The 56742-nt window shown below is 64.1% G+C and carries 54 protein-coding genes (1 of these 54 only partly in view); 19 read left to right on the forward strand and 35 right to left on the reverse strand.

Going from position 1 to position 56742, the window contains the following annotated elements:
- The coding region (locus AB4037_RS23550) for an ATP-grasp domain-containing protein (protein WP_441773170.1) at positions 1–182 on the reverse strand (182 nt) is incomplete at its 3' end.
- A 98-nt stretch (positions 183–280) separates the two neighbouring features.
- Positions 281–1243, reverse strand: coding sequence for a malate dehydrogenase (gene mdh / locus AB4037_RS23555; protein WP_434958121.1), 963 nt, complete (start codon positions 1241–1243; stop codon positions 281–283).
- 435 nt (positions 1244–1678) lie between these two features.
- On the opposite strand from mdh, the gene rph reads away from it, so the two are divergent.
- Together rph and rdgB are read left to right on the forward strand one after the other, a co-directional pair.
- Positions 1679–2392, forward strand: a complete 714-nt coding sequence (rph, locus tag AB4037_RS23560) for a ribonuclease PH (RefSeq protein WP_434958122.1) — start codon at positions 1679–1681, stop codon at positions 2390–2392.
- Positions 2392–3003 (forward strand): RdgB/HAM1 family non-canonical purine NTP pyrophosphatase, encoded by a 612-nt coding sequence (rdgB, locus tag AB4037_RS23565; protein ID WP_434958123.1) that lies wholly within the window; start codon positions 2392–2394, stop codon positions 3001–3003. The genes rph and rdgB overlap by 1 nt, the downstream gene beginning before the upstream one ends.
- A 66-nt stretch (positions 3004–3069) precedes the next feature.
- On the opposite strand, the gene AB4037_RS23570 is transcribed toward rdgB, so the two are convergent.
- Both AB4037_RS23570 and AB4037_RS23575 read right to left on the reverse strand, forming a co-directional pair.
- Positions 3070–4494: an MFS transporter gene (locus AB4037_RS23570; protein ID WP_434958124.1), complete on the reverse strand. Its 1425-nt coding sequence runs from the start codon at positions 4492–4494 to the stop codon at positions 3070–3072.
- 161 nt (positions 4495–4655) lie between these two features.
- On the reverse strand, positions 4656–5519 hold the full coding sequence (locus tag AB4037_RS23575) for a LysR substrate-binding domain-containing protein (protein ID WP_441773171.1): 864 nt from the start codon (positions 5517–5519) through the stop codon (positions 4656–4658).
- A gap of 114 nt (positions 5520–5633) precedes the next feature.
- Between AB4037_RS23575 and AB4037_RS23580 the strand changes: the two genes are divergently transcribed.
- Together AB4037_RS23580 and AB4037_RS23585 are read left to right on the forward strand one after the other, a co-directional pair.
- The gene (locus AB4037_RS23580; protein ID WP_441773172.1) at positions 5634–6710 is read left to right on the forward strand and encodes an NAD(P)H-dependent flavin oxidoreductase; all 1077 of its coding nucleotides are present in this window, start codon (positions 5634–5636) and stop codon (positions 6708–6710) included.
- 3 nt (positions 6711–6713) lie between these two features.
- Positions 6714–6854 carry a hypothetical protein gene (locus tag AB4037_RS23585; protein ID WP_441773173.1) on the forward strand — a complete coding sequence of 47 codons (141 nt, stop codon included), beginning with the start codon at positions 6714–6716 and terminating at the stop codon, positions 6852–6854.
- Between the two features lie 15 nt (positions 6855–6869).
- Here AB4037_RS23585 and AB4037_RS23590 read toward each other — a convergent pair whose 3' ends face one another.
- From AB4037_RS23590 to AB4037_RS23600, 3 genes are all read right to left on the reverse strand, one after another.
- On the reverse strand, positions 6870–7577 hold the full coding sequence (locus AB4037_RS23590; protein ID WP_434958127.1) for a glutamine amidotransferase: 708 nt from the start codon (positions 7575–7577) through the stop codon (positions 6870–6872).
- 57 nt (positions 7578–7634) lie between these two features.
- Positions 7635–8795 carry an endonuclease/exonuclease/phosphatase family protein gene (locus AB4037_RS23595; protein WP_441773174.1) on the reverse strand — a complete coding sequence of 387 codons (1161 nt, stop codon included), beginning with the start codon at positions 8793–8795 and terminating at the stop codon, positions 7635–7637.
- A gap of 106 nt (positions 8796–8901) precedes the next feature.
- On the reverse strand, positions 8902–11304 hold the full coding sequence (locus AB4037_RS23600) for a transketolase (RefSeq protein WP_441773175.1): 2403 nt from the start codon (positions 11302–11304) through the stop codon (positions 8902–8904).
- 141 nt (positions 11305–11445) lie between these two features.
- Between AB4037_RS23600 and AB4037_RS23605 the strand changes: the two genes are divergently transcribed.
- The gene (locus AB4037_RS23605) at positions 11446–11910 is read left to right on the forward strand and encodes an Lrp/AsnC family transcriptional regulator (protein WP_149253666.1); all 465 of its coding nucleotides are present in this window, start codon (positions 11446–11448) and stop codon (positions 11908–11910) included.
- A gap of 104 nt (positions 11911–12014) precedes the next feature.
- On the opposite strand, the gene AB4037_RS23610 is transcribed toward AB4037_RS23605, so the two are convergent.
- Genes AB4037_RS23610 through rpmH form a run of 5 tightly spaced genes read right to left on the reverse strand, consistent with a single transcriptional unit; the run spans position 12015 to position 15725 of the window.
- Positions 12015–12377 (reverse strand): DUF423 domain-containing protein, encoded by a 363-nt coding sequence (locus tag AB4037_RS23610; protein ID WP_441773176.1) that lies wholly within the window; start codon positions 12375–12377, stop codon positions 12015–12017.
- Positions 12374–13024 carry a ribosome biogenesis GTP-binding protein YihA/YsxC gene (gene yihA, locus AB4037_RS23615; RefSeq protein ID WP_434958131.1) on the reverse strand — a complete coding sequence of 217 codons (651 nt, stop codon included), beginning with the start codon at positions 13022–13024 and terminating at the stop codon, positions 12374–12376. The genes AB4037_RS23610 and yihA overlap by 4 nt, the downstream gene beginning before the upstream one ends.
- Positions 13024–15003: a membrane protein insertase YidC gene (gene yidC / locus AB4037_RS23620; RefSeq protein ID WP_434958132.1), complete on the reverse strand. Its 1980-nt coding sequence runs from the start codon at positions 15001–15003 to the stop codon at positions 13024–13026. Before yidC ends, yihA begins: the two co-directional genes overlap by 1 nt.
- On the reverse strand, positions 15000–15572 hold the full coding sequence (gene rnpA, locus AB4037_RS23625) for a ribonuclease P protein component (RefSeq protein WP_441773177.1): 573 nt from the start codon (positions 15570–15572) through the stop codon (positions 15000–15002). Before rnpA ends, yidC begins: the two co-directional genes overlap by 4 nt.
- 18 nt (positions 15573–15590) lie before the next feature.
- Positions 15591–15725: a 50S ribosomal protein L34 gene (gene rpmH, locus AB4037_RS23630; RefSeq protein WP_082980037.1), complete on the reverse strand. Its 135-nt coding sequence runs from the start codon at positions 15723–15725 to the stop codon at positions 15591–15593.
- Between the two features lie 464 nt (positions 15726–16189).
- Between rpmH and AB4037_RS23635 the strand changes: the two genes are divergently transcribed.
- Positions 16190–16495, forward strand: coding sequence for a zinc ribbon domain-containing protein YjdM (locus AB4037_RS23635; protein WP_434958134.1), 306 nt, complete (start codon positions 16190–16192; stop codon positions 16493–16495).
- Between the two features lie 408 nt (positions 16496–16903).
- The gene (locus AB4037_RS23640; RefSeq protein ID WP_434958135.1) at positions 16904–17086 is read left to right on the forward strand and encodes a hypothetical protein; all 183 of its coding nucleotides are present in this window, start codon (positions 16904–16906) and stop codon (positions 17084–17086) included.
- 89 nt (positions 17087–17175) lie between these two features.
- On the opposite strand, the gene hrpB is transcribed toward AB4037_RS23640, so the two are convergent.
- Complete coding sequence (gene hrpB, locus AB4037_RS23645) at positions 17176–19692, reverse strand: ATP-dependent helicase HrpB (RefSeq protein ID WP_441773280.1); 2517 nt, start codon at positions 19690–19692, stop codon at positions 17176–17178.
- A 214-nt stretch (positions 19693–19906) separates the two neighbouring features.
- Here hrpB and AB4037_RS23650 point away from each other — a divergent pair, with 214 nt between their 5' ends.
- Positions 19907–21106 (forward strand): hypothetical protein, encoded by a 1200-nt coding sequence (locus AB4037_RS23650; protein ID WP_434958136.1) that lies wholly within the window; start codon positions 19907–19909, stop codon positions 21104–21106.
- 19 nt (positions 21107–21125) lie between these two features.
- Here AB4037_RS23650 and AB4037_RS23655 read toward each other — a convergent pair whose 3' ends face one another.
- Positions 21126–22280, reverse strand: coding sequence for an aminotransferase (locus AB4037_RS23655; protein WP_441773178.1), 1155 nt, complete (start codon positions 22278–22280; stop codon positions 21126–21128).
- A 110-nt stretch (positions 22281–22390) separates the two neighbouring features.
- On the opposite strand from AB4037_RS23655, the gene hslV reads away from it, so the two are divergent.
- The 3 genes from hslV to AB4037_RS23670 are packed head-to-tail and all read left to right on the forward strand — an operon-like array spanning position 22391 to position 23700.
- Positions 22391–22966 carry an ATP-dependent protease subunit HslV gene (gene hslV, locus AB4037_RS23660; protein WP_441773179.1) on the forward strand — a complete coding sequence of 192 codons (576 nt, stop codon included), beginning with the start codon at positions 22391–22393 and terminating at the stop codon, positions 22964–22966.
- 41 nt (positions 22967–23007) lie between these two features.
- The gene (locus AB4037_RS23665) at positions 23008–23403 is read left to right on the forward strand and encodes a hypothetical protein (protein WP_434958139.1); all 396 of its coding nucleotides are present in this window, start codon (positions 23008–23010) and stop codon (positions 23401–23403) included.
- Positions 23404–23436: 33 nt separating this feature from the next.
- Positions 23437–23700, forward strand: a complete 264-nt coding sequence (locus AB4037_RS23670) for a hypothetical protein (RefSeq protein WP_434958140.1) — start codon at positions 23437–23439, stop codon at positions 23698–23700.
- Between the two features lie 146 nt (positions 23701–23846).
- On the opposite strand, the gene AB4037_RS23675 is transcribed toward AB4037_RS23670, so the two are convergent.
- From AB4037_RS23675 to AB4037_RS23690, 4 genes are all read right to left on the reverse strand, one after another.
- A complete protein-coding gene (locus tag AB4037_RS23675; protein ID WP_434958141.1) occupies positions 23847–24740 on the reverse strand; it encodes a carbohydrate ABC transporter permease in 894 nt (297 codons plus the stop codon).
- A 14-nt stretch (positions 24741–24754) separates the two neighbouring features.
- Positions 24755–25693, reverse strand: coding sequence for a carbohydrate ABC transporter permease (locus AB4037_RS23680; RefSeq protein WP_441773180.1), 939 nt, complete (start codon positions 25691–25693; stop codon positions 24755–24757).
- Positions 25694–25849: 156 nt separating this feature from the next.
- Positions 25850–27166 carry an ABC transporter substrate-binding protein gene (locus AB4037_RS23685; RefSeq protein ID WP_441773181.1) on the reverse strand — a complete coding sequence of 439 codons (1317 nt, stop codon included), beginning with the start codon at positions 27164–27166 and terminating at the stop codon, positions 25850–25852.
- Between the two features lie 176 nt (positions 27167–27342).
- Positions 27343–28413 (reverse strand): ABC transporter ATP-binding protein, encoded by a 1071-nt coding sequence (locus AB4037_RS23690; RefSeq protein WP_434958144.1) that lies wholly within the window; start codon positions 28411–28413, stop codon positions 27343–27345.
- 363 nt (positions 28414–28776) lie between these two features.
- Here AB4037_RS23690 and hslU point away from each other — a divergent pair, with 363 nt between their 5' ends.
- Together hslU and AB4037_RS23700 are read left to right on the forward strand one after the other, a co-directional pair.
- The gene (gene hslU / locus AB4037_RS23695; protein ID WP_434958145.1) at positions 28777–30078 is read left to right on the forward strand and encodes an ATP-dependent protease ATPase subunit HslU; all 1302 of its coding nucleotides are present in this window, start codon (positions 28777–28779) and stop codon (positions 30076–30078) included.
- A 194-nt stretch (positions 30079–30272) separates the two neighbouring features.
- Positions 30273–31076, forward strand: a complete 804-nt coding sequence (locus AB4037_RS23700) for a MetQ/NlpA family ABC transporter substrate-binding protein (protein ID WP_434958146.1) — start codon at positions 30273–30275, stop codon at positions 31074–31076.
- 68 nt (positions 31077–31144) lie between these two features.
- Here the strand turns inward: AB4037_RS23700 and AB4037_RS23705 are convergent, their stop codons facing one another.
- The 3 genes from AB4037_RS23705 to AB4037_RS23715 all read right to left on the reverse strand — a co-directional run bounded on the left by AB4037_RS23705 (position 31145) and on the right by AB4037_RS23715 (position 33979).
- A complete protein-coding gene (locus AB4037_RS23705; protein ID WP_434958147.1) occupies positions 31145–31807 on the reverse strand; it encodes a class II aldolase/adducin family protein in 663 nt (220 codons plus the stop codon).
- A gap of 345 nt (positions 31808–32152) precedes the next feature.
- On the reverse strand, positions 32153–32434 hold the full coding sequence (gene infA / locus AB4037_RS23710) for a translation initiation factor IF-1 (protein ID WP_149253648.1): 282 nt from the start codon (positions 32432–32434) through the stop codon (positions 32153–32155).
- Positions 32435–32671: 237 nt separating this feature from the next.
- Positions 32672–33979, reverse strand: a complete 1308-nt coding sequence (locus AB4037_RS23715; protein ID WP_434958148.1) for a DEAD/DEAH box helicase — start codon at positions 33977–33979, stop codon at positions 32672–32674.
- Between the two features lie 638 nt (positions 33980–34617).
- Between AB4037_RS23715 and AB4037_RS23720 the strand changes: the two genes are divergently transcribed.
- From AB4037_RS23720 to AB4037_RS23730, 3 genes are all read left to right on the forward strand, one after another.
- A complete protein-coding gene (locus tag AB4037_RS23720; protein WP_441773182.1) occupies positions 34618–35646 on the forward strand; it encodes a tetratricopeptide repeat protein in 1029 nt (342 codons plus the stop codon).
- Between the two features lie 204 nt (positions 35647–35850).
- Positions 35851–36198 carry a tetratricopeptide repeat protein gene (locus AB4037_RS23725; protein WP_434958150.1) on the forward strand — a complete coding sequence of 116 codons (348 nt, stop codon included), beginning with the start codon at positions 35851–35853 and terminating at the stop codon, positions 36196–36198.
- A 108-nt stretch (positions 36199–36306) separates the two neighbouring features.
- Positions 36307–37905: an inorganic phosphate transporter gene (locus AB4037_RS23730; protein WP_441773183.1), complete on the forward strand. Its 1599-nt coding sequence runs from the start codon at positions 36307–36309 to the stop codon at positions 37903–37905.
- Between the two features lie 57 nt (positions 37906–37962).
- Here the strand turns inward: AB4037_RS23730 and AB4037_RS23735 are convergent, their stop codons facing one another.
- Positions 37963–38679 (reverse strand): copper homeostasis protein CutC, encoded by a 717-nt coding sequence (locus AB4037_RS23735; protein WP_441773184.1) that lies wholly within the window; start codon positions 38677–38679, stop codon positions 37963–37965.
- On the reverse strand, positions 38676–39590 hold the full coding sequence (locus tag AB4037_RS23740) for an ROK family protein (RefSeq protein ID WP_441773185.1): 915 nt from the start codon (positions 39588–39590) through the stop codon (positions 38676–38678). The genes AB4037_RS23735 and AB4037_RS23740 overlap by 4 nt, the downstream gene beginning before the upstream one ends.
- A gap of 192 nt (positions 39591–39782) precedes the next feature.
- Here AB4037_RS23740 and AB4037_RS23745 point away from each other — a divergent pair, with 192 nt between their 5' ends.
- Positions 39783–40772 carry a LacI family DNA-binding transcriptional regulator gene (locus AB4037_RS23745; RefSeq protein ID WP_434958154.1) on the forward strand — a complete coding sequence of 330 codons (990 nt, stop codon included), beginning with the start codon at positions 39783–39785 and terminating at the stop codon, positions 40770–40772.
- A gap of 54 nt (positions 40773–40826) precedes the next feature.
- On the opposite strand, the gene AB4037_RS23750 is transcribed toward AB4037_RS23745, so the two are convergent.
- From AB4037_RS23750 to AB4037_RS23805, 12 genes are all read right to left on the reverse strand, one after another.
- Positions 40827–41618: a transporter substrate-binding domain-containing protein gene (locus AB4037_RS23750; protein WP_434958155.1), complete on the reverse strand. Its 792-nt coding sequence runs from the start codon at positions 41616–41618 to the stop codon at positions 40827–40829.
- A gap of 19 nt (positions 41619–41637) precedes the next feature.
- The gene (locus tag AB4037_RS23755; RefSeq protein WP_441773186.1) at positions 41638–42555 is read right to left on the reverse strand and encodes an isoaspartyl peptidase/L-asparaginase; all 918 of its coding nucleotides are present in this window, start codon (positions 42553–42555) and stop codon (positions 41638–41640) included.
- A complete protein-coding gene (locus AB4037_RS23760) occupies positions 42555–43289 on the reverse strand; it encodes an amino acid ABC transporter ATP-binding protein (protein ID WP_441773187.1) in 735 nt (244 codons plus the stop codon). Before AB4037_RS23760 ends, AB4037_RS23755 begins: the two co-directional genes overlap by 1 nt.
- Position 43290: 1 nt before the next feature.
- Entirely contained in the window at positions 43291–43962 is a 672-nt protein-coding gene (locus AB4037_RS23765; protein WP_441773188.1) for an amino acid ABC transporter permease, read from the reverse strand.
- Positions 43962–44633: an amino acid ABC transporter permease gene (locus AB4037_RS23770; RefSeq protein WP_441773189.1), complete on the reverse strand. Its 672-nt coding sequence runs from the start codon at positions 44631–44633 to the stop codon at positions 43962–43964. Before AB4037_RS23770 ends, AB4037_RS23765 begins: the two co-directional genes overlap by 1 nt.
- Positions 44634–44794: 161 nt before the next feature.
- On the reverse strand, positions 44795–45751 hold the full coding sequence (locus AB4037_RS23775; RefSeq protein ID WP_434958160.1) for an ABC transporter substrate-binding protein: 957 nt from the start codon (positions 45749–45751) through the stop codon (positions 44795–44797).
- Positions 45752–46050: 299 nt separating this feature from the next.
- Positions 46051–46953: an OmpA family protein gene (locus AB4037_RS23780; protein ID WP_441773190.1), complete on the reverse strand. Its 903-nt coding sequence runs from the start codon at positions 46951–46953 to the stop codon at positions 46051–46053.
- 11 nt (positions 46954–46964) lie between these two features.
- Entirely contained in the window at positions 46965–49643 is a 2679-nt protein-coding gene (locus tag AB4037_RS23785) for a DUF4384 domain-containing protein (RefSeq protein WP_441773191.1), read from the reverse strand.
- Positions 49644–49653: 10 nt separating this feature from the next.
- Positions 49654–51132 (reverse strand): caspase family protein, encoded by a 1479-nt coding sequence (locus AB4037_RS23790; protein WP_441773192.1) that lies wholly within the window; start codon positions 51130–51132, stop codon positions 49654–49656.
- Positions 51133–51155: 23 nt separating this feature from the next.
- On the reverse strand, positions 51156–52745 hold the full coding sequence (locus AB4037_RS23795) for a caspase family protein (protein ID WP_441773193.1): 1590 nt from the start codon (positions 52743–52745) through the stop codon (positions 51156–51158).
- 308 nt (positions 52746–53053) lie between these two features.
- Positions 53054–53980 (reverse strand): c-type cytochrome, encoded by a 927-nt coding sequence (locus tag AB4037_RS23800; RefSeq protein WP_441773194.1) that lies wholly within the window; start codon positions 53978–53980, stop codon positions 53054–53056.
- Between the two features lie 383 nt (positions 53981–54363).
- Positions 54364–54798, reverse strand: coding sequence for a c-type cytochrome (locus tag AB4037_RS23805; protein WP_434958166.1), 435 nt, complete (start codon positions 54796–54798; stop codon positions 54364–54366).
- Positions 54799–55143: 345 nt separating this feature from the next.
- Between AB4037_RS23805 and AB4037_RS23810 the strand changes: the two genes are divergently transcribed.
- Positions 55144–56025 carry an AraC family transcriptional regulator gene (locus AB4037_RS23810; protein WP_441773195.1) on the forward strand — a complete coding sequence of 294 codons (882 nt, stop codon included), beginning with the start codon at positions 55144–55146 and terminating at the stop codon, positions 56023–56025.
- Between the two features lie 54 nt (positions 56026–56079).
- A protein-coding gene (locus tag AB4037_RS23815) for an alcohol dehydrogenase catalytic domain-containing protein (RefSeq protein ID WP_441773196.1) crosses the window boundary here: on the forward strand, positions 56080–56742 show its 5' portion. Its footprint extends 426 nt past the window's final position; 663 of the gene's 1089 nt are visible here — the first part of the coding sequence; the start codon lies at positions 56080–56082; its stop codon lies off the right edge, out of view.

Here is a 56742-nt window from a genome sequence, read left to right on the forward strand (position 1 = left end):
TCCTTGAACTTGCCCTTGCCGCGCCCGCCCGCATGGATCTGCGACTTCACCACATAAAGCGGACCCGGAAGCTCCTTGGCCCCTTTCACCGCTTCCTCAACCGTCAGCGCAGGCACGCCCTTCGATATGGGCAGGCCGAATTCCTTCAGGACCGCCTTCGCCTGGTATTCATGGATGTTCATGGCCAGTAGCTCCAGATTGGCTAAAGCGTCTTTGGGGTTTGGTGAAATCGCCTCAAACCCCAAAGACGCGTCTTCGTTCGAACGCTTTGTGCTTGGGATCAGGCGAGCGAGGGAGCGATGGCCTTGCAGGCGTCGACCAGCGACTTCACCGCGTTGACCGACTTCTCGAAGCCGGCGCGCTCTTCCTTGTCGAGCTGGATCTCGACGATGCGCTCGACACCGCCGGCGCCGAGAACCACGGGCACGCCGACATAGAGGTCCTTGACGCCATACTGGCCGGTGAGTTGCGCGGCGCAGGGCAGCACGCGCTTCTTGTCCTTGAGATAGCTCTCGGCCATCACGATCGCGGAGGCGGCGGGTGCATAGAAGGCAGAGCCGGTCTTCAGGAGGTTGACGATCTCGGCGCCGCCGTCACGGGTGCGCTGCACGATCTCGGCAAGGCGCGCCTCGGTGATCCAGCCCATCTTGATCAGGTCCGGCAGCGGAATGCCGGCCACCGTGGAGTAGCGCACCGAAGGAACCATGGTGTCGCCATGGCCGCCGAGCACGAAGGCGGTGACGTCTTCCACCGAGACGTTGAATTCGTCGGCCAGGAAGTGGCGGAAACGCGAGGAGTCGAGCACGCCGGCCATGCCGACGACCTTGTTGGCCGGCAGGCCACAGGACTTCTGCAGAGCCCAGACCATGGCGTCGAGCGGGTTGGTGATGCAGATGACGAAAGCGTCCGGGGCATATTTGGCGATGCCGGCGCCCACCTGTTCCATCACCTTGAGGTTGATGGTGAGGAGATCGTCGCGGCTCATGCCGGGCTTACGCGGCACGCCGGCGGTGACGATCACCACATCGGCGCCCTTGATGCCTTCGTAGCTCTGGGTGCCGGCAAGCTTGACGTCGAAGCCGTCGACCGGAGATGCCTCGGCGATGTCGAGAGCCTTGCCCTGCGGCACGCCTTCCATCACGTCGAAGAGCACGATATCGCCCAGTTCCTTCAGACCGGCCAGAAGAGCCAGCGTACCACCGATCTGTCCCGCCCCGATGAGAGCGATCTTGCTACGTGCCATAACGTAATGTCCCTGAGATTGTAGCCAAAGGTGAGTTTCGTTCTCCCCTCCGATAGCCCCTTTGGAAGCGGGGTTCAAGCGATAGGCGACCCCAGGTTGAAATGCCCCCTCCATCGCGTCTCGAGGATGCAGATGGAGATAGAATAACTCTTTTTAATCAACAATATGATAGATAGGAACACATTCCTCTCCCGACAAGATTCAGGCCGAAAATCAATGTTACAAATTTCATTTTTTGTAACATGTAACACGGTTCTTGTGATTTTCTTCTGAATCCGCCGCCCTACCCGTCCAGGTAGGATCGCTCTGCTCCCAGGGACCACCCGGCGGTGGCCTGACGCGAACTTACCTCCTTTCAGTGCCACGCAATATGCACGGTACCGTGACAGGCGGCGCCGGCCGGGCTACAAGGCGGCCACAAATTTGGAGAATCCGATGCGTCCCTCCCGCCGCGCCCCCGACGAGCTGCGCCCCGTTTCGATCGAGCGTAACGTCGCCCGCTATGCCGAAGGCTCTTGCCTRATCAAATTTGGCGAAACCCATGTGCTGTGCACCGCCAGCCTCGAAGAAAAGCCGCCTTCCTGGCTGCGCGGCACCGGCAAGGGCTGGGTCACGGCCGAGTATGCCATGCTGCCGCGCGCCACGCATGAGCGTACGCGCCGCGAATCCACCTCGGGCAAGCCTTCCGGCCGCACCCAGGAGATCCAGCGCCTGGTCGGCCGCTCGCTACGCGCCGTGGTCGATCTGGTGCGCCTGGGCGAGAAGCAGATCACCATCGATTGCGACGTGCTGCAGGCCGATGGCGGCACCCGTACCGCCTCGATCACCGGCGGCTTCGTCGCCCTGCAGGAATGCGTGAAGTGGATGATGGAGCGCAAGATGCTCACCGTCAGTCCGATCAAGGACCATGTCGCGGCGATCTCCTGCGGCATCTCGAAGGGAAATGCCGTGCTCGACCTCGACTATGCCGAGGATTCGGAAGCGATGACCGATGCCAATTTCGTGATGACGGGCTCCGGCGGCCTCGTTGAGATCCAGGGTACGGCCGAAGGCGCGCCCTTCAGCCAGGACCAGTTCCTTGAAATGCTGGCGCTGGCCCGCAAGGGTATCGGCGAACTGGTCGAATTGCAGAAGCAGGCGGTGGCGTAATGGGCCGCCGTCTCGCCGGAAAGCTGGTGCTGGCCACGCACAACAACGGCAAGCTCTCCGAGTTCAAGGCCCTGATGGCGCCTTACGGCGTGGATGTCGTCTCCGTCGGCCAGCTCGGCCTGCCCGTGCCGGAGGAGACCGGCACGACTTTCGTCGAGAATGCCCGCATCAAGGCGCTCGCCGCCCTCGAAGCCACCGGGCTGCCGGCCATCGCCGACGATTCAGGCCTGTGCATCGAAGCCCTGGACGGGGCGCCGGGCGTCTATACCGCCGACTGGTCCGGTCCGACCCGCGACTGGGACGTCGCCATGCAGAAAGCCCAGGACGAACTCCTCGCCGTCGGGGCCACCGAGCCGGCCCGGCGGCGCGGCAGCTTCGTCTCCGTCCTCACCGTGGTCTGGCCCGACGGCCATTCTGAAACCTTCGAGGGGCGAGCCGAAGGCACGCTGGTCTGGCCAACCCGCGGCGGCCATGGCCATGGCTATGATCCGATGTTCCAGCCTGACGGTTCGGACAAGACCTTCGCCGAGATGACGGAAGCGCAGAAGAACACCATCTCCCACCGCGCCCGCTCCTTCCAGAAACTGGCGGATGCCTGTTTGAAGGATTGAAGATTCCAGGAGCACCGGCTTTCAGCCGGCCCTTCCTCTCCTGCAAGCCGGCCTTCCCAGGAAGGATCAGCGCCGGCGTGGCACGGCGACTGTTGCCAGCAGACTGACCAGGATGCCGGCAGCGGCAAGCCAGAAGGCGAGTTGCGCCCCCTCGGCCATCGCACCTCTCAAGGCCTCGCCCGAAAGGCCACCGACATGGCGGTTGGCAATGGCGATCAGGATGGCGAGGCCGACGGCATTGCCGATATTGAGCGTCGTCGAAGCCATGCCGGAGGCGATGCCCTGCTCGTCATGATGTACGCCGGAGGCCGCCGCGATCCACATGGCGGTCCAGACGATGCCCTGTCCCACCCCCGAGACGATCACGCCGGGAACGATCGCCAGATAGCCCGCCCCGACGCTGGCGCCAGGCACCATCAGCGCCGTGCCGACGGCACCCACCAGCATGCCCCAGACCAGGGTGGGACGCGTGGAGATCCGCGTCGCGAGGCGCTCGCCGAGCTGCGTCCCGGCCGCGATGGCCAGTGACGGCACCAGGAAGGCAAGCCCGGTTTCGAGCGCCGAAAAGCCATGCACGGTCTGGAACAGCACGGTGAGGAAATAGGGCAGCGCCCCGAAGGTCGCCATATAGAGGAAGGTGATCGTCATGCCCGCCACCAGGCTGGCATTGCGGAACAGGCGCAGCGGCATCAGGGGATCGCGGCTGCGCGCCTCGATCAGGGCGAAGACCGACAGAAAGAAGACGGCCAGCACCGCACTCGCCAGGATGCTCGGCGCGGTCCAGCCATAGTCTGGGCCCTGCACCAGCGTGAAGACCAGCAGGGTCGCACCCATCGTCACGGCAATGGCGCCGGGCAGGTCGAAGCGCCGATGTTCGCGCCGCTCCGGATCGCGCGGGATCACGAAGAAAGCGGCTGGGATGGCGATGGCGGCGAGGACCACATTGACATAGAACACCGCCGGCCAACCGAAGGCAGCGGTCAGGAAGCCGCCGGCCAGCGAGCCGATGGTCAGGCCGCTGGCGCCCGCACCGCCCCAGACCGCCAAGGCGCGGTTACGTTCCGGTCCCTCGGCAAAAAGCCGGTTCACCAGAGACAGGGTCGCCGGAAACAGGAAGGCGCCACCGATGCCCTGGACCGCGCGTGCCGCGATGATGACGGCCGGCGAACCGGCAAGACCGCCGGCCAGCGAGGACAGGGCATAGAGTGCCAGTGCGAAGACGAAGACGCGCCGCTGGCCGATGAGATCGGCCGCGCGGCCTCCGAACAAGAGGAAACCGCCGCAGAACACGGTATAGGCGCTGACCACCCATTGCAGAGTCTGGCCGGAAAAGCCGAGTCCCGCGCCGATTTCAGGCAGGGCAACAAAAACGATGTTCAGATCCAGCGCAATGATGAGCTGGGCGAAGGCCAGCAGGGCCAGGGCCCAGCCGGATCCGGCAGCCCGCGCGCGCCCAGCCCCCAGTTCCAGGCCTCGTTCCAATGACGACATCTCAGGCTCCATTATTTGTTGATCGACAAAGAATGGAGCCTGAGGCATTCAAGTCAAGAAAATTATTTGTCGACCACTAAAGAATTAGAACGACAATCGCGGCACGAGGGAGGAAGCAAACCCTCCAGAGGAACTCGCAGATGCCGAACTGCCAAATGCAATCACCCCTCCCGCAGCGCTTGCCGGAATGCCTCGAAGGCCGGCAATGCCTCGCCCCGGCGGCGGATGAGCAGCGTTTCGATCGGCCCGAGGCGGTGGGTCTGAACGCCGCTCCCGCCCGGCAGGAGGTCGAGCACGGAACGTGGCATGACGCCGATGGCATTGCCGGTCGAAACGGCGGCCAGCATGGCGTGGTAGGACGAGAGTTCCTGCACCCGCAGCCCCTTGACGCCTTCAGCCCAATGTTCGGCGACGGCCCGGTAGGTGCAACCGGGTTCCAGCGCGGCAAAACTCTCGACCCTGAGATCGGCGGCCGTGCCGATGGGAGGATGACTGGAAGGCAGCACGATGAGCAGGTCTTCGGTGAAGACGTGCTCGGCCTCCAGCCGTTCGGCATCATAGCCGGTGTCGATCCCTTCCATCGGCGGCTTGCCGATCAGGGCGCAATCGAGTTCATGGGCAAGGAGCCGGCGGATGAGCCCCTTTGTGCCGCCGGTGGTCAGTTGCAATGATACGGCGGGCCAGGCGGCATGAAACCGCGCCAGGACCGGCGGCAAACGGCTCGCCGCCGTGCTCTCCATCGCTCCGACCCGGAACAGTCCCGCCGGACCCGACGGTTTCACCGCACTGCGGGCTTCGTCCGCGAGGGCAAGCAGCCGATGAGTATAGGACAGGAAGATCTCGCCTTCCCGGGTCAGGCGCATGCGCTTGCCCGCGCGGCTGAACAAGGCAACGCCGAGTTCCCGTTCGAGTTGCTGGACCCGCGTGGTGACGTTGGAAGGCGCCCGCCCCAGCCGGCTCGAAGCTCGGGTGACGCTCTGCTCGGCGGCGACGGTGCGAAAGATATCGAGGGATGACAGGTCCAATTTCGTTCTCATTTAAAGAATTAAAAATTAATATCGTTTTTAAATAAGAAATGATAGAGCTGCCTTCACTTACTTATGCTGGCGCTGGCAAGACAGCGAGGCAGATCAAGGAGAATGGCAATGTGGCCCGATCGGCGCATTCAGGAGCTCTTCGGTATCGAGATCCCTATCATCCAGGCGCCGATGGCAGGCCCGAGCCATTATGAAATGGTGATCGAGGTCAGCGAGGCAGGCGGGCTGGGCTCCCTCCCCTGTGCCACGCTGACGCCCGAACAGGTCCGCACCGAGCTCGGCATCATCCGCCAGCAGACCACCAAGCCGATCAGCGTCAATTTCTTCAGCCACACCGCGCCGGAGCCCGACCAGGCCCGTGAGGCCGGCTGGCGCAAGCGGCTCGAACCCTATTATCGCGAAACCGGCATCGATCCAGCCGCTCCGATTCCGAGCTCGAACCGGGCGCCCTTCGACGATACGCTCTGTACCATCGTCGAGGAATTCAGGCTCAAAATCGTCAGCTTCCATTTCGGCCTGCCCGAAAAATCCCTGCTCGACCGTGTGCGGGCGACAGGCGCCAAGATCCTGTCCTCCGCCACCACGGTCGACGAAGCGCGCTGGCTCGAGGATCGTGGCTGCGACGCCATCATCGCCCAGGGCTCCGAAGCGGGCGGCCATCGCGGCATTTTCCTTACCGACGACATCGCCACCCAGATCGGCACCTTCGCGCTGGTGCCACAGGTGGTGGACGCTGTGAAGGTACCGGTGATCGCGGCCGGTGGCATCACCGACGCCCGCGGCATCGTGGCCGCCTTCGCCCTGGGCGCCGCGGCGGTGCAGATCGGCACAGCCTATCTGTTCACGCCGCAGGCGCGGCTCGCAGCTCCGCACGCGGCTGCCTTGCGCAGTCCCGACGCCGACAAGACGGCGCTCACCAATCTGTTCACCGGGCGGCCGGCCCGCGGCATCGTCAACCGCCTGATGCGCGAAGTCGGCCCGATATCGGACCTCGCCCCCGCCTTCCCGCTCGCGGGCGGCGCGCTGGCGCCGCTGCGCGCCAAGACGGAACCGCAGGGCTCGGGCGATTTCATGTCGCTATGGTCCGGCCAGGCCGCACGCCTCGCCCGGGATGGCTCTTCGGCGGGCGAGCTGACGAAGCTTCTGGCGGCGGAAGCGCTGGCGAAGCTGGAAGGATAATGGATGGTCGATCTCCAGATCGACCATCTTGGAAACGCCGCGGATGAGGAGGGCAAGGTGGTCGATCTCGCTCCATCAATTGATGGAGCTGTGGAGATCGACCCTCCGGTTCCGTGCCAAACCGGCAAGACTGATGCTTGCTGATATACTGTTCTCTTCCTACTCGGCCGCCATCGCCATCGCCGGCGTCAGCCACAAATCGAGGAAGCCATGCAGCCACTGCTGCATGCCCGGATCATATTGGTAACGCCCCGAGAATTGCTGCTCACGATCCTGCGCGCCCGACAATTTGAAGCTTTCCTCGCTGCCGGTGGTCCAGCGATTCATCATCAGATAGGTGACTTCTGGGTGGAACTGCAGGCCATAAGCGGCCCGTCCGCAGGCGAAGGCCTGATTGGCGAAGGTCTTGCCGGTAGCGAGCAGCCGCGTGCCCCGCACATGCTCCGAGCCTTCATTGTGCCAATGATAGACATGGCTCGGCCAGGACATCAGGGCGCGGCCGTCCTGGGTCGGCTCGATCGGCCAATAGCCGATTTCGACCTTGCCGCCCTCATGGCGCGAGACCCGGCCGCCGAGATGGCGCGTCAGCATCTGGGCACCGAGGCAGACACCGAGAAAAGGCTTGTTCTCGTTCAAGGGCACGCCGATCCAGTCGATCTCGCGGCGGATCCAGGCTTCCTCGTCATTCACGCTCATCGGCCCACCGAAAATCACGGCGCCGGCGTGATCGCGCATCGTCTGCGGCAGGGGATCGTCGAAGCGGGGGCGCCTGATATCGAGCTCATAGCCGCGTTCGATCAGGAAGCGCCCGATCCGCCCGGGCGAGGAGTGTTCCTGATGCAGAACGATGAGGATCTTTCCCGTCACGATTCGGCCTGTGAAACGATTTCGTAACCATGATGTTACGGAAGTCTTAGCGAAAAGTTAAGCATTCGCGGTGCCGGAAGGCACAGTTCTGCCATTGGCGTTGCCATTTTGCACGGGTTGCCGTGAAGCCGGCGTGAGCAGATTGAACTCCGCCACCGGCACGCCGTGGTCGCTGGCGGTCCGGACATTGCGGGTCATATCGGTCATATGCGTGTCGACGACATGGTCGTTATAGACTTGGAGATAGCGGAAATCCCCGATCCGGTGTGGATTGCGGCTGTGGAATTCCTGGCTGAACAGGATGTGGTCCAGCACCTGATAATCGCCGAAATGGATATGGGTGTAGAGGGTCGTTCCCTTGATGTGCACCGCCTGTTGATCGGACGCGGCGTAGAGATGCAGGTCCAACAAGCGTCGGTTCTTGCGCTGCCAGTCCCCGGGATCGGCCATCAGCGGCTTGAGGGTTTCGGGCAGCGGCTGCTCCCCGCGAATGAGTTCGGTGGTCACGCTGGTGAGTTCGTCGTTGAGATCGCCCAGCACCATCACCGGACGAGGCTCGGTCCCCCGCCCCGCCATCTCCCGCGACAGCATCACTCGCAGCGCCGCGGCCTCGGCGCCGCGCTGGAGCAGGGCGCGCACCACGGCGAGCGCCCGCACGGCGGGGTCGCGGCGATCCTCGTCCTCCAGCACCACCGGCCGGCGGGACTTGAGATGCGCCACATAGACGGTCAGCGGCACACTGTCGGGCAACAGGACCTCGGCCCGCAGGACCGGGCGCTCGAAGAAATTGATGCCAACGGGCACGGCCTGCTGGCGCCCGTTCTCGTCACGCCTGACGGCAAAGCCCTGGCCCAGGCCCGGAGGAAAAGCCGCGATCGATTCGACCTTGAGCACCGGCAGCCGGCTCGCCAGCCCGACCCGTGGTGCATTGAGTGCTCCATCCGGGGTCTTGGGCCCGTCGTCATCGGCGAGCGGCGCGTTGACGGTCGCGCCCTGCAGGCGCGGCGCCTTCCAGACCGCCTCACGCAGGGCTTCCTCGTGGAACACTTCCTGGAAACCGACGAGATCGACCTGGCCGCGTTCGAGCAGCCCGCCGATGAAGGCGGTCTTGGCCTCATACTCCTCGGGCGAATAGGGTGGCTGCTCGTGGAAGCGCACGCCGGGCCTCGCCAGCAGCTGGGTGTTGAAGGTGGCAACGCGCAGGATGGAGGAAGACATCGGCATAACCTTGCGAGAGCTTCAATCTCGCAAGGCTTGGGATTCGTGGCAATCCCCGGGAAGGATATGCAACTACCATCTTTACCCTCCAGGGGGTAAGCAGCGGCTACTCCGCCGGTGCGAGTTCCCTGCGGTTGCGGATCGGCCGCCCCGGCGAGAGAGCCTGGGCCGCATGCAGGATCGCATTGGCGTCAAGGCCATGGTGGCGATAGAGCTCCTGGATGCTGCCCGTCTGGCCGAAATGCTCGACGCCCAGCGAGGTCACGCGCTGGCCGCGCACGCTGCCGAGCCAGGCCAGGGTCGCCGGGTGGCCATCCAGCACGGTGACGAGGCCGCAATCGCGAGAAAGCGGGGCGAGCAGGCGCTCGATATGGCTCTTCGCCCCGGCATTGCCGCGCTGACGGGCGCGTTCGGCCGCCGTCCAGCCGGCGTTGAGCCGGTCGGCGGAGGTGATGACCAACAGGCCGACATCGCGGCGGTCCTCGCTCATCAGGCCGATGGCCTCGATCGCCTCCGGCACTACGGCGCCCATGGCCGCCACCACGATCTCGGCATTGGGGCCCGGCGGGCGCAGCCAATAGGCGCCGTTGACGATGTCGGCGGCCAGCGCTGGCGACATCGTGCGCTGCGGCTGCTCGATGGTGCGGGTCGACAGGCGCAGATAGACCGAACCGCCGGTCTCGTCGCGCAGCCAGGTGGTCTCGTCGCGGTCACCCTCGCCGTCCCGCTGCATATAGTCGAAGCCAAAGCGCATGATCACCGCCAGTTCGTCGACGAAGGCCGGCTCGAAGGCGGCGAGACCGTCCTGAGCCAAGCCGATCAGCGGCGTGGCGATCGACTGGTGCGCCCCGCCTTCCGGCGCCAGGGTGACGCCCGACGGCGTCGCCACCACCATGAAGCGGGCGTCCTGGTAGCAGGCATAATTGAGGGCATCGAGGCCGCGCTGGATGAATGGATCATAGAGCGTGCCGATCGGCAGCAGCCGCTCGCCATTGATGGAATGCGACAGGCCCAGCGCCGAGAGCAGGATGAAGAGGTTCATCTCGGCAATGCCGAGCTCAATATGCTGCCCCTTGGGCGAGAAGTCCCAGGAGAAGGTCGAGGGGATCTTCTCCTTCTTGAAGACATCGGCCAGTTCCTCGCGCGCGAACAGGCCGCGCCGGTTGACCCAGCCGCCGAGATTGGTGGAGACGGTGACGTCGGGCGCCGTGGTGACGATACGCTCGGCCACTGGCAAATCGGTGGCGGCGAGGTCGTTGAGGATGATGCCGAAACCCTGCTGGGTCGACATCGAGGCGGATGCCCGATAGGGCAGTGTGGCGGGCACCTCGACCTTGGGGGCGGCCAGACGCCGCCTTCCCTTCTGTACGAAGGGCACCCGATCGAGCGCGGCCTGCATGGCCTCAGGCGTCAGCTCCAGCCCCTCGAACTTGTCCCATTCATGCCCGGGGCGGATGGCCATCGCCTGCTGCCAGGTCTCCATCTGGGCCGGCGTCATCAGGCCGGCATGATTGTCCTTGTGCCCCTGGAAGGGCAGGCCGAAGCCCTTGACCGTGTAGGCGATGAAGCAGGTCGGCCGGTCATGACGGGCCGCCGCCTCGAAGGCGTCCAGCAGGCTCGGCATGTCGTGGCCGGCGAGATTGGTCATCAGCGCCGCGAGTTCGGCGTCCGAGCGGCTCTCGATCAGCCTGCTGACCTCGCTCTGGTCGCCGATGGCATCGTTGAGATGGCGACGCCAGGCCGCTCCGCCCTGATAGCACAGCGCCGCGTAGAGCTGGTTGGGGCAGTTGTCGATCCAGTGCCGCAGCGCCTCACCGCCCGGCTCGGCAAAGGCCGCCTCGAGCAGGCGGCCATATTTGAGGATGACCACCTCCCAGCCGAAATTGCGGAAGATCGATTCGAAACGTTGCCACAAGCCCTCGCGCACCACGGCATCGAGTGACTGGCGATTGTAGTCGACGATCCACCAGACGTTGCGCACGCCTTGCTTCCAGCCTTCGAGCAAGGCCTCGAAAATATTGCCTTCGTCCATCTCGGCATCGCCGACGAGGGAGATCATCCGTCCTTCCGGCCAGTCGCCCCAGCCCTTGGCCTTCACGTAATCCTGCACCAGGGCCGAAAACAGGGTCTGCGCCACGCCGAGGCCGACGGAGCCAGTGGAGAAGTCGACGTCGTCGACATCCTTGGTGCGGGAAGGATAGCTCTGGGCGCCCTTGAAGCCGCGGAAATTCTTGAGCTTATCGAGAGTCTGCAAGCCGAAGAGATAGTTGAGCGCGTGGAAGACCGGGGAGGCGTGGGGCTTCACCGCAACCCGGTCCTGCGGCCTGAGCACCGCGCCGTAGAGGGCCGTCATGATCGTCGCCAGCGAGGCCGAGGAGGCCTGATGGCCGCCGATCTTGAGGCCATCCTCCTTCGCGCGCAGATGGTTGGCATTGTGGATCATCCAGGAGGACAGCCACAGGGCCTTGCGTTCGAGGGCGGCGAGAAAGGGGAGACGAGGGTCGGCCATGACGGAGATTCCAGCTGAACTGGCCTGTTATAGCAAAAGACGAGGGGCGATTTTGGTTGATCTTGAAGGCCGCAACACATGGCTTTAGAGAGTATCGCCATTCGTGACCGGGAATGCGCATAAATTGCGCAGAGCGAGACAATGACTGCACTCGACGCCATCGACAACAAGATCCTCCGCCTGCTGCAGGAGGATGGCCGCATGACGGTGCAGGCCCTGGCCGAGCAGGTCGGCCTGTCGCATTCACCCTGTCTGCGCCGCGTGCGGCAACTGGAAGAGAGCGGCGTCATCCGCGGCTATGTCGCCGTGGTCGAGCAGAAGGAGGTCGGGCTGCCGGTCAGTGTGTTCATCTCGATCAAGCTCGAACGCCAGCGCGAGGAGGATCTCGACCGTTTCGCCGCCGCCATCGCACCCTGGCCCGAAGTGCTGGAATGCTACCTGATGACCGGCACGCGCGATTATCTCCTGCGCGTGGTCTGTGCCGATCTCGCCGCCTATGAGCGTTTCATCAAGGAAAAGCTCACCCGCCTCGACGGCCTCGCCTCGATCGAATCCAGCTTCGCTCTGGCGCAGGTGAAATATACGAATGTGCTGCCGATACGGTGAGGCCCGGAGCACGGACATCTCAGCGACATACTTGCATGTCGCGATGTCCGCTCTTCCCTTGCAGGCGTTGCTCTTCCAAGAGCTGACAGGATGTCCGCGCTCCGCTACTTCTTCGCCACCAGCGCTGATACGCCCACCAGCAGCCAGGCAGCCATCGAGCCGGTACCGCCGATCGGCGCGGCCATCGGGAACAGGCGCTGGCCTGTCATGGCGTTCAACACCACGTCGGCCGAGAACAGGGCCACGGCGGCAGCGAGGAGGAAGGCGGCGGGCCGGGCCAGCATCGCATGGAGCAGGCCTGCGCGAATGGCCACGACAATGGCGATCAGGGCCGGCGCATGGGCGAGCACCATGATGGCGGCATAGTCGATGCTGGGCCATTTGCCATGGGCGGCAAGCGCCATCAGGCCGATGCCGGCGGCGCCGTACAGGCAGCCCAGCACGGTGAGCAGGCGGTCGGCGATCACAGCGTCAGGCCGCCGCGCTCGGCCAGGATCTGGGCAATGGTGGCACGCAGTTCGTCCATGCCCGTGCCTTCACGGCTCGACGTGACGATGAGTTCGGGGAAGGCGGCCGGGCGGCGCGAGATCTTTTCCTTGGTCTCGGCGATGCAGCGTTCCAGATCGGGCTTTTTCACTTCGTCGGCCTTGGTCAGCACGATCTGGTAGACGACGGCCGCCAGATCCAGCGTTTTCAGCACGGCATCGTCGGTGGTCTTCAGGCCATGCCGGGCATCGATCAGCACGAAGACGCGCGCCAGATTCACTCGTCCGCGCAGATAGTCATGGATCAGCCGGGTCCACGCCTTGACCTTAGATTCGCTGACCTTGGCATAGCCATAACCCGGCATGTCGACGAGGGTCAGGGCTGGGTTCGAAGAAAAGAAGATCAGTTCCTGCGTGCGCCCCGGCGTGTGCGAGGTGCGGGCCAGGGCGTTGCGGTTGGTCAGCGCGTTGATCAGGCTCGACTTGCCAACATTGGAGCGGCCGGCGAGCGCGATCTCGACCCCACCGGGGGGCGGCAACGCCTCAAGCGTATTGGAGGCGTGGCGGAAATCCCAGGTGCTGGCGAAGAGTTTCCTGCCGGCTTCCGTATAATCAGGTCCCTCGGACATCAACTCGCCGCCGATGATGGCTTGCGCCCGAACATGGCCTTGAGATTGTCCCACAGCTCAACCTTCACGCCGTTTTTCTTCATGATGAAGACCTGCTGCAGGATCGAGAGCGTGTTGTTCCAGCAATAGTAGATCACCAGGCCGGCTGGGAAGGCGGCGAGCATGTAGGTGAAGATCAGCGGCATCCAGCGGAACATGGCGGCCTGGGTCGGATCCGGCGGCGCGGGGTTGAGCTGCATCTGGATGAACATGGTGATGCCCATCACCACCACCCAGAAACCGACCATCAGCACGGAGGGCGGCGTCCACGGGATCAGGCCGAACAGATTGAACAGGGTGGTCGGATCGGGCGCCGACAGATCGTGGATCCAGCCATAGAAGGGCGCCTGGCGCATTTCGATGGTGACGAACAGCACCTTGTAGAGTGCGAAGAACACCGGAATCTGCAGCAGCATCGGCAAGCAACCCGAGAGCGGATTGATCTTGTTTTCCTTGTACAGGGCCATGGTGGCCTGCTGCTGCTTCATGCGGTCGTCAGGGAACTCGTCCTTGATCTTCTGCATCTCGGGCTGGAACTTCTTCATCTTCGACATCGACTCATAGGAGCGATTGGCGAGCGGGAAGAAGAACAGCTTGAGGATGACGGTGGTGCCGAGAATGGCGAGACCGAAATTGCCGAAGAGATGGAAGAGGATCTCGATCAGGCGGAACAAGGGCTTGGTGATGAACCACAGATAGCCCCAGTCGATCAGATAGGCGATGTTATCGGTCTTCAGCTTATCGTCGTAATAGGAAAGGGTCGCGACTTCCTTGGCGCCGGAGAACAGATTGGTGCTCACATCCGCGCTCGCGCCCGGCGCAATCGTCAGGGCTGGCCGGTCGATCTGGGCGAGATAGGCCGGCGTGCCGCCGAAATCCTGGCCGACGAAACGGGCGGTGAAGCGGGCCGAGGGATCGGGAACCAGCGCGTTGGCCCAATACTTGTCCGTGAAGCCGAGCCATCCCGTGACGTCGGCAAAGGGCTCCTGCTTGGCGTCGGGCGCCAGATCCTTGTAGGACAGTTCCTTCTGGGAACCGGAGAACCGACCAATCGGCCCCTCATGCAGAACGTAAGTGCCCTGAGTCCCCGGGGTACCGACGCGCAGCATATAAGCCTGGGGCACGATCTCCACAGGCGCCGTACCCTTGTTCTCCACGCTGTCCTTGACGGTGAACATGAAACCGCCGATCGGCTTGGCGGCGCTGGCCTGCTGATCCTTGGGCAGATTCTGGCGAGGCAGGTCGAGCTTGTCGGCGGGCAGCGTCTCGCCGGCCGACGGCAGCAGGGAACCGCTCTGGCCGCGATCCTCATCAATCGAGATGGTGCGGTGGAAAATCAGGCCCTGGCCATTGTCCCATTGCAGCTCGACTGGCGTGGCGGCCGACAGGGGCGCTTGCGACTTGGCCGTCCAGACCGTCTTCAAACCGGGCAGGTTGAGCTTGGTCGCGGCATTGGAACCCGGCTTTTCCTGCCAGCCAAAGACCGTCAAATAGGGGCCGCGATTTTCCAGATTGGCGTGATGATCAGCCGGCTTTACAGGGGTGCCGAACGGCGAGAAGAGATCGACATTGGAAGAGTTGGGGTCGAGCGTCTCGCGATAACCGCGCAGGGCCACGTCGTCGATCAGGCCGCCAACCAGGTTGATCGAACCGATCAGACGCTGGGCATCGATCTTTACGCGCTGCGTGCTCGCCGCCACCGCTTCAGCGCGGCTGGAGAATTGCTTCTGCCCTCCCGCGCCGCCGGGAACGCCGGGCGTGGGCGTAGCCGCCTGCTGCTGCTGTTGTTGCTGCAGGGTCTGCTGGATCTGTTGTTGCTGCTGGGCTTCCTGCTGCTGGCGCCGCTGCATGGGCTGGCCGATGAAATATTCCCACACGACGACGACGAGCAGCGTCAGGACGACCGCCAGAACGACGTTCTTGGTGTCAAAATTCTTCATCGTACAGCCTCATCGGCTGAACGGCGTGGCTTGCGGGCGCCTTGACGCTCGCTGTGCACACGGCCGAACGCCGTTACCATTTCATCAACGATCGTCGCAAAAGATGCGTCGAGGGCGGAGCGCCGCCCGAGCACGACATAGTCATAACCATCGCGCGCATGAAGAGCGCCAGACAGCCGCACCGCCTCGCGCAAGCGCCGGCGGATCCGATTGCGCTCGACGGCGCAACCTTCCTTCTTGGTCACGGTGAAGCCGACACGCGGCTCGACAGTCTCAGACGCCGGCGGCGCAGCCTCGACTGCACCCGCGCGCTCGCGGCGGCGTGCCTGCAGGGATAGCGTTGCAGCATGTGCCCTGCGGCCTTCGCGGACGAAAAGGAAGTCCCGGCGCTTGAGCAGACGCTGCATCGATGAGGGCTCGGAGGCTCTTGAGCAAAATGCTCCAGGCAAAGTTTCCCGGCAAGATCTGGCCAGGAAACTTTGCAAATGTCCGGAATCTTGCTGATTTCTCTCGATCGTGCCCGTGGCACGATCGAGAGAAATCAGCTTGGCACAATGATGCGGAATCATTGTGCCAATCCGTTCCGGTCAGGCCGACAGGCGCTTGCGGCCGTGGGCGCGACGGGCAGCCAGAACCTTGCGGCCTGCCTTGGTGCCCAGACGGGCACGGAAGCCATGGCGACGCTTGCGGACAAGCTTGGACGGTTGATAAGTACGTTTCACGGGTCGTTCTCCGCGGTCGCGGCCGGATGCCGATCGAGTTGAATGGAAAAGCGCACCCCCGAACACCAAAAACGCGCCCCGGCCTTCGCCCTGGGTGCGTCCGGGCCCGATAGGGCGACGCCAAATTCGCCGGTGCTTATGGGGGATGGCGTCCGGGAAGTCAATCGGGACTCGCAAGAAGTCGCGGAGAATACGACGACAGCGTGACGGAGCCGGTGACGTGATCCCGATATCGGCGTGAAATCCCCTTCCGAGGATCGATCGCTCGATCCCAGGCGGGGATGGCAGGGTGCGCGCCCTCTCCGGGCAATGCGGGATCTGCCGCCGGAAATGATCAAGGATTTGCACCGGTCGACCGCAGCGATGTAGATGGCATCCGTCCGGCTTGTGAAGTGGATCTGGTCGTGACGGCGGTTCGCTCTCGGACTCGACCGGGAAACTCCATAAGCAAAGGTGCAAGCAAAATGGCCGATCAGAATGATGACTATGTCTACGATGAGGTGACCGGCGAATGGCGGCCGGCCTCGGAGATGGCGCCTCCCGCCAAGGCGGACCGGGCCGTGGTACGGGATGCGGCCGGAAATGCCCTCGCCGATGGCGATTCCGTGGTCCTCGTCAAGGACCTCAAGGTGAAGGGGGCCAATCAGACCCTCAAGCAGGGCACGGTCATCAAGTCGATTCGACTGACGGACAACGATCAGGAAATCGACTGCCGCCACGACTCCATCAAAGGTCTGGTCTTGCGTACCGAGTTCGTACGCAAGCGCTAAGGCGTGTCGATCGCGGAACCGGAGCGAGCATCGGCGCCCTGCCGCGGCCTGTCCGTCGTCCCGGTACCTTGCGAGCCTGAAGCCGGTTGCAGTGAACAGCCCCCTGCGACATATATCACGACCTATATCAATTGCGTCGAGGGCCACGAAACGCGCCAGATCCACAGACTATGTGGCGACGGAACAAGGCGGGCCGGTAGAAGAGAACGCAGGTTTGCCGACCACCGCCTTCGAAGATCCGTCTCGAATGCGACACTTGGCCCCTCCCCTTTCGGCTCGCTGCGTCGCAGCCACGATACCTTCGTTTTATCCCCCACTCTTCGGGCCGTTCCAAATTCATGTCGGCACCATGACATTGCCGAAATTCAAATTTAAATTATATTGGGGGTGTATTTTGAGGTTATTGCCATGTGTATTGTTACGCTATTGCATCGCATTCTCGATGCCCGCCCGCGCCGGAACCGGCCCTCTTCCGTCAACGAACTCGCTGCCCAACCGGACATTCAGATCGTCTCGCTCCCGCCTTCCGGCTCGATGAGCGCCCTCGCCAAGGCCTTGCAGGCCGCGCATCTCACCGAAAGCAAGACCTGACCGGGTCTCCAGCCCATCCCGGACTTGCTCGTCCCGGATGACACGATCGGCCTGCCGCTCTGCCAACCGATGAAGCCCGGTGATCGCCGTCAGGTGCCGCGCGGTTTCGTCCGGGTGGTCGGCAGGGCTGCGGCCGGATCTTCGGGCCAGGGATGGCGGGGATAGCGCCCTTTCATCTCGACCCGGACGGCGGCATAGGAGCCCTTCCAGAAGCCTGGCAGATCCTTGGTCACCTGCACGGGCCGATGGGCCGGGGAAAGCAGGTTGATGGTGAGCGGCACGCGCCCGCCGGCAATGCCGGGATGGGTGGCGAGCCCAAACAGTTCCTGCACGCGCACCGAGATGGCGGGACCGCCCTCCGCCTCGTAGTCGATGGCGAGACGCGAGCCGGTCGGCGCCTCGAAGAAGGCCGGCGCTTCGGTATCGAGCCGCCTGCGCTCGTGCCAGGGCAGCAGGCCGGCGAGGGCATTTTCCAGATGCTCGGCCGTGATGCCGGACAGGCCCCGCACACCTTCGATGGCCGGGGCGAGCCAGGTTTCGGCATTCTCCGCCAAGGCCTGATCGGAAAGATCGGGCCAATCCGGCGAGCCGCTGGCGGTGAGGAAGGCGATGCGGTCGCGCAACTGGCGCTGGGCCTTGCTCCAGGGCAGGCGGCCGATGCCGGCCTGGGCGAGGCCGCGAGCAAGTACGGCGGCAGCAGCGGCATCCAAGGTCAGCGGCGCCGTGGTCTCCTGCAGCACCAGGCGGCGATAGCGTCGGACAGAGCGGGCTTTCAGGCTGGCGCTGGCGGCATCATAGCCCATGCTCACGTTTTCGCTGACGCCGGACAAAGCCTCGATCTCCTCGGCCGCGATCGGGGCCGCCAAGAGGATACGGCTCGCGCCGGCGCTGCCCGCCATCTCGGCGATGGCGAGCGTCGGCTCGCGGGCCAGGCGGTCATACGGCTCCAGGCGGGCAGCCCGACCATTCTCCATGGTGAAGCTGCCGGGCTGCCCCCTCGCCACCGCAATGCGGTCCGGATAGGCCAGGGCCAGAACCGGACCGGCCCGGGCCGAATCGCCCTCGCCCCGCCCCGCTTCCTTGCTGGCCGTCTCGGTGCTGGCGGTTCTGGCCCACCCGGTCCTTGCCCAAGTCCTGGCCAACCGGCGCATGTCCTGCGCCCGCCCGCCGCGGTCTCGCCGAAAGCGTTCGATGCGCTCCACCAGGTCGGTGCCGTCGCCGCCGAGCCCCCGTTCCGACAGGATGGCGGCGATTTCGGCCGCGAGCATCCCTTCTCCCGCCGGCGCGGCTGATACGATCATGCGCGCAAGCCGAGGCGGCAGGGCCAGACTGGAGAGATGGCGCCCCATTTCGGTCAGCCGGCCATCGGCATCGACAGCTTCGATTGCCGTCAGCAACGCTCTCGCCTCCTTGAGCGCGGGGGCAGGCGGGGGATCGAGCCAGGCGAGCGCCAGGGGATCGCCCACCCCCCAGGCGGCACAATCGAGCAACAATGGGCTGAGATCGGCCGCCAGGATCTCGGGCTTGGCGAAAGCCTCGAAGGCGCCGGTGGCCGCCTCCTCCCACAGCCGGTAGCAGGCACCCGGCTCGGTACGCCCGGCGCGACCGCGCCGCTGGTCGGCGCTCGCGCGCGACACCCGCACGGTTTCGAGCCGGGTGAGGCCAAGATCCGGCTCATAGCGCGGCACGCGGGCGAGGCCCGCATCGATGACCACGCGCACGCCCTCGATGGTGAGGCTGGTCTCGGCGATCGAGGTTGACAGCACCACCTTGCGGCGCCCCGCCGGCGCGGGAGCGACGGCGCGGTCCTGGTCGCGCGCCTCCATGGCGCCGAACAAGGGAGCGATGTCGACTCCCTCCCCAAGATTGCGCTCCGCCAGCAACCGGGCCACGCGGGTGATCTCACCCTGGCCGGGCAGGAAGACCAGGATGGAGCCCGTCTCCGCCCTCAGGGCCCGCATCACCGCATCGGCAACCGCTTCGTCGAGGCGCTGACGCGGATCGCGGCCGAGATAATGCGTGACCACCGGAAAGGCACGGCCGGCACTCTCGATAACCGGCGCATCGCCCAGAAGCGCGGCAACGCGCGCGCCGTCGATCGTCGCCGACATCGGCAGGATGCGCAGGTCCTCGCGCAGTCCGGCCTGGGCGTCGAGTGCGAAGGCCAGCCCCTGGTCGGCGTCGAGCGAGCGTTCGTGGAACTCGTCGAACAGCACGGCGGCCACACCGTCGAGCAAGGGGTCGTCGAGAATCATGCGGGCGAATACGCCCTCGGTAACCACCTCGATGCGGGTCCTGGCCGAGATGCGCGATTCGAGGCGCACGCGCAGGCCGACCGTGGCGCCGACGGATTCGCCCAGCGTGGCAGCCATGCGGGCGGCGGCAGCGCGAGCGGCAAGACGACGCGGCTCCAGCACGATGATCTTGCCCCCGCCTGTCCAGGCCTGGTCCAGCAGGGCCAGCGGCACGCGCGTGGTCTTGCCCGCACCGGGCGGCGCGACGAGGACAGCATTGGAACGCGCCTGCAGGGCCTGCTTGAGGGCCGGCAGGGCATCATCGATGGGCAAAGGCTGATCGAACACACGCATCGCGCCGATGTGACGCATCAAGGAGGCAAGTGCAATGGCGGACGGGCCAGCCGTCCCGGAAGTCGCTGCTATCCCTCTCCTGGAGGGGAGCGACGGCTCCCGGGGACTACGCCCAATGTGGCATTGCGACCGACAGGCCGCCGGACGATTTTAACCATAGTGTGACTTTTTCGTCATCGACGCCTCGCCTGCCTTCGGCCATAGCTAGCTCTCGACGATTGAGGACGAGGCGATGGAACGGCGCGCCTATGAAGCTCCGCTCGACCCCGCACTCGCGGTGTCGGGCCTCCTGACCCGGCTGGGCTTGTTCCTGCTGGTCATTTTTGCGCCTTTTTTTGCCATGTTCTCGCGCCACGCCGTGGCGATCATCGTACCGATCGCCACCGCCCTGCTGATCCTGGCGGCGGCGCTCGACAACCGCCTGCCGACGGCGCTGCGCCGCCTGCAGGGTGCGCTGACCTCGCCCCGCACCCTGGCGCTGCTTGCCTTGCTGGTCTGGGCTGCCATCAGCATCTGGTGGACCCCCCGTCCCGCTTCGGCGGCCGGCCGGCTGCCGGGCATATTGGGCGTCGTACTCTTGTTCGCCGTCACGATTTCCTGCCTGAAGCCGCGGGTGCGCTTCAGCGACGCCAACCTCATTCCGATCGGCGTCGGCATCGCCAGCGTGACCCTGATCTTCGAATATCTGCCGGGCTCGCCTCTGCAAGGCCTCGGTGAGACGGGCACGGAGGACGCCGAGAGTACGCGCGCCGCCCTGCTTCTCGCCCTCCTGGTCTGGCCGGCGGTGGGCGCCGTCCTGGCACGCGGCCGCAGCTGGCAGGCCCTGCTGCTCTGCCTGGTGACGATATTGGCGCTCTGGCTGGTGCATGATCTGGTGATCTTCACCGCCTTCATCGCCGGCATCGTGGTGATGACCCTGGCCCTGTGGCGCCGGCGGGCTGCCGCTTTCGCCGTCGCCATCTCGGCTCTGGTCCTGCTGGTGCTCGCACCATTGGCCGGCTGGATGATGGCACGCTGGGGCGGCTTCCTGCTGCCGGCCGAGGGCGATCATTTGGTGGCGCTCTGGCGCGACGTGACCTACGCCCTGCCCGATCACCTCTTAGCCGGCTTCGGATATGATTCGAGTTCGTCGCTGACCCGTGGCATCGGCGGCCAGCTCCTGGCTTCGCCCCACAATGCCGCGCTGCAGATCTGGCTCGAACTCGGCCTTGTCGGCGTGGCGCTGGCGGCAATCGCGCTCTGGCTGACGCTGATGGGCATGAACCGCGACGACGACCGTTCGGCACCCGCCGCCCTCGCTGTTTCGGCCTCCGCTTTGGTGATGATGTTTGCAGGCCTCGCCGCCTGGCAGCCCTGGTGGCTGATGGCGCTGGGCCTCACCAGCGTCTCGCTCGCCTTCCTGGCCCGGCTGGGCGCGCGTCGGCGCGATTGAGGGGGCGGTTCCCGCTCAATCACCCCCGCCGCGCCACGCCCTTCAGATTGGCGAGCGCGGCTGCCAGGGTCTCGTCCCGCTTGGCGAAGCAGAAGCGCACCACGGTCGTTACCGCATCCTGCGCATAGAAAGCCGAGACCGGAATGGCGGCGACCTTGTGCTCGACCACCAGGCGTTGGCAGAAGCCGACATCGTCCTCCTCGATGCCGCTGGCCGTCAGGTCGATGTTGAGGAAGTAGCTCGCCTGGCTCGGCAGGGTGGCGAAGCCGAGCTCGGCCAGCCCCTCCGCAAACCGATCGCGCGAGCGTTGCAGCGCTGCCCGCATGCCGGTGAAATAGGCGTCCTCCTTGCCGAGCCCGTAGGCGACGGCAGTCTGCAAATTGGGAGGCGTGGTGAAGGTGAAGAACTGGTGCGCCTTGGCAATCACCTTCAGGATCGGCGCGGCCGCCATGACGAAGCCGACCTTCCAGCCGGTGAGCGAGAAGATCTTGCCGGCCGAGCCGATCTTCACCGTGCGCTCGCGCATGCCGGGAAAGCCGATCAGCGGCCGGTGCACCCGGCCGTCGAACAGCACATGCTCCCAGACCTCGTCGCAGACGGCGATGGCGTTGTAATGCACGCAATATTCCGCCAGCAGGGCCTGGTCTTCGTCCGAAAAAGCGATAGCGGCCGGATTGAGTGGGTTGTTGAACAACACTACCTTCGTGCGCGAGGAAAAGGCGGCATCGAGCGTCTCGCGCGTCAGGCGCCAATGGGGCGGTTGCAGCGTGACGAAGCGCGGCACCCCACCCGCCCGGCGCACCAGCGGCAGATAGGCGTCATACATCGGCTGGAACAGCACCACCTCGTCGCCCGGCTCTATCAGCGCCATCAGGGCGTCGGCAATCGCCTCGGTGGCGCCGGAGGTGACCATCACCTCGGTTTCGGGATCAAGCGCCACGCCCTGGAAGCGGGCATAGTGCTCGGCGATGGCGCGGCGCAGCTCGGGCAGGCCGAGCATGGGCGGATATTGGTTCCACCCCGTCATCACGGCCTCGGCCGCCTTTTCGCGCACGTCGAGCGGCCCGGCATCATCCGGAAAGCCCTGGCCGAGATTGACGGCATCATGCTCGCGGGCAAGGCGCGACATGGTTTCGAAGACGGTTGTGGAAAGGCCGGCGAAGATGCTGTTCATGCCGAATCGATAGACGAGTTGAGTGAAGCGATAAAGGGGACTCTCGCCTTCCCGCCCTTTGCCTTTTGCCCGGGACCTCCTAGATAGAGGCCATGTTCAGTGAGGTTCCCATGAAATTCGACTCTTCCGCCGGCCCCGACAGCGGCCCTCGCTCCCCCTTCCATGCCACCACCATCCTGATGGTCCGCAAGGGCGGGCGCGTGGTCATCGGCGGCGACGGACAGGTCAGCCTCGGCCAGACCGTGATCAAGGGCAATGCCCGCAAGGTGCGCCGGCTCGGCAAGGGCGACGTGATCGCCGGCTTTGCCGGGGCCACCGCCGACGCCTTCACTTTGTTCGAGCGGCTGGAAGCCAAGCTCGAGCAGTATCCCAGCCAGTTGACGCGGGCCTGCGTCGAGCTCGCCAAGGACTGGCGCACCGATCGCTATCTGCGCCGGCTGGAGGCAATGATGCTGGTGGCGGACAAGTCGGCCGGGCTGGTACTGACAGGCACGGGCGACGTGCTGGAGCCCGAAGGCGGGGTGATGGCGATCGGTTCCGGCGGCAATTATGCGTTGGCCGCCGCAAGGGCGCTGGTCGACACCGACTATGATGCCGAGGCCATCGTCAAGAAGGCGATGAACATCGCAGCGGATATCTGTGTCTATACCAATCATAACCTGGTGATCGAGAGCATCGATCTCTGATAAGAGGTGGGCATTCACATCAGGCAGAAAGCCGCCCGCGCATGCTCTCGTTCCGGATCAGCCTCCCCGTCATCTTCGCCGCTTTCGCCCTTGCCGGCTGCGCGGCGGAAAAGCAGCCCGAATTCCCCACCACCAACCCCCTCGAAAAGGCCTGCCAGGCCGAGGGGGTGAAGGCGGGCACAGCCATGGCGGACTGCATGCGGCGCAAGGCCTCCCAGGGTATTGCCGGCGACACCTGCAGCCGCAAGGGCGTCCGGCCTGGCTCGCCGCAACGGGAGCGTTGCGTCAAGCTGGAAGCCGAGTACAGCCAGGCGAGTTCCGAATGCCAGGCCCAGGGCCTCGGCACTTTTGGGCCTGAAGAAGTCGCCAAGTTCAAGGCCTGCATCACCGGCAAGGCTCCGGAGGCGGCTGCCTACAAATTCGCCGAGGACAAATAGGCGGGACATCGCGTCACCTGAACGGGAGGCCGCGTGAAGGGCAGGCTCGACATCAGCGGCTATGACAGCTGGACGCAATTGGCGATGCATCTGGTGGTGCTGCTGGCATGCCTGCTCGCCAGCGCGCTGATCTGCTTCGGCCTCGTCGCGGTGAGTGCGCCCTTCGTGCTGTTGCAATGGATCGGCTTCTTCACCCTCGCCAAATTCGTCTATTTCGTCGTCGCCTATGTGCTGTTCGGCGGCTCTTTCATCGACCCGCTCGAGCAGATGTATGAGGACCGGCGCAACCGGCGCTGAGACATGGGTGACCACCGCATATTTGATCGCCATTTCCCTGGGACCGCCAGCATCCTGCTGGCTCTTGGAAACGCCGTCCTTGTTGGAAATAAAGAGCCAGCAGGATGCTGGCGGTCCCAGGGAAAAGCGGCCGCAATGCGAACCGGTTATTCCTTCACCGCGCCCGTCATCGAGGACACGTAATAGTCGACGAAGAAGGAATAGAGGATCACCACCGGCAGGGAGCCGAACAGCGCCCCCGCCATCAGCGAACCCCATTCGAAGATGTCACCTCTTACCAGCTCGGTCAGCACGCCCACCGGCACCGTCTTGTTCTCGGACGACTGGATGAAGGTCAGCGCGTAGATGAACTCGTTCCAGGACAGGGTGAAGGCGAAGATGCCGGCGGAAATCAGGCCCGGCACCGCCAGCGGCAGGATCACCCGCACCAGGATCTGCCAGCGCGAGGCTCCGTCGACCAGGGCGCTCTCCTCCAGCTCATAGGGGATCGAGCGGAAATAGCCCATCAGCAGCCAGGTGCAGAAGGGAATCAGGAAGGTCGGATAGGTGAAAATCAAAGCAAGCTTGGTATCGTAGATGCCGAGCTTGAAGACGATGAAGGCGAGTGGGATGAACAGGATCGAGGGCGGTACCAGATAGGCCAGGAAGATCAGGAGGCCGACGATACGCGATCCCCTGAACCGGATGCGTTCGATCGCATAGGCGGCGAGAACCGAGGCAAAGAGTGCCAGCGCCGTCGCGCCAACCGAGACATAGATCGTGTTGAGCAACCAGCCCGGATAGGAGGTCTCGAACAGGAGATAGCGGATATGTTCGAGCGTGGGTCCTACAACCCAGAACGGGCTGTGATTGGCGTAATCGGTCAATTGGTCGTTCGGCTTTACCGTGGTGATCGCCATCCAGTAGAACGGGAACAGCAGCACGATGACGAAGACCAGTAGGGGCAGGTAGACCGTCACCACCCGCCGCGGCAGGCTGGAGAGATAGGCCATACCCTCGACGTTGTCGGTAAGCGGCGCGGTGGCTTGTTTCGAATTCATCGTCGTGCCTCCGCTCATTCCTGTCCACCCTGTTGCCAGCGCCGGCGCTGCAGGCCGAAGAAGCTGAACAGGATCGCAGCCAGCAGGAAGGGCACCATCGCCACCGCGATGGCCGCGCCTTCGCCGAGCTGGCCGCCGGGAATGCCGCGCTGGAAGGAAAGGGTCGCCATCAGATGGGTGGCATTCACAGGGCCACCCTTGGTCAGCACATAGATGAGCTGGAAATCGGTGAAGGTGAACAGCACCGAAAAGGTCATCACCACGGCGATGATCGGCGTCAGCAGCGGCAAGGTGACATGACGGAAGCGCTGCCAGCTCGTGGCGCCATCGAGCGAAGCGGCTTCCTGCAGCGAAGGCGAAATGGTCTGGAGGCCGGCCAGCAGCGAGATGGCGACGAAGGGAATGCCGCGCCAGACATTGGCGACGATCACCGAGATGCGGGCATTGACGGGATCACCGAGGAAATTGATCGGCTGCTGGATCAGGCCAAGCTGCATCAGCGTCCAGGAGATGATCGAGAACTGCGCATCATAGATCCACCAGAAGGCCAGGGCCGAGAGCACGGTGGGCACGACCCAGGGCAGCAGCACGATCGCCCGGAACAGCGACTTGAAGGGCAGATGCTGGTTGAGGAGCAGAGCGAGCCAGAGGCCGAGGCCGAATTTGAGGATCGAGGCAACGACCGTGTAGACGACGGTGTTGAACACCGACATCCAGAACACCGAATCGGCCCAGAGAAACTCATAGTTCTCCAGCCCGACGAAAACGCCCTCACGCCCGATCTTGGTGTCGGTGAAACTGAGCCAGACGCCCAGGCCCAGCGGATAGGCCAGCAGGCAGATCAGGAACACCGCCGCCGGCAGCATGAAGAGTGTGCCGAGCGCGCCCCTGCTCTGCGCCAGCCTGGCGAAGGCGGAAGGTCGCGGCCGTGGTCTCGATGTCGCGATGCTCATGGGGTGCCTTGGTGGAAAACGGGATATCGAGGTTTACCATGGGGCTACGCATCCACCCCTCATCCCCCTGCCGGGACCCAAGGCACTTCCGCTGAAAGTGCCAGGTCCCGCAAGGGGAGAAGGGGTGCAAGCGCAACCTATCCGACCGGCAAGCCCCTATACCCGGTAATAGCGATTGGCCCGCTTCTCGGCCTGGGCGGCCGCGTCCTCCGGCGACATCTGGCCTGTCACCGCGACCGCATACATGTCGACCAGCACATAATCGGCCATCACGCCGGCCGAGGCATAGCCGAGGGGGCCGGCATAGCCGTTGGGGCGCAGCGTCTCGGAGGCATGCGAATAGGGTTCATGGATCGGATCGGCCTTCCACACCGGATTGGCGGCAAAAGCCTTCAGGGCCTGGCAGCAATAGGCGCTGGATCCGCCGATCCAGGCATTCATCTGCGCGTCCTCATACATGAATTTCAGATAGGCCTTGGCCGCCTCGGGATATTTGGAATGCTTGAACAGTAGCGCCGAGGTGGTCTGGTGCAGTTCGACCTTCTGTCCCACGGGGCCGACCGGGAAGTTGACCGTGCGGATATCCGCGGCCAGGTCCTTGAGCTTGGCATCCTTCTTGGCCGCGTAATAGAGCGAGACGCCATTGGCGGTCAGTGACACCTGTCCGGCCAGGAAGGCACGGTTGTTGTTGATGTCGAGCCAGCTCTCGGTGCCGGGGATGAAGGTCTCGTAGAGCGATTTGGCATATTTGATCGAGGCGATGGTCTCGGGCGAGTTGATGGTGACCTTGCCGCTTTCGTCGACCATCTTGCCGCCATGGCTCCACAAGAGCCAATGGGCATAATTGTTGCCGTCGCCCACGGCCTTGCCATGCGGGAAGCCGGCCGGGGTGCCCTTGGCCTTGAGCGCCTTGCACAATTCGAGGAAGCCAGCGGTATCCTTGGGGAATTCGCTGAAGCCGGCTGCCTTCATATGGCTGTCGCGATAGCAGATGGCGTTGCCGATCGCCGCCAACGGCAGGGCGATGAACTTGCCCTCGCGCGTAGCATAGCCCTTCAGGCCGTCATACCAGCCGCCATATTTGCCCCCGAGATAGGTGCCGAGTTCGGTGAGGTCGACCAGCTTGTCGGGATATTGATGGGCGTCGTCGAACCAGCACAGCACGATGTCCGGGCCCGAGCCGACATTGGCGGCCACCGCCGCCTTCGGACGAATGTCCTCCCAGCTCTCCTTGTCGACGCGGACCTGCACGCCGGTCGCCTCGGTGAACTTCTTGGTATTGGCGAGCCAGGCATCTTCGTCGCCCTGCACGAAGGGGGTCCAGCGCAGCACGCGCAGGCTTGCGCCTTCCTCGGGCTTGTAGCTGGGTTCGGCTGCCTGGGCGAAGGCTGGCGCAACGCCAAGGCGGCCAAGCCCGGCAGCCGCGGCGAGGCCCGCGGAAGCAGTGAGCAGATCACGTCTGTTGATCGTCATCGAAGTCCTCCCTGGCAATGGCAATTATTTATGGCCCGAACGCCGATCGATATGCCGGGCGTGCAGGCAAAGCAGTTTTCGTCAGCCGTCAGAAAAGACGAGCCCAGCCTTCGCAAGGACCGCGCTCGTTCCTGCCGCCGAATGCGGAAGCGATATCAAGATGCCGCCCTGGCCGGTCAGGCGGCAGGCTCCAAGCGGCGGCCATTTTCGGCATCGAACAGATGGGTCGAGCCGACATCGATGGAGACATTGATGGTCTCGCCAGGCTGGGCCCCCACGCGCTCGTGGAAGACGCAGGCCACGTCCACGCCCGCGAGCTTGGCCATCATATGGGTCTCGGATCCCGTCGGCTCGGTGACCACGACGGTCAGCGGAATGCCGCTGGCACTCAATCGCAGGCTCTCGGGCCTGAGGCCGTAGATGAGCGGCTTGTCGGTCGTCTCGCGCGGCACGCGCGTCGGCAGAACGCTGCCATCCGCGGCGATGAAGCGGCTGGCATCCTGGGGATCGAGCCGGCCCTTGATGAAATTCATTGACGGCGAGCCGATGAAGCCGGCCACGAACAGATTGGCCGGCTGGTCATAGAGCTCGAGCGGGGCGCCGATCTGCTCGACGATGCCGTCATGCATCACCACGATCTTGTCGGCCATGGTCATGGCCTCGATCTGGTCGTGGGTGACGTAAACCGTCGTCGTCTTCAGGCGCTGGTGCAGTTCCTTGATCTCGGCGCGCATGGCCACGCGCAGCTTGGCGTCGAGATTGGAGAGCGGTTCGTCGAACAGGAAGACCTGAGGGTCACGCACGATAGCGCGGCCCATGGCGACGCGCTGGCGCTGACCGCCGGACAATTGGCGCGGATAGCGGTCGAGCAGCTTGGACAGGCCGAGAATTTCGGCGGCCGGCTTCACGCGCTTTTCGATCTCGGCCTTGTTGGCGCCCTTCAGCTTGAGCGAGAAGCCCATATTGTCGGCCACGCTCATATGCGGATAGAGCGCGTAGTTCTGGAACACCATGGCGATGTCGCGCTCTTTGGGCGGCAGGTTGTTGACCACATCCTTGCCGATGCGGATCTCGCCGTCCGAGATGTTCTCCAGGCCCGCCAGCATGCGCAGGAGCGTGGATTTCCCGCAGCCCGACGGGCCGACCAGGATCACGAACTCGCCATCGGCAATCTCGATGTCCACGCCCTTGATGACGGGGTGGGTCCCGAATGATTTCCTGACATTGACGAAGTCGACTGACGCCACGACGCTTCCCCCCAAGCAAAAGGATGATGTTGCCCGATCGCCGCCACGAGGGGCGGCATTTCTGCCTTCTCGGCCTCTTTCGGACCGTATCGAACCACCTGCGGAAGCCGGCCCGCCATCGGAAGGGGCCGGTCCATGCAAGCGGCGGCATCCTGACGGTGGGACAAGACCCCTGTCAAGGCAAAGAGCCCCTCATCCCGCACAAATCTTCAGACCAATGTTTTCCAGCGGAAGTGCAGCGCTATCATCATACCGCCACGCCTTTGTTTGCCTCGCACAATTGCAGGATCGCCTTTAATTCTCGATGCTGGATTTTCGCGCTTCAGCCATTATGTAGCAGCTTTACCCTTCCCCCGAGTGCCTATGTCCAATTTCTCTCCCCGCGAAATCGTCTCAGAACTTGACCGTCACATCGTCGGCCAGCACGACGCCAAGCGCGCCGTCGCCATTGCCCTGCGCAATCGCTGGCGCCGCCTGCAGCTCGACGAGACGCTGCGCGAAGAGGTGATGCCCAAGAACATCCTGATGATCGGGCCCACCGGCGTCGGCAAGACCGAGATTTCGCGCCGCCTCGCCAAGCTCGCCAATGCTCCCTTCCTGAAGGTGGAAGCCACCAAATTCACCGAGGTCGGCTATGTCGGGCGCGACGTCGAACAGATCGTGCGCGATCTCATCGATATCGGCATAGCCTTGGTGAAGGCCGAAAAGCGCAAGGAAGTTCAGGCGAAAGCTCATCTCGCCGCCGAGCAGCGCGTGCTCAACGCCCTGGTTGGCGCGACGGCGAGCCCGGCGACCCGCGACAGCTTCCAGAAGAAGCTGCGTGCCGGCGAGCTCGACGACAAGGAAATCGAGATCGAGATGAAGGATACGTCCTCGCCGTCCTTCGAGCTGCCCGGCTTGCCCCAGGGCCAGATGGGCGTGGTCTCGATCGGCGACATCTTCGGCAAGGCCTTTTCGGGACGCACCAAGACCAAGCGCACCACGGTCCGCGAAAGCTATGACCAGCTGATCCAGGAAGAGGCCGACAATCTGCTCGACCAGGACCAGATCGTGCAGGAGGCCATCCGCCAGGTCGAGAACAACGGCATCGTCTTTCTCGACGAGATCGACAAGATCTGCGCCCGCGAGAATCGCGGCGGCGCCGATGTCAGCCGCGAAGGCGTACAGCGCGACCTCTTGCCGCTGATCGAGGGCACCACCGTGTCGACCAAACACGGCGCGGTGCGCACCGACCACATCCTCTTCATCGCTTCCGGCGCCTTCCATGTCGCCAAGCCATCCGATCTGCTGCCCGAATTGCAGGGCCGCCTGCCGATCCGCGTCGAGCTGCAGGCTCTGACCCAGGACGACTTCCGCCGCATCCTCACCGACACGGAAGCCAGCCTGATCAAGCAATATGTGGCGCTGATGGGCACCGAGAACCTCACCCTGGATTTCACGCCGGAAGCAATCGACGCCATCGCCGCCATAGCGGTGCATGTGAACGCCACCGTCGAGAATATAGGTGCGCGCCGGCTGCAGACGGTGATGGAGCGCATCCTCGACGAGATCTCCTTCACCGCCCCCGACAAGGGTGGCGAGAGCGTCACCATCGACGCCGACTATGTGCAGAAGACGGTGGGCGACCTCGCCAAGAACACCGATCTCAGCCAGTTCATTCTGTGAGCGGCTAGCACCGTCCGAGCAAGAAGGGGCGCGATCAGCCTTCCCTCACGTCGTGGAGAAGGTTGATCGCGCCCTGTTTCGCGAGGTCCAATTACGAGGATCGTAGGGTTTAGAATTTAATATATAATTTTTATAGACTATATTGATTGAGCTTACTAGCATCGCTCCGACCTGTTCCAGCAAGAGATCGATCGATGCCTCCTTCCCTCACCCGCCGCTCCGTTCTGTCGCTCGCCGCTGCGTCCCTGCTGACCGCTCCCGCAGCCGCATGGGCCACGCCCACCCGCATCCGCGTCGGCGCCACGCCCGGGCCCATGGCCGAAACCCTGGAAGCGGCCAGGCCGGTCGCCGCCAGGCGCGGCCTGGAGATCGAGGTGATCGAGTTCTCCGACTACGTCGTTCCCAATGCTGCGCTGGATGCGGGCGAGATCCAGGCCAACGCCTTCCAGAACCAGCCCTATCTCGACAACCAGATCGCGGATCGCGGTTACAAGATCGTCGGCATCGCACCGATCATCAATTCGCGGCTCGGCGTCTATTCACGCCGGCACAAGGCCTGGAGCGAGGTGCCCGATGGTGCCACCATCGCCATCCAGAACGACCCGACCAATGGCGGCCGCACGCTCCTGCTGCTGCGCGACAAGGGCGTGATCACGCTCAAGGACGGTGTCGGCTACAAGCCGATCGTGGCAGACATCACCGCCAATCCCAAGCAGTTGCGCTTTCTGGAGGTCGACGCCGCCCAGACGCCGCGTTCGCTCGATGACGTCGATGCCGCGGCGGTCAATGCCAATTACGCCGTCACCGCCGGCCTCGATCCCACCAAGCAGGCTCTGCTGCTGGAGGAACTCAAGCCGCAATACACCAATTTGATCGCGGTGCGCACGGCGGACAAGGACCAGCCCTGGGTGCCGATCCTGGCCGAGGCCTACCGCTCGCCCGAGGTCAGGGCCTTTGTCCTGGACAAATACAAGGGCGCCTATGTGCCGACCTGGTGAAGTGTCGACATCCGCCGACGGGATCCCGCTCCCCTGAACGATCCTCTACTCCACCAGGACTTCGAAGCTTATGGCTTCTTATCCTGCAGGCCGTAGTTCTTGAAGCCCTCGATCACCTGCGCGATCTCGCTGTCGGGCAGGATGTTGGCGCCGCCGATCTGCAGCGCATGATAATATTGCTTGGCCAGCGTTTCCAGCTCATGGGCGAGCCACATCGCCTTGTCCAGGCTGGAGCCGACCGCGATCATGCCGTGATTGGCGAGCAGGCAGCCATTGCGGCCTTCCAGGGCCTCAAGGGCGAAGCGCGACAATTCCTCCGAACCGTAGCGGGCATAGGGCGCGCAGCGTATGTCGGGTCCGCCGAATGCCGCGATCATGTAATGGATGGCCGGGATGGGCTTGTGGGCGATGGCGAGGATGGTGGACCAGGTGGCATGCGTATGCACCACGGCACCGGCATCCGGGCGGCCCTTGAGGATGTCGAAATGGAAACGCCATTCCACCGAAGGCTTGAGCGGGCCTTGCCAGGCGCCATATTCGCCCTCGAAGGGCATGGCGGCGATCATCTCCGGTTCCATCTCGTGATAGGGGACGGCCGAAGGCGTGATCAGCATGCAGTCGCCGAGACGAGCAGAAATATTGCCGGAGGTGCCCTGATTGAGACCGTTGGCATTCATCCAACGGCATTTTTCAATGATGGCGCGGCGCAGGCCGAGTTCGTCTGGGCTCATGAGGGATCTTCCGGATTCGAGGCTATTCCATCGAATGCGGAAGAAGGTCCCGACATGGCAAGCTCTAATCGCGGGATGAGCGAAATTGAGCGCCTCAGAAGGCAATTCAGGGGATTTGCACGCGAAGCTGCGTCCCAAGCTTCTGGATCTACACCGGACAACTCGTCCGATGGGGGCATGCCCCGCGATGACAAAAGTCGAGACTCACCGAGCTTTTCGACCGGCCCCGCAGGGCCGCCCGACTCCTGGAGTAGGCGCGTTGAGACGGAAACGCTGCTTTACTCCAGCTCTTTGGTTCGATGTGTCTTTGCGATTCTTGGCGTGACCGCCAAATCGCAAAACGCTTTAGCGGCGACGCATATTGCCGCCACCGCGCTGCGGCGGGCGGGGGCCGGATGAAGCACGCTCGTCCTTGTGGCGGAAGATGATGCGGCCCTTGTCGAGGTCGTAGGGCGACATCTCGACGGTAACGCGATCGCCCTCGATGGTCTTGATGCGGTTCTTCTTCATCTTGCCGGCCGTGTAGGCGATCATCTCGTGGCCATTGTCGAGCTTCACGCGAAAACGGGCATCCGGCAACACTTCGGAGACCGAGCCTTCAAATTCCATCAGTTCTTCTTTTGCCATGTGCAGGTCCTGTCAAAGCGTTTTGTGATTTGGCGGAATCACCAAGAATCGCAAAGACGCATCCAAACGAAGCGTTAGAACAAAGAAGCGTCCACACCTAGAGCAAAGCGCGTTTTGGCAGAAACGCCGTTTGCTCTAACTCTTTGGTTCAACGCGTCTTTGCGATTTGAAGTGTCTCCATCAAATCGCAAGACGCCATGGACGCCCTTTGCTCCCAGAAAAGGATAGGCCGCGCCCTCAGGCGGCGCGACGCTGGTTGTTGCGGCCACCCGGACGGCGCGCGCCCCCCGAGCGGGGCTGGCCCGATTGAGGCTTTTCGGCTTGCCCATTGTTCCGGGGCTTGCCGTTGGGCTTGCCCTGGTGCGGGTGACGAGGGCCGCGTTCGCCATGCTTCTGATCGGCTTCCAGCCCCTGTACGGGAGCGGCCACCGTCAGCGGCTTCTTGGTCAGGCGTTCGATCGCCTTGAGTTCGTCGCGCTCATTGGGATCGCAGAAGGAATAGGCGATGCCGCTGCGACCGGCGCGGGCGGTGCGGCCGATGCGGTGCACATAGCTCTCGGCATCCACCGGCATCTCGAAATTGATGACATGGCTGATGTCGTCGACATCGATGCCGCGGGCGGCGATATCGGTCGCCACCAGGATGCGCGAGGCGCCGGAACGGAAATCCTCCAGGGCCTTCTGGCGAGCATTCTGCGACTTGTTGCCATGGATCGCCGCCGAGGGGATGCCGGCCTTGTCGAGATGGCCCGAGACGCGGTTGGCGCCATGCTTGGTGCGGGTGAAGACGATGACGCGGCTCATTGCCGGATCGTTGAGCAGGTGCAGGAGCAGCGAGCGCTTCACCGATGCCGGCACGTGGTAGACATGCTGGTCGATCTTGTCGACCGTCACCACTTCCGGCGTCACTTCGATATGCACGGGGTTGAGGAGGATCTCCTCGCCGAGCTTCTTGATCGTCTTCGGCATGGTGGCCGAGAACAACAGGGACTGGCGCTCCAGCGGCGTCTCGTCGACGATCTTGAGCACGTCACGCGAGAAGCCCATATCGAGCATGCGGTCGGCCTCGTCGAGGACGAGAACTTCGACCTTGTCGAGGCGAACCTTGCGCTGCTGCACGAGATCGAGCAGGCGACCGGGGGTGGCGACCAGAATGTCGACGCCATCGGAAAGCGCCTTGACCTGCGGCACCTGGCTGACGCCGCCGAACACCACGGCGCAACGGAAGCCCATATGCACGCCATAGGAGCGGAAGCTCTCGTCGATCTGCAGGGCCAGCTCGCGGGTCGGGGCCAGAATCAGGGCGCGGGTGCCCTTGGCGCCGGCACCGTGGCGGGACTTCGACAGGCGCTGCAGGATCGGCAGCGCGAAGGCAGCCGTCTTGCCAGTGCCGGTCTGCGCCAGGCCCATCATGTCGCGCCCCTCGAGGAGGGCGGGAATGGCCTTGTGCTGGATCGGGGTGGGGGTCACATAGTTGGCGGCGTCAAGCGCACGCAAAAGCGGCTCGGCCAGGCCGAGCGCTGCAAAAGTTACTTCGGAAGTCACATCAAATCCTTCATGCCACGCTCATCGAGCGGACAGCAGCGCGCCACCGTCCGGGTCCGCGATCGCAAGTCCGTCGTCAGCCGGAAAGGCATGATGAGGCGGTACGGCGATATCGCGACCCACGCGCGGATGGGAGCAGCGGAATGTTATTGGGGACGGCCGGGAGGTGAGGCGCTGCTTCTCAAAAAGCCAAAAACCAGCGCGCCGCGCGAACCCCCGAGCGGTCGTTACACACGGTTGCTGCGCTTTTCGCAGTGCAAAGTCAAGGGAAAAGCAAAGAAGCGCCTTTTCATCCAGGCATTCGAAGTGGACGGAATGCCCCTCCAGGGATAACGGGCATCCCGGTTTCCTCTCCCACGAATGCGCCGTATCCAGGGGCAGAAGGGGATAACGGCTTCCCGGGGCAACTGACGGGTCCGCCGCCCCTGGAGCAAAGTGCGTTTAGACGGAAACGCTGCTTTGCTCTCGCTCTTTGGTTCCAAACCAATCCAATGGATTGTCTGGAGCGTCTTTGCGATTCTTGGCGATTCTTGGCGATTACGCCAAATCACAAAACGCTCTAAGGCAGCCGTTTCCCACGCCACCGATCGCGCCTATAGATGGTGGGCTGCGTTTACCGCCCCACCGCGACTTCCACGATGCTGCCTCTCAAAGCCCTGGTTCCGGCCTTCCTGGCGCTCCATCCGCACGGTCCTGCCCAGCCGCTCGACTGGAAGGCCTGCCGACAGGGCGCGCCGGACCGCGTCATCATCGCCTGCACCTCGATTGTGGATCTGGGCGGCGTCGACGATGGGGCCAGGGCGATCGCCCTGATCGCGCGCGGCAGTGCCTATGCCGCCAAGAAGCAGCCGGCCCGGGCGCTGGAGGATCTGCACCGGGCCACGCTTCTCGATCCGCGCAACCCCGACGGATTCTACGCGCTGGCCGGGCTCTATGGCCGCCAGGGTGATATCGAGCAAGCCATTCTGGCCTATGACAGCGTAATCCGGCTCAATCCCAAGCACGTGCTCGCCCTGACGTCGCGGGGCTATGCCCGTGCCAGCCGCAGGGAATTCGCTCTCGCCATCGCCGACTATGATAGGGCGCTGAAATTCAACCCGCGCCATGCCGAGGCCCTGCGCCTGCGGGGTGCCGTCCGCGGCCTCAGGGGTGACGATATTGGGGCCATCGCCGATTTCGACCAGGCCATCGGCCTCAACCGCCGGGACTGGTCCGCCTTCTTCAACCGGGCCATCGCCAAGGACCACCGCCACGATTTCAACGGCGCCGTGGCCGACTATGACGAGGCCTTGCGCTTGAGGCCCAACAATATCGCCGCCTTGCTCGGGCGCGGCGCCGCTCATCATCACATGGGTGCGCTCGACAAGGCGATCGCCGATTACAGCCTGGCGGTCGGCCTGGCGCCGGACAATGCACAGGCCCTCTACAATCGCGGCACCGCCTACGCCAATGCCGACGACACCGCACGCGCCATCGCCGATCTCGACAAAGCGATCAGGCTTGATGGCAGCAACGCACTGGCCTTTCTCAATCGGGCAGGCGCCCATCGCAAGCGCGGCGATTTCGAGCGCGCGCTGGCCGACTACGATCGTGCCTTGCAGCTCAATCCAGGCCTGCCGCAGGCCATGGCGGGGCGCAAGCTCGCCCTCGAGCGTCTGCGCAACTGAAGCCCCCTGCCCTCTAGGCAGAGTTTCCCGGTAATTCCGCCTCATCGCAAGACGCTCTAACGCAACGCCATGGACATTCCCCAACGTTGCTGCTCATATGTGAGCAGGTTCTTTCGAGTGGACCTCATGACTCTTGCAGCGATTGAGGGGAGCTTCGTTGCAGTTTCGGCAGGTTCCGTAGAGGTGCAAAGGCGTTTCGTCCGCATGTCCGCATCCGAAACCACTCCGGCCGACGCCACTCCGGCACGGCCCGACGAGCAGGACTTCGACAGGGCAATTGCTGAATTCAGCAAGGCGATCGAACTCAAGCCCGATGCTGTCGACGCCGTTTACGGACGGGCTCTTGCCTATCAATACAAACAGGCCTTTCCCGCGGCGATCGCCGATTATGACAGGGTGATCGCGCTCGATCCCGGCCATGCCGATGCCCTCTTCAAGCGCAGCATCGTCCATCGACAGCTCGGAGCCTTCGAGAAGGCCACTGCCGATTTCGACCGGGCGGTGCAGCTTCTCTGGCGGCAGCGGCTGCTTCCCTCGACGAAAGAGCCCTGATCAGCCGCCTTCTTCCTCGTCACCGGTCAAGATTAACATTTTGTCATCCAACCTTCACGAACCCCGCCTAAGGGTCGCCAGACCATGGAAACACGGGGGTGTTTGGAGATGACGGACGTTACATCTGGCCAGAGGAGCGGCCATCCGCTCGATAGGCCGAACTCTCTTGGCAGCTTGCCCAACATCGCGATCGCCGTGATCCTGCTCGGGGGCCTCGGCTATGTCTGCTACGCACTGGCCGCCGATCTCACGGGCGCCGTGGCAGTGCCGTGGATTCTGCTCGGCCTCGCCCTGCTGATCGCCCTCGGCTTCGAATTCGTCAACGGCTTCCACGATACCGCCAATGCGGTGGCGACGGTGATCTACACCCATTCGCTGCCGGCCGAATTTGCGGTGATCTGGTCGGGCTTCTTCAACTTCCTCGGCGTGCTCACCGCGAGTGGCGCGGTCGCCTTCGGCATCATCTCGCTGCTGCCGGTGGAACTCATCATGCAGGTCGGTTCGAGCGCGGGCCTGGCCATGGTGTTCGCTCTGCTGATCGCCGCCATCGTCTGGAACCTGGGCACCTGGTATTTCGGCCTGCCGGCCTCGAGCTCCCACACCATGGTCGGCTCGATCATCGGTGTCGGCCTCGCCAACCAGTTCCTGGCCCCTGCCGGTTCCGCCACCAGCGGCGTCGACTGGTCCCAGGCCAAGAATATCGGCCTGTCCTTGCTGGTCTCGCCGGTGTTCGGCTTCGTGCTGGCCGGCGCCCTGCTGCTGGTGATGAAGCTCGTGGTGCGGAACAAGGCTCTCTATGTCGAGCCGAAAGGCAATCAGCCGCCCCCGCTGTGGATCCGCGGCCTTTTGATCCTGACCTGCACACTGGTCAGCTTCTTCCACGGCTCCAATGACGGCCAGAAGGGCATGGGCCTGATCATGCTGATCCTGATCGGCGTGGTACCCACCGCCTTCGCCCTCAACCGCACGCCCGACATCAACTATCTCGAGACCTACAAGGCTGCTTCGAGCGCGGCGGGTTCGGTCCTGGGCAACTACATCAAGCCGGGCGCGACGGTCGCTCCCGCCGATGCCAAGGCCAAGGTCTCCGAGGCGGTGCGCACGCGCAGTTGGAACGACGAGACGACGCCAGCCCTGAAGACCTTCATCGAGCAGACCACCTCCCAGCTCTCGCCTTACGGCTCGGCCTCGGCAGTGCCCGCAGGACTGGTCTCCAATACCCGCAACGACATGTATCTGATCGGCGAGGCCCTGAAGCTGATCGATTCCAAGAAGCTGCTGCCGGTGTCGGACGCCGATCTGAAGACGATCAAGACCTATCACACCGCCACCGACAACACGACCAAGTTCATCCCGACCTGGGTGAAAGTCGCCATAGCCCTGGCCCTTGGCCTCGGCACCATGGTGGGCTGGAAGCGCATCGTGGTGACGGTCGGCGAGAAGATCGGCAAGACCCACCTGACCTATGGCCAGGGTGCCTCGGCCGAGATCGTTGCCGCGGCGACGATCGGTGCTGCCGACTATCTCGGCCTGCCGGTGTCGACCACCCATGTGCTGTCGTCGGGTGTCGCCGGCACCATGGCGGCCAATGGCACCGGGCTGCAGATGTCGACGGTGCGTAACCTGCTGATGGCCTGGATACTCACTTTGCCCGCCTCGATGGCGCTGTCCTTCCTTCTCTTCGTGGTGCTGCGCCAGGTCCTCTGAGGCGGCACATCTTGTTCGCCGGAATGGCCGCCTTCGGGCGGCCATTTCTTTTCCGGCTTATGCCATCGCCCTGCGGAAAGTGCAGACGATGTCGGCGCGGGTCTGGCGCCGCCGCCCCACGGCGAAGCCCAGGCGGACGGCCTCGGCGCTCCATGGCTCCCCGGCGGCGGAACAGGAACTGTGCACCTCGGAGACGGGAAGCGCCGCCAGCAATGGAGCGATATTGGCCGGCGTCAAGCCCGAACCCGGCATGATGCCGATCCGCCCCCGGGCGGCCCGATGCAGGCGCAGCAACGCCTCCAGCCCCTCGGGCGCGGTGACGGCTCCTCCCGATGTGAGGATGCGTTCAAAGCCGAGAGCAACGGCCGTCTCCAGAGCCGCCAGCGGCTCGGGAACGAGATCGAAAGCGCGATGCAGCGTGGTGCCGAGCCCCTGCGCCTGCACCCGCAGGCGCGACAGCAGGGCCTCGTCGAGCTGGCCGCCGGGCTGGGAGGCACCCAGCACCACGCCGGCGAGCCCTGCTCCTCCCGCTGCCTCGATATCATCAAGCATGATCTCGCTTTCCCGCGCGGAGAACACGAAATCGCCGGCCCGCGGCCTGATCATGGCATAGACCGGGATCGGCGCCTGCGCCGCCAGCCGCATCAGCCCTGATGATGGCGTCAGGCCACCGAGTTCGAGCGCCGAGCACAGTTCGATGCGATCGGCGCCACCCTCGATCGCGGCTTCGAGGCTGTGGGCGTCGGCAACGCAGATTTCAAGCAAGGCGGTCATAGGCGTTCTCCCTGGCGGGTGAGCAGGGCCGCGCCGATCAGCCCGGGTTCCGGCGCGAGGATGCTGGGCACCACCAGCGGCTCCGGGGAGTGCCGCAGGATGCGGCCGCGCACCGCCTCGTCCAGCCTTGCGATCAATTCCGGCACGCTGGCAAGGCCGCCCCCGACCGGCACTATGTCGGCGCCGACGATATTGACGGCCAAGGCCAGGGGAGAGGCGACGAGATCGACCTGGCAAGCCACGCTGCGCGCCGCCGCGGCCTCGCCGGCCCGCCAGGCCGCGATGATCTCGGTACTGTCGCGCTCAACGCCGGTAAGGTGGCGATGCAGCCTTTCGAGGCCGCGGGCTCCTCCAACCGTATCGACGCAGCCTTTCTGGCCACAGCCGCAGGCGAAGCGGGGGAGCGCGACCGGCGGATTACCCGATTGCGTCGCCGCCACCGGTCCATGCCCCCATTCGCCGGCAAAACCGCCCGCGCCGGTTAGGATCCGCCCGTCGATGACCAGGCCGCCACCGATGCCCGTGCCGAGGATGATGCCGAAAACGATGCGATGCCCGCGCCCAACGCCTTTCACAGCCTCGGCAAGGGCGAAGCAGTCGGCGTCATTGGCAACATGCACCGGCACGCCCAGGCGTTCGGCAAGGTCGGGGCCCAGCCGCCGCCCGTCGAGGCAGGGAATGTTGGCGCAGGTGATAATCTCGCTGCGCGGATCGACGACGCCGGTGATGGACAAGGCGACGCCGCCGCCAGCCCCGCCCCCTGCTTGCCTTCTGAGATCCGCGAGCACCTGCACGAAGGCCTCGAAATCGCCGAGCGGCGTTGCAACGCGGGCAAAGGGCCTGATCTCGCCTTGAGGCGTGGCGACAGCCGCCTTGATGGCGGAGCCGCCGATATCGAAGCAGATCGTCATTGACAGAAGAGACCTTCCAAGCCGCTGTTTCCTGTATTAGAGCAAAGTACGATTTCCCTGAATCGTGCTTTGCTCTAACTCGTTGTTTTGACGTATTTTCCAGGCGAAAATCTATCGACCTTTCTGAAAAATGCTTTAGGGCGTGTCGTCAGTCATGGTTTCGAATTTCCGGCAAGGAGCGTGCAAGGCCTCATGAGGCGCAAGGCAGCACCGACCATCAGCGACGTTGCCGCACTCGCCGGCGTCTCCAGGGCCGTGGCCTCGCGCGCGCTCTCCGCCTCCAAGCGACCGGTGTCCGGCGCCAAGCGCGATCGCGTCCTGGCCGCGGCCGCCGAACTCGGCTACCGCGTCAACCTCCTGGCGCAGAGCCTGACGACCAAGACCGTCAATCTCGTCGCCGTCCTGGTCAACCATATTCACGACCTTTCCGACCTCGATCTGTTCGACCTGCTGCTCGCCGAGATCCAGGCGGGCGGGCGGCAGGTCATCCTGGTGCGCGTCGGCTCCACAGACAAGGTCGAGGAATTCCTGCGTCAGGGCGTGGCCTATCACGTCGATGCCGCCCTGGTATTCTCCGATTTCGCCGATGCGGCGACGGTGCGGCGCATGTTCCGCTCCGACCTGGTGGTCATGCTGAACGGCCGACATGACCACCGCTCGCCCGCCATCATTCCCCACGAAGCCGTCGGCATCGGCCAGGCGGCCGCGGATGCCGCTGCCAAGGGCGTGAGGCGCGCCAGCCTGGTCACGGGCCGGGCAAGCTCCCTGGTGGAACAGGCGCGCATCGGCCTTTACGCCCAAGCTTTCGCGGCTCATGGCATCGAGTTGCTGCGAACCTTGCAGGGCGACTATTCCTATCGTTCCGGTCATGCTCTCGCGCCGGGCCTGTTCGAGGGCGACCACCCCGACGCGGTATTCTGCACCTCAGATGCCATGGCGATGGGCATTCTCGACGTGTTCAGGGCCGATTTCCCCGGCAACCGGCCGGCACGCTTCCGCCTCTACGGCTTCGACAATCTCTCGCTGCTCGATTTCGAGGCCTATCCGATTTCCTCGATCGGCTATGACAAGGCCGCCTATGTCGCCCGCATGGTGCGCCTGCTCAACGAGCCGCCGGTGGTCGAAAGCACATTCGAGCCGGAGTTGGTGCCGACCCGCTATGTGCCGCGCCTGACGGGGTGAGACGAGGCGTTATTGCCTCCTCCCCTTTGCGAGAGAAGGTTTTGCGCCGTCTCCTCACCACAGCGGCGTGAGCTTGGGCGGATTGGCCTTCTCGCCCCACCATTTCTTGTAATTGGCCTCGTAAGCGCCGGACTGGATATAGTCGGACACGAACATGTCGAGCCAGCGCACGAATTCGGGATCCCCCTTGGCGACCGCGATGCCGATGGGATCGTTGGAATAGAGCCCCGGCAGGGTGGCGAGCGAGGGGTTCTTGGTGGCGAGATAGTCGAGCAAGGACGAATCCTCGATCGCCGCGTCCACGCGCTTTTGCTGGAGCTGCAGCACGCCATCGGGCGCGAACTGGTCGACATAGACGAGATTGGCCGTCGGCACCGCCTTCTTGAGGAAGCTCTCACCGGTGGTGCCGCGTCCCACCACCACCGACTTGCCGCCGAGATCCTCCAGCTTGGCGATGCCGGCATCGGCCTGCACCAGTATGCGCAGGCCCGCCCGGTTATAGGGAATGGAGAAATCCACCGTCTTGGCCCGCTCCAGCGTGGCCGAAGTATTTGCGACCACGATGTCGAGCTGCCCGGAAACCAGCATCGAGATGCGGGCATCGCCGGAGACATCGGTGAACTCCACGGGCACGCCGAGCTTTTCGGCCAGGAGGGTGGCGACGTCGACATCATAGCCGACGGGATTGTTCTGGGCGTCTCGGAAGCCGATCGGCTCTCCCCCCAGCGAGACGCCGATGCGCACGCTGCCGCGCGCGCGGATGTCGTCGAGCTTGCCGGCAAATGCCGGCAGGGCGGCGCAGGCGGCGATCGCCAATCCCAATAATGCGGGCAGGATTTTCTTCATGTTTGTACACTCCCCTCAGTCAGATTGTTCTTGCCGGCCGGAGCTCGGGCTCCGCCATGCCGTCTTCCCACAGCCAGTAGCGGATCTCGCCCTCGCAGCGGAAATTGACGACCTCGTGACGGCCTTCGGCATCGGCCGCATGGATGACGACACCGCCGAGAAACCCCTCGCTGAGTTCGGCGAGTTCCCCCACGGCAAGGTCGACGGCTTGGCGCAACGACCGGCCGAGCTTGAGCGCGAGCACGATGGTGCGCGCGGTGGCGCAGCGCATGGTCATCTCGCCGGTATGGGTGCAGACGGCTGCACCATAGCGGCTGTCGGCATAGAAGCCGGCGCCGGGAATGGGGCTGTCGCCGAGGCGGCCAGGATATTTCCAGGCCCAGCCCGAAGTCGAGGTCGCGGTGTGGATGCCGCGCCGCGCATCGGCACTGAGGAACACGGTGGTATCCCTCACCCGCTCCGGATCGGTGATCGTGCGCGATAGAGGCGCGAGCGGTATATCGGGAAATCGGGCCAATTGCTCGGCACCGAGTTCGTTTTCCAGGCGCTCGCGCCAGACACGCCTGGAATCTTCGATCAGCACCTCATCGACGGAGAAACCGATTTCACTGGCGAAGCGGCGAGCGCCGTCGCCCGTCAGCATGACATGGGGCAGGCGCTTCATCACAGCCTGGGCCAAGGCGGCGACCGGGATGGTGTTCGGGACGGCGCCGACCGAGCCGATCTCCTTGGTGGTGCCGTTCATCACGGCAGCATCGCATTCCATCACGCCGAGCATGTTGGGCCAGCCGCCATAGCCGACGCTGCGCACACGTGGCTCGGCCTCGACCCGACCTATGCCGGCAACCATGGCGTCGAGGCTGTCGGCGCCCGCCCGCAGCATCTCGACCGTCAACGGGAATCCGGGCCAGGCTTCGGCATTGGCAAGGAGCAACATCAGTCTTTCCGCATTTTCGAAAGGAATTGCGCGATGCGCGGATGGTCACGCCCCACTTCCGGGGCAAAGAAGGCCTGCGTCGGCAGGTCGACCAGCAGCCTGCCATGTTCCAGGAAGACGATGCGGTCCGAAATGCGCCGGGCGAATTCCACCTCATGGGTGACGAACAGCATGGTGGTGCCGGAGCGGGCAAGCTTGGCCAGGATCGCCAGCACTTCGGCCGTCATCTCCGGATCGAGGGCGCTCGTCACTTCGTCGAGCAGAAGATAGCGCGGGTTCATGGCAAGCGCCCGGCAGATGCCGACACGCTGGCGCTGGCCGCCCGAGAGCTGGGCCGGATAGGAAGCCGCCTTGTCGCGCATACCGACCTGCTCCAGGAGGACGATGGCCCGGTGTTCGGCCTCCGCCCGCGACTGGCGCAACACCTCCAGCGGCGCCAGGGTGATGTTCTGCAGCACGGTCAGATGCGGATAGAGATTGAACAGCTGGAACACGGTGGCCGAGCGCTTGCGCGCCTCGGTGAGATCCCGTGGCGCGGCGACATCGAAATCGTCGATGGTAATCCGGCCTGCATCGAGCTTCTCCAACCCGTTGATGCAGCGGATCAGGGTTGATTTGCCCGAACCGGAGGAGCCAAGCACCGAGACGACCTGCCCGGGTTCGATGGCGAGGTCCACGCCGTCGAGCACGCGATGGGAGCCGAAATCCTTGCAGACCTTCTCGACCTTCAGCACGTTAGATCCCCCTCCAGGCGCTATGGGCCCTCAGCCTTGCCTCATAGCGCGTACCCAGCCAAGCCAAGGTCTTGGCCGCCGCGTAATAGAACACGCCGACCACGGTCCAGACCACGAAGGGCTTGAGGGTGCGCAGATTGAGGATGTTGCCGACCTTGGTCAGGTCCATCACGCCGATCACCGAGATCAGCGAGGTGACCTGGAGCTGGTTGACCAGGAGCCCGGTCAGCGGCCCGATGGCGAAGGCGATGGCCTGTGGCGCGACGACATGCTTGAGCACCTGCCACCGGGTGAGGCCGAATACCCTGGCAGCCTCGAGCTGATCGCGCCCCACAGCATCGATGGCGGCGGTGGCGATCACATAGACGAAGGCGGCGGTGTTGCCGGTCAGGGTGATCGATGCCGCCGTGACGGGCGTGACATTGATCTTCAGGAAGGCCGGCAGGCCGAAGAAGACCAGGAAGAGCTGCACCAGCACAGGCGAGTTCTTCAGCAGTTCGGTTACGGCCGTCAGCACCGGATTCAGCCCCGGAATACGGTAGAAGCGCAATCCCGCCAGCAAGGCGCCGAGCGCCAGCCCGGCCAGCGTGGTGCCGACGAACAGGCCAAGGGAGACGCCGAGCCCCTGCGCCAGCAAGACGAGGTCATAGGGTGTGAACTCGGTATACCGCATCAGCGCACCGCCTCCATCATGTCCCGGTTGAGGCGGCGATGGATGAGGCCGATGGCGAGCGAGATGAGATAGGTCATCGCGGCGTAGATGACGAGCAGCGCGGCATAGACCTCGAAGGGGCGGAAGGTGTTGGAGGCCACGATCTTGGCCGTGCCGGTCAGTTCGTTCAGCGTGATAACCGAGAGGATGGAGGAAGTCAGGACCAGGTTGATGAACACCGAGCCGAGCGGCCGGATCGAAGTGCGCAGGGCGATCGGCATGATGACGCGGGTGAAGATGGTGCGCCTCGACAGGCCGCTGACTTCGGCCGCCTCGAGAATGCCGGTATCGATGGCGAGAATCCCGGAGCGGATGACGTCGGACGCAAAGGCGCCGCCGGCAATGGAGAGCGCGATAACGCCGGTGGCGAAGGCGTTCAGATAGATGCCGATTTCCGGCAGCCCGTAATAGAAGAAGAAGAGCTGCACGATGAAGGGGACGTTGCGGAAGAGGTCGACATAGACGAAGGCGAGCCGCCGCAACGTGGGCGAGGCCGAGGTGCGCGCGATTGCCACCAGCGCCCCGCAGACGAGGCTGCCGGCGAGAGCCAGAACACAGGCCTCCAGCGTCAGCAGCGCGCCATGGGCGAGGAAGCCGACATAGGGCGTGAGGATGGCAAGATCGAAGCGCATGCTCGCTTCTTCAATAAGTGAAACCGGTTTCACTTTGAGTTACGAGCCCGCCAGTGTCAAGCTGCCGGGACGAGAGCGTCTCCCTGGAGCGCGGCGTTTCCAAGAGCGGACACCGCCCCATGACTTCATGGGGCGGTGAGGTCCGCGCTCCAAAAGAGACTTTAGCGGGCGGCTTCCCAGCCCTTGTAGTTCGCAAGGTTTTCACTGGTGATCAGCGCGGGGTCGAGCAGGATCACGTTCGGATCCGGCTTCTTGCCATCGACGATCCCCGCTCCCAGTTCCAGCGCCTTGCCGGCCATGGCGTAAGGATCCTGCGACGCCGAAGCCTTGATCATCGAAGTGCCGCTCTTGAGCTGGACCTCGATATCCGGCGCACCATCGACACTGGTGATGAAGAATTCACTGCGGTTGAGCTGCTTGGCGGCGAGCTCGACGCCAATGGCCGTCGGGTCGTTGATCGCGAAGACGGCATCGACCTTCTGGAAGCGGGTTAGCAGGCTCTGGGCGATGGCGAGGCCGCCGTCGCGCGAACCCTTGGCATCCTGATCGTCGGAGAGGATCTTGATGTCGGGGCTCTTGGCGAACACCTCCTTGCAGCCCTTGACCCGGTCGATCACCGAGGAGACCTGCGGCCCGTTGACGATGAGGACGCTGCCTTTGCCCTTGAGTTGGTCGACGATGTACTGGCAAGCTTCGGCGCCGGCCTTGACGTTGTCGGTCATCACGGTGACATCGACCCCGGTCGCACCGACATCGAAGGCCGCCACCACGATTCCGGCCGCCTGTGCCTTCTTCACGGCCGGCAGGATGGCCTGCGGATCGACAGCGTTGAGCATGATGACGTTCACGCCGGAAGCGATGAAATTGTCGATCTGGGTGAACTGCTTGTTGAGGTCGTATTCGGCGGAGACCGAGGTCACCTCGACGGCGGGATTGATGGATTTGGCCTTGTCGGTGATGCCCTTGATCGTGGCGACGAAAAAGGGATTGCCGAGCGAGCCGACCGAGACGCCGACCTTCTTCAGGCTCTGGGCCGATGCGGGACCGGCGAGCCCCACCGCCAGGGCCATGGCGACCCCCGTCAGCGCGGCGCCTGCGATGCGACGTGAAAACTTCATATGGCTCTCCTCTGGAAACCCGTCCTCCCCCTGCGGCCTTTAACCCGTCAGGGAGGCAAAAAGTCCGGGAGGGCCGATCCAAAGTCAAGCGAGCAAAGGGGTAGACTGCGAAATAATCTGACAAATTCAGGCTCACGCGGCCGGCCTTCGCTGCGAAGCGAACACCACTACGCCTCGCCGGGTAGCATGGTATGTCAGAAACCCCACAGGCACGGCGTTGTCGCCAGCGAGGCCGCTATAGCACCGATATCAGGCCGTGGCGGAGCTTGCCGTCCGGCTGCATGCCTGGCTCCGCCGGATCACTTCACCTGATATTCCACCCGCCGATCAAAGGAGTAGAGGTCGTCACGGCTGTATTTGGAGCGATCGTCGGCGGCGAAGGGCTCGCGGTCGCCGCGACCGACGACGCGAATGAAGATCGACAGGCCGCGGCGGCGCAGCGCCTCGGCCACCGCCAGGGCGCGGGCACTGGACAGCCTCATATTATGCTCGCCGCTGCCACGCTCGTCGGTATGCCCGATCAGGGTGACCTCGCCAATGCTCTGGGTCTTGAGAAAGTTGTAGAGATCGTCCACCGCCTTATCGCCGTCGGCCGTCAGCACCGCCTCATTGGTGTCGAAGCGGATCGGCACCGGCACGGACACTGCCGTGAAATTGCGAAAGGTCGGCACGATCACGCCTTCGGCCTGGCCGCGCACGCCGCGTGAGGAGATATAGCTCGGCGCCAGCGACTTGGCCTGATAGGCGCGCTTGGCCAGATATTCCTCGATCTCGCGCGGTGGCGCCTTGGGCACGTCCTTGACGTTGCGGATGTCGTTGATGGCCGCCTCATAGGCCTCGACGGCCGCCGGATAGTCCTTTCCATCATATTTCACGTCGCCCAGTGCCATCGCCACCTGCCAGGGCCGGGCGATCGCCGCCGCGCTGGCGACGGCCTGCGGGCTGTAGCTCCCGCCAGACTGCTCGCCGGCGAGCAGCACGGCCAGAGCCATCGAGCGGCGCGCCTTGGCGACATAGGCGCTGTCGCAGGAAGTATCCTTGGTGATGGCCTCCGCCAGGGCCGGCAGGGCATCCGCCTTGCCGGCACCGATCGCCGCCTTCACCTGCGCATCCAGGCTGGCGCAATCGGCCAGGGCCGCGCTGACTGCCGCCAGGCCGACGGCCGTGGCGACACCCAGCTTCAGGATGAAGGAAACGCCCATCCTCACCTCCCCTATCGCACCGGGATCACGATGGCGGTGGATGCGACCGACTGCTTGGCCGCGTCGGGAGCACCGGCCGCCACCTTGTTGCCCGTCGCCTGCGCAATCTTGGCGAACTGGGCCTGCTTGCGGCTGTCATTGTCAAGGCCGGAGGCTTCCTGGCGGTCCTCATTGGCTTCGACGACAATCTGGCGGGTCAGTCCCTGCTCGAAATTGGGGATCGAGGCAAAGCTATTGGCCACCGGATCGACCTGCATCCCGGCGATGCTGCGCGTCGCGCCGCCCACACGGCAGACCGCTACGACCTTCTCCTGGCCGGGATCGCGCAATTTGAAGGCGAATTTCGAGCCGGAACCGCCGAGCACCACGCGCTCGCCCGCCCGAACCGCGTTCTCGATCTGGAACTTGTTGGGGAAGATGATGGTGCCGGTGCCGGCCTTGTCAACGTTCACCACGAAAAGGTTGCAATCGCGGGTGGAGACCACCTGCATCACCATGCGGTCGCCGACATTGTAGCTGCTCTTGTCCGCAGTGAGCTGCAGATCGAAGGAGCCGCCGGAGGCCGGCCTGTCGATCGGAGCTGCAACGGTCTGCGCCCCCTCGAGCTTGGAGGTGTCGAGCACGCGGTCCTCGGTCGCCCCTTCCACGAATTTCGAGAACAGCTGTTCGAACTGGTCGCGCGGCACGATGCCCTGCTCCAGGCGGCGCATCAGGGCGATGGCCTCGGGACCGGCGTCGATGAAGCGCTGCTTGAACTCTTCCGGCGGATAGCCGTATTCGGCGGCGGCGCGGCGCAACGAGAGATCGTCCTCATAGCGCTTGAACAGGGCGTTGGTCATTTCCACGCCGGCGAGCTTGAGCGTCGGGTCGAGCCCGGCCCGCTTCATCGCCGTATTGAAGCGCTGGAAATCGTCCTCGATGATTGCATCCATCTTGGCATTGTCGGGATAGAGCGAGGCGACGGTGTCGCGGATGTCCTTGGAGAAGGACCGATCGGCCGTTACCGCCTTGCGCACCTCGTCCTTGGCCTTGCGCATGCCCTGGTCATGGCAGCCCATGCAGGAAATGCCGTTGGTCACCGAAAGGTCGCGCCGCGACGGATCGCGGACGATCTGCGTCGGTCCCTTGTCGAGGCGAGTGCCGTCCGACTTGTTGAGATAGTAGCCCTGGAACCCGTTGGGCAGGGAAAAGATGCTCTCGCCGCCGTCATGATGGAAGCCGTTGGCGATACCGTCCTGCTCCGGACCAAGCGGATGCAGGAACAGGCTCTGCTTGCCTTTCGAACCTGCGAAGTCATAGGAGGTCCAGAAATAACCGGTGCTGATGGGATGGCGTTCGATCAGGCGGTTGTTCTGCGACACGCCCGACTTTTGGAATCCGGCGCGCTGGGCGATGAATTTGTTGATGTTGTCGGCCATCGGCACGCCGAGCTTGTCGGTCAGGCCCGGGAAATCGTTGGGCAGTTGCAGCAGCGTGTCATAGAGCGGGGGCTGGGAAGCCGTGAAGGCGAACCAGTCGCCGCGGACATAGGGCAGCTCGGTATTGGTCTGCTGCGCGATGAAGTCATAGGCGCGCACATCCGGCTTGGCGGCGTAGGGATAGTTGGCGAGCACCGTGTTCCAGTCGCTCTCCTGCCAGCCGAGGTCCTCAAGATTGACCCCCACGATGGTCTTGGCCTCGTCGACGGTGGCGAGCTTCACAACGTCGGAGCGGCGGCCGAGGCCGTTGATCAACTTGACCAGGCCCTGGCGATAGACGTTCATCGCCTCGTCGGTGGCGCAGGCATTGTAGAGATTGGTCAGCGTGAAATAGCGCATGCCGCGCACGCGGTGATCGTCCTGCTTCTGCAGGTCGGCCGAAATCGCGGCGACGACATCTTCGGACGTGACGAATTTGCGCCCGGTGCAGGCAGCAGCCTCCTGGTCGCCGGTTGCCTTGATCCAGGTGCGCAGCGCCTCGATATCCGCCGTCGTGACTTCCGGTTTCGTCGTGTCGAACTCGTAGTTCACGTCATACGGCATTTCCTTGTTGAGCACCTGCTGGAACAGCTTGGAACCCTCGGGATTGCCGGCCTGAACGAGATGCGGATCCGCGGCGATCTCTTCCATATGCAGGATGTTGCCGAAATTCTTGGCCGGCTTCTCGCGGTTGAGCATGCCGTTCTGATGGCAGCGCGAGCAGTGCTTGTCCAAGACGTCGAAGGCGGCCTTGGCCACCGGATCGCTCGGCACCTTGATATCGGCGGGAATACCGGCGGCGGTCGCCGGGGCTGGCGCGGGTGCGGGTGCGGGCGCTGCCGGAGCTGGGGCTGCCGCAGGTGTGGGAGCCGGTGCCGGCGCCGGCTCGGCAGCCGGAGCGGCGGCGGGCGCAGGGGCGGCTGGTGGCGGCGGCGCGGACGGAGCGGCGGCGGGTTCGGGTTTCGGCTGGGGGGCGGGTGGAGCCGGCGGTGCAGCGGGAGCAGCGGGTGCGGCCTGGCTGGCCGGTTCGACAGGTGCCGCCGGCGCGGGGGCGGCAACCGCCGGGTTGGCGAGCTTGCTGTCCCCCGCCGGCGCCTCGGCCGGCGCAGGGGCAGCCGTACTCTGATTGCTGGTCTGGGCGAAAACCTGCGAGGTCGAGGCCGCCAGCCCCGCCGTCAGCAGGGCGCCCGCGACCATCAGGCCGGCGATGCGCAGGGGATTGCGGTAAAACATGACGGTCTCCTCACGGGACGATTTCATAACGCATGGTTGCAACGGAACGTCCTATCGCCTTGGCATTGGCCTTGACACTGTCCGCATTGGCTGTTTTGGCGAGGCTGTCGGCCAGTTCGGGCAGGACCGACCCGTTGACCTCATCCTGCGGGATCACGTCGATCTTGCGCGTGACGAAGCCTTTCGACAGCTTCAAAGGATCAACCGCAACCAGCGCCAGGACTGTACCTTTTGTCACAGAGGTCGCATCGAAGCGCATGCCGTAGCTGGCATCGGGCACCATGATCGGGCTGCCGGCGCGAATCCGGCCATCCTTGCCATGGGCCGCCGCGATGGCGTTGGGAAAGAGCTGTACCACTTCGCCCTCGTCCGAGACCGAGAGCAGGATCAAGAAGCCGTCCTGCGAAGAGGTCACCTTGAAGCGCATGTCCCTGGTGCCCAAACGCACGGGCGATGGCGGAATCTGCTCGACGCTGACGCTGTCGGACAGTTTGGCCCCCAGCAAATCGAGGATCTTGTCCGCCGTTGGCTTGCCCTGGTTGAGCGCCTCGCCGCTCCCGGCCGAGGTGGCTCCTCCAACAACCGCAGCGACCTTGAGCGCCGCGCCGTCCCCCGACAGCATGGGCGTCAGGCCCATCTCGCAACGGTCGCGGTGGCGTCCGCAATAGGCCGAGGACTGCGCCCTCACATAATCGAGCAGTTCCTGGTTCGAGACGGTGCCATTGCCATTGGCATCGGCCAGCCCCTTCTCGATGCCGTCGGCAAAAGCGGTGGTGAAGACGCCGCGATAAGCAGGCGCCGCCTCCTCGTCGACCAGAGCGGTCTGGGCGGGGGAGACCGCCTGCCATTTGACGAAATCGGTGCCCGCCGGCGCAGGCGCGGCCACCGGCTCATCCCCCAGCGCGGGCTCGACCACGATCGAGCGGGTGGAACCATCGAGCTGTGGCGAACGAGCGGCTGGATTGCCGCCGCCGCTGGCTTCGACGCTGATCGCCCGCGTCACCGTGCCGGCATGGCTGGAATCGATGACTTCCGTGATCCGGCGTCCGGCAAGCTTGCCGAGCTGCCGGTCGATCTCGTTGCGGCTCAGCGTATTGCCGAAGCCTCCGGGCTGCATGGTGGCATCGAACGGCAGAAGGACGTCCTCGCGCCCACTGCCGGTCTTGGCGGCTTGGCCCTTGCCCGCGAAATAGAAGAATACCCGTTCGCCCGACTTGCTGTCGCCGAGCCAATCGCGCAACCCGGAGAGGATCGCCGTGCCGGTCGCCTGATCGTCGAGGAGCAGCCTGACATCGCTCTTGTCATAGCCGAGCGCGCCCGTCAGCATCGCCTGCATGCGCAGAGCGTCGGCACGAGCGCCGCCCTTGAGCTCGGCCGAAAGCTGATCAGCCCGATAAGCATCGATGCCGACGATCAGGGCTTTGTCGGCCAAGGCCGGGGTGGCGCCCACCAAGGCCATGACGCCGACCGCTATCCGGAACTTCCGCATGAATGGCATCCAAATGAAGGGCGTCATGGCGTCCCCGCGCTGGTGAAGACGTTGGCGATGCCGACCGTGACCGACTGGCCGCTCAGGGCGTTTTTCAGCGTATCAGGCAGGTCCTCGGCAGCCTGCGGGCTCGACAGTTTCTGCAAGGCAGTGTGCAACTGGTCCAGCGGCTGGTCTGACAGGACGGCGATCAGGTGCTCGGCGCCGAAAGGCGGATCGCGCACCTGCAGCGGCAAGGTGAAGGGCTTGCCGCTCCAATTCTCGTCGCGCTCGGCCTGGGAGGTCGGATAGAGGAATTCGACCTTGCCGTTGGGCGGCAGGTTGAACAGCGTCATGAAACGGTGATTGGAAGCGGCGAGGCCCACCGTCAGCTTTTCGCCGCGGTTGAAGGTGCGCGAGCCGCCTGCCACTTCGAAAGGCTGGATCGAGCCTCCGGCCATGGCCTGCAGGAAGGCGATCGCCCGCCATTTGGCGACGATGCCGCCAAGGCCGGGGGGCTGCACGCCCTCGGCCACCACGCCGGCCACGCGCTTTTCCACGGTGCCGGCGGCCGCGTCATAAACGAGATCGGCGCCGGCTTCGTCGCTCACCAGCGTAGCGCCGGGAGGAGCACCGGCGAGGCTGCCATTGCGCACGGCAAGCGTAAGCTGGGTATTCGTCGCAACCTGCTCGGCAACGGCGATTGCCTTCACGATATCGTCCTGGCTCCCCTTCGGGCCGGCCGCCACGGAGCGGAAGACAGGAATATCTCGGCTGATATCGGGGAAGGACTGCGAGACCTGCTGGCTCTGCGTCGCCTGCAGCACGAAGGCGCGCACGAAGGCGACGAGTTCCTTCTCGGTGGTCACGCCGTCATGATTGGCGTCGGCCTGCCCCTCCACTGCGCGCGAGAAGGCGTAGGACAAGGCACCGCGCGGCTGGCCGTCGATCGCCACCTCCGGCACCAGCTTGTCGTCGGCGACGCCCGCCAGGAAGGTGAAGGGGTCGTTGGCAGCGATCTTGGTCGAGACATCAGGCACGGGCGGGGCGAAATCCAGCAATTCCTCACGCGAGATCTTGGCCTGGGGCGTCGCGCGATAGGTCAGGCCCAAGGTGACCGAGCGATACATCGTGCCGGAGTTGCAGGCGTCGATGACAATGATGGGATAGACCTTCTTGGCGGCCGCCTCCTTGAGCAGTACCGCCATTTCCTTGTCGACGATGCGATTGGCGGCACCAGGCAGCCTGGGGGCGAAGTCGGCCATCACCAGGATATTGTTCAACCCGTCGGGCGAATCGGGATCGTTCGGCTTGCCGGGCTCGCGCGAGCCGTGGCCGGCATAGCTGAAATAGAAGGTGTCGCCGGGCTGGGCCTGGTCCATCAACTCCTTCCAGGCGGCGAGGATGTTGGGTTTGGTTGCCTGCTTGTCGGTGATCAGGGTCAGTTTCTTGACGCCGGCCTTGGTCAGGGCCTGAGCAATGTCCTTGGCGTCGTTGACGGCACCGTGCAAGGAGTTGATCGGCGCTTCATAGGCATCGATACCCACCACCAGCGCATAGGAATCGGCGGCAAGCACCGGTGAAGCGAGCATCAGCCCCGCCCCGGTCACAATCGCCCTGATCGACGTCAGCATTCTCAGCGCTCGCACCACGTTTTGTCCCTGCCTACAGCAAAGCGCGCTTATGAGAAAACGCTGCTTGGCTCTCACTCCCCGTTTCGGCGCGTCTTGCGTTTCAGGCCAGATATCCAGGCCTTCCCGAGGCAAGGCTGGAACCTGGGCACTATCAAAGCCTGCGTGATTCCTCCGGGACAGGAATGGCCCCGTCCCGGGAAGCCTGCATGGAGCGCGTTCCTGCCACACGGACCGGACCACGCTCTTTAAGTCCTTGTTTCAATGCATAATCTTGTCCAAAAAGTCGCGCAACCTTCTGGGATTATGCTCTATGGCTTCTTCGGCGCCTTACCCGGGATCGCCGGCAGCGTCACCAGAAAGGCGGCCATCGCCTTGCGGTCGTCGTCGCTGAGATGGCCCGTATTCTGGACCACTTCGGCCATGCTGCCACCCGCCGAGTCATAGTCAGGCGTGAAACCATCCTTCAGGAAACTCGCGATCTGCGCCTCGGTCCAGGTGCCGATGCCGTCGGCATGGGGGGTGATGTTGGGCACCCAGCCCTTGCCTTCCGGATCGGGCCCGCCCGAAAACCGCTTATCCGCTTCAATACCGCCAAACGCGTTGCGCGGGCTGTGACATTCGGAACAGTGGCCAGGACCGAGCACCAGATAGGCGCCGCGATTCCACTCCGCGGTCTTGGACGGATCGGGCTTGAAGGGTTTGTCGTCGAAGAACAGGAACTTCCAGCCACCGAGCAGCCGGCGGATGTTGAAGGGAAAGCCGATCTGATGCGGTTTGTCGGCGGTATCGACCGCCGGCAGCGTCTTCATATAGGCATAGAGATCGCGCACATCCTCCAGCTTCAGCTTGGCGTAGGACGTGAAGGGCAGAGCCGGGTACAGATGCTCGCCCTCGCGCCCGACGCCGCGCTGCAAGGCGTTGACGAATTCGAGCTCACTCCAGGCGCCGATGCCCTGCTTGGCGTCGGGGGAGATGTTGGGGGCATAGAAGGTGCCGAAGGGCGAGCCCAGCGCCAGCCCTCCACCGAGCTTGAGCCGCTCTTCCTGGCCCGGGGACTTGTGGCAGGAGACGCAGCCGCCGATATTGAAGATTGTCTCGCCATTGGCCAGGTTCGGCTTGTAATCCGCCGTGAGGACAGAGGCCGGCAAGGGCGCGGGCTGCGTCACGAACCAGAACACGCCCAGCCCGATCAGGCCAAGCACTACCAACCCACCGAGTATTCGCTTCAGTGACATCCGGGAAAGCCCCCTTTTCCGGCTTGAACGCCATTGTTCAGGCCCGTCTAGCCTGACAGTCGCCGCAGCCGGTTTATTCCCGGGTGGCGCCAGCTGCAGATTGCGCGGCCCTTATCGTTTTTTTTTGCCCCGGCCGTCCCCTCACCAGAGCGTTTTGTGATCTGAATGACTCAGTTCAAATCGCAAAGACGCGCCAGAGCAAAGAGCTAGAGCAAATAAGCGTTCAAGCCTGAACGCGCTTTGCTCCAGATGTCCCAGGGTCATTTTGGCGACCCCGGACAATGCGGTCACACAGCCTCAAAACGACATTACCGGGACGAGCCCGGCAATGTCACTTCGAGATCAATTTCCGGTGAAGCATCCCGGCAAGGCGCAAGCCTGCCTCAATTCTTCTTGATGCGATAGGTGCCGTGGCAAGCGTTGCAATTGGCGGCAACCGTGCCGAAAGCCTTGGCGAAGCTGGCCTGGTCTGCCGCAGCGAAAGCTGCCGTAGCGTCCGTACCGAGCTTGGCGGCGGCGGTCTTGAAGCCGGCCTGGTCTTCCCAGATCTTCGGTGCGGCCGTGGTCGGATCGGTGCCGCCGGTCTTGCTGTCCTCGGGGAAGAGCGTGGGCAGCTTGGCCGAGTCGTCGACATAAACCTGCAGCAACGCCTTGACCTTGGCAGCGTCGAACGGCGTCTCGCCCTTGGCGACCCCTGCCAGTTCCTTGGTGTTCTTGGCCATGGTCTTCATCAAGGCCTGACGATCTTCGATCGGGCCGGCAAAAGCCGTGGCGACGCCGGCGGCAACCAGAGCAGCGGCGATAACGAAACGTTTCATACAGTTCTCCCTCACATGGGCAAAACGACGCGGTGGCGAATAGCACCTCGTTTTTGTTCCAATCGCAAGTGGGTAGCTTGGAATTATTTCAAATCATCCGGCGTTTTTGCGCTTGACCTTTGCGGATGTCATGGCCGCGTCACGCTACATCGTGGGACCCGACGGCAGGACGCATGGCCCGAGCCGCTCGACACTTGGCCGGCCCCATCGATCAAAAAAGTATCGGCGTCCACGTCGATGGCTGGTAGCTGGCGCCGCTGCCTTGCAGTAGGGTTTTCAGGGCAGGACACTCCTTGACAAGAAAATGACAATGTCCGGCAGCCTGAGACATGGGAGGCAAGGGCGATGGAGCCACAGCTTGAACTGGTTCAGATTCATAGCGGCGAATCCTTCATCGTCTGGGCGCATGGCTATCCCTTCCGCACGGTCCGCTGGCATTTTCATCCCGAATACGAAATTCACCTGATCACCGACACGACCGGGCATTGTTTCGTCGGTGACTTCATCGGCGACTTCGTGCCCGGCAATCTGGTGATGACGGGCCCCAACCTGCCGCACAACTGGATCAGTGACGTGGCCGAGGGCACCACCATCCCGCGCCGCTGCATCGTGCTGCAATTCACCCAGACCTTCATCGAATCCTGCATCGGCGTGTTCCCCGAGCTCGAACCGGTCGCCGCCCTGCTCGACGAGAGCCGGCGCGGTCTACTGTTCCGGCCCGAGACCGGAGAAACCGCCCGCAGGATCATGACCGCACTCCTCAACGCCCAGGGTGCCGAGCGTATCGCTTTGTTCGTGCAGCTCCTCGGCCTGCTCACTGCCGACAGAGGCCGCAAGAATCTCACCAGCGCGAGCTATCTGCCCGATCCCTCGGCCTATATGTCGGGCGGAATGAACCGGGCGCTCGCCTATGTCGGCGAACATCTCGAGGGCAATATGAGCGAGGGCGCCATCGCCGCCATTGCCGGCATGACCCCCGGTGGCTTCTCGCGCGCCTTCAAGCGCCACACCGGCATGACCTTCGTGCACTACGTCAACCGCATGCGCATCAACCTGGCCTGCCAGCTCCTGATGAGCGAGAAGAGCCCGGTCACGGACATCTGCTTTCGCATCGGCTTCAACAATCTGTCGAATTTCAACCGGCACTTCGCCTTGCAGAAGGGCATGTCACCGAGCCGCTTCCGCGCTTTGTTCAACGAGAACCGGATCTCGAATTTCGCGGCCTGACGCCGCCGCCGAACCATTCAAAAACACGATCGATGCCCAGCACAGAGGAACGCCATGCCTGCCAGTAATTCGAGAATGACGGCCATCGTCTGCCACGGCCCCGAGGACTATCGCGTCGAGGACGTCGGGCGGCCGGTGGCGGGGCAGAACGAGCTGGTCGTGAAGATCGGCGCCTGCGGCATCTGCGCCAGCGACTGCAAATGCTGGTCGGGCGCGGCCATGTTCTGGGGCGGCAAGAACCCCTATGTGAAGCCACCCGTCATCCCCGGCCATGAATTCTTCGGTTATGTCGAGGAATTGGGGCCGGGCGCGGCCGAGCATTTCGGCGTGAAGGCCGGCGACATGGTGATCGCCGAGCAGATCGTGCCCTGCGATCGCTGCCGCTATTGCCGCTCGGGCAGCTACTGGATGTGCGAGGTGCACAACATCTTCGGCTTCCAGCGCGAGGTCGCCGATGGCGGCATGAGCGAATATATGAAGTTCCCGACCACGGCCCGCGTGCACAAGATCCCGGCGGAGATGCCGCTGGCCGATGCCGCGGTGATCGAGCCCCTGTCCTGCGCCATCCATACGGTGCAGCGCGGCGACATCCAGCTTGCCGACGTGGTGGTGATCGCCGGCGCCGGCCCGCTCGGCCTGCTGATGACACAGGTTGCCCGGCTGAAGACACCCAGGAAGCTGGTGGTCGTCGACCTGATGGAAGACCGTCTGGAACTC

The sequence above is a fragment of the Labrys sp. KB_33_2 genome (assembly GCF_052114505.1).
In the GTDB taxonomy this organism is placed as follows: Bacteria; Pseudomonadota; Alphaproteobacteria; order Rhizobiales; family Labraceae; genus Labrys.

Coding starts and splice junctions, on each gene's coding strand:
- AB4037_RS23735 (WP_441773184.1), bottom strand. CDS start 38,679: ATGACCGCCTTGCTTGAAATCTGCGTTGCCGACGCCCACAGCCTCGAA.
- AB4037_RS23580 (WP_441773172.1), top strand. CDS start 5,634: ATGGCAATGTGGCCCGATCGGCGCATTCAGGAGCTCTTCGGTATCGAG.
- AB4037_RS23795 (WP_441773193.1), bottom strand. CDS start 52,745: ATGCTGACGTCGATCAGGGCGATTGTGACCGGGGCGGGGCTGATGCTC.
- AB4037_RS23755 (WP_441773186.1), bottom strand. CDS start 42,555: ATGTTGCTCCTTGCCAATGCCGAAGCCTGGCCCGGATTCCCGTTGACG.
- AB4037_RS23745 (WP_434958154.1), top strand. CDS start 39,783: ATGAGGCGCAAGGCAGCACCGACCATCAGCGACGTTGCCGCACTCGCC.
- infA (WP_149253648.1), bottom strand. CDS start 32,434: ATGGCAAAAGAAGAACTGATGGAATTTGAAGGCTCGGTCTCCGAAGTG.
- hslV (WP_441773179.1), top strand. CDS start 22,391: ATGAAATTCGACTCTTCCGCCGGCCCCGACAGCGGCCCTCGCTCCCCC.
- AB4037_RS23780 (WP_441773190.1), bottom strand. CDS start 46,953: ATGGGCGTTTCCTTCATCCTGAAGCTGGGTGTCGCCACGGCCGTCGGC.
- hslU (WP_434958145.1), top strand. CDS start 28,777: ATGTCCAATTTCTCTCCCCGCGAAATCGTCTCAGAACTTGACCGTCAC.
- AB4037_RS23655 (WP_441773178.1), bottom strand. CDS start 22,280: ATGAACAGCATCTTCGCCGGCCTTTCCACAACCGTCTTCGAAACCATG.
- mdh (WP_434958121.1), bottom strand. CDS start 1,243: ATGGCACGTAGCAAGATCGCTCTCATCGGGGCGGGACAGATCGGTGGT.
- AB4037_RS23675 (WP_434958141.1), bottom strand. CDS start 24,740: ATGAATTCGAAACAAGCCACCGCGCCGCTTACCGACAACGTCGAGGGT.
- AB4037_RS23765 (WP_441773188.1), bottom strand. CDS start 43,962: ATGCGGTATACCGAGTTCACACCCTATGACCTCGTCTTGCTGGCGCAG.
- hrpB (WP_441773280.1), bottom strand. CDS start 19,692: ATGCGTCACATCGGCGCGATGCGTGTGTTCGATCAGCCTTTGCCCATC.
- AB4037_RS23570 (WP_434958124.1), bottom strand. CDS start 4,494: ATGTCGTCATTGGAACGAGGCCTGGAACTGGGGGCTGGGCGCGCGCGG.
- AB4037_RS23740 (WP_441773185.1), bottom strand. CDS start 39,590: ATGACGATCTGCTTCGATATCGGCGGCTCCGCCATCAAGGCGGCTGTC.
- AB4037_RS23805 (WP_434958166.1), bottom strand. CDS start 54,798: ATGAAACGTTTCGTTATCGCCGCTGCTCTGGTTGCCGCCGGCGTCGCC.
- AB4037_RS23600 (WP_441773175.1), bottom strand. CDS start 11,304: ATGGCCGACCCTCGTCTCCCCTTTCTCGCCGCCCTCGAACGCAAGGCC.
- yihA (WP_434958131.1), bottom strand. CDS start 13,024: ATGTCCGAGGGACCTGATTATACGGAAGCCGGCAGGAAACTCTTCGCC.
- AB4037_RS23785 (WP_441773191.1), bottom strand. CDS start 49,643: ATGTTTTACCGCAATCCCCTGCGCATCGCCGGCCTGATGGTCGCGGGC.
- AB4037_RS23605 (WP_149253666.1), top strand. CDS start 11,446: ATGACTGCACTCGACGCCATCGACAACAAGATCCTCCGCCTGCTGCAG.
- AB4037_RS23640 (WP_434958135.1), top strand. CDS start 16,904: ATGTGTATTGTTACGCTATTGCATCGCATTCTCGATGCCCGCCCGCGC.
- AB4037_RS23680 (WP_441773180.1), bottom strand. CDS start 25,693: ATGAGCATCGCGACATCGAGACCACGGCCGCGACCTTCCGCCTTCGCC.
- AB4037_RS23810 (WP_441773195.1), top strand. CDS start 55,144: ATGGAGCCACAGCTTGAACTGGTTCAGATTCATAGCGGCGAATCCTTC.
- AB4037_RS23700 (WP_434958146.1), top strand. CDS start 30,273: ATGCCTCCTTCCCTCACCCGCCGCTCCGTTCTGTCGCTCGCCGCTGCG.
- rnpA (WP_441773177.1), bottom strand. CDS start 15,572: ATGATTCCGCATCATTGTGCCAAGCTGATTTCTCTCGATCGTGCCACG.
- AB4037_RS23800 (WP_441773194.1), bottom strand. CDS start 53,980: ATGTCACTGAAGCGAATACTCGGTGGGTTGGTAGTGCTTGGCCTGATC.
- AB4037_RS23685 (WP_441773181.1), bottom strand. CDS start 27,166: ATGACGATCAACAGACGTGATCTGCTCACTGCTTCCGCGGGCCTCGCC.
- rdgB (WP_434958123.1), top strand. CDS start 2,392: ATGGGCCGCCGTCTCGCCGGAAAGCTGGTGCTGGCCACGCACAACAAC.
- AB4037_RS23585 (WP_441773173.1), top strand. CDS start 6,714: ATGGTCGATCTCCAGATCGACCATCTTGGAAACGCCGCGGATGAGGAG.
- AB4037_RS23775 (WP_434958160.1), bottom strand. CDS start 45,751: ATGAAGTTTTCACGTCGCATCGCAGGCGCCGCGCTGACGGGGGTCGCC.
- AB4037_RS23665 (WP_434958139.1), top strand. CDS start 23,008: ATGCTCTCGTTCCGGATCAGCCTCCCCGTCATCTTCGCCGCTTTCGCC.
- AB4037_RS23730 (WP_441773183.1), top strand. CDS start 36,307: ATGACGGACGTTACATCTGGCCAGAGGAGCGGCCATCCGCTCGATAGG.
- AB4037_RS23750 (WP_434958155.1), bottom strand. CDS start 41,618: ATGAAGAAAATCCTGCCCGCATTATTGGGATTGGCGATCGCCGCCTGC.
- AB4037_RS23650 (WP_434958136.1), top strand. CDS start 19,907: ATGGAACGGCGCGCCTATGAAGCTCCGCTCGACCCCGCACTCGCGGTG.
- AB4037_RS23595 (WP_441773174.1), bottom strand. CDS start 8,795: ATGTCTTCCTCCATCCTGCGCGTTGCCACCTTCAACACCCAGCTGCTG.
- AB4037_RS23790 (WP_441773192.1), bottom strand. CDS start 51,132: ATGCGGAAGTTCCGGATAGCGGTCGGCGTCATGGCCTTGGTGGGCGCC.
- AB4037_RS23770 (WP_441773189.1), bottom strand. CDS start 44,633: ATGCGCTTCGATCTTGCCATCCTCACGCCCTATGTCGGCTTCCTCGCC.
- AB4037_RS23725 (WP_434958150.1), top strand. CDS start 35,851: ATGTCCGCATCCGAAACCACTCCGGCCGACGCCACTCCGGCACGGCCC.
- AB4037_RS23705 (WP_434958147.1), bottom strand. CDS start 31,807: ATGAGCCCAGACGAACTCGGCCTGCGCCGCGCCATCATTGAAAAATGC.
- yidC (WP_434958132.1), bottom strand. CDS start 15,003: ATGAAGAATTTTGACACCAAGAACGTCGTTCTGGCGGTCGTCCTGACG.
- AB4037_RS23720 (WP_441773182.1), top strand. CDS start 34,618: ATGCTGCCTCTCAAAGCCCTGGTTCCGGCCTTCCTGGCGCTCCATCCG.
- AB4037_RS23635 (WP_434958134.1), top strand. CDS start 16,190: ATGGCCGATCAGAATGATGACTATGTCTACGATGAGGTGACCGGCGAA.